The following is a 56,912-nucleotide window of genomic DNA, read 5'->3' as shown; positions in this document are numbered from 1 at the left end:
TCGTCCGACCGAGGCGGAGCTGCCTGGCCCGGCGTGGACCGGCTTGTGGGAGCAGGACTATCCCGAGGAGCCGTACCGGAACCCGTGGCGTCGGTACGCGATCAACAACAACGACGGGGAGGCGCTCGCGGTCTGGCGGGCGTTCGCGTGGGCGCTCACCGCAGGCCGGAGTCGGTACGCCATACCCGCCTACTACCGGGATCAAGCAGCGCAGCTCCTCGGCATCGACCGGGAAGCGGTGCAGCTGGTTCGCTGGGAGTACGAGGTCGACTCTGAGTCCTCCGAGTGGCCTGCGGCCGACGTCGGGTTCGTCCCTGGCCGAGCCTGCGTCCCAATGCGGCCACCGCCGGATCAGTGGGAACGCGACCACGCTGGGTTTGCTGGTTTGTTCACGCTCGACAGCTTCGACGATCTCCTCAACCTGCACCTGGCTGTCGCGGGCGATGCCAGCTCGGAAGTCACGCTCTTCGCGCTCTCCGACCCAGACCGGGCCGAGCTGCTGGCCGCAGCCCTCAACCAGGATGACCGCCCAGACCTGGCGGACATCCTCCAACCCGGTGACATCTTCGTGGACTTGACGGTGGCTCACGATCTCGGCTTCACCAGCACGCTCACGGTGAAGGCTACCGAGGCGGTCGAGGAGATCGACCAGCTTGCTGACCACTTCAGCCAGGCGTTTCGCCGCTACCTGGGGAAGCTCGACCGGATTGACAGCTTTGGGGAATTCTGCGAGGCAATCGACGATCTCCTCGCGCCGCCCCACGCAACACGCGCCTCCTGACGGACGGCCCAGCCGTGGCAGCGATCCACCCGGCCGCCTGCCATCGGTCAACCTGCGGTGATCAGCTCGCGGTACAGCGGAGAGTCCAGGAACCGCGGGACGATCTCGCCGTACGCCCGTCCGAACTCCAAGGTGCGCACGTCGGTGCCGGCCACGAACCGCATCGCGGCACCCTCCCCGCAGACCACATCCTCGTCCGTGGCGTCGGTTGGCGCGTAGAAGATCGAGAACTCGCCGACCGCGCCGGGGAACTTCGCCGACGGGGCGAGGCCCCGCCAGAACAGGCGCAGCTCCTGCACCGTGAGGCCGGTTTCCTCGATCAGCTCCCGGTGAGCGGCCGTCAGCGGATCCTCACCCGGATCGACGTTCCCGCCCGGCAAGCACCAGCGGTACGGGTCGACGCTGGTATTGCCGTCACGGAGCTGCAACAACAACCGACCTGCCGGATCGACCAGGATCACGCCGGCAATCCGAGCATCCACTCGTACGGCCACTCGAGCAGCCTACTGCTGCACGCCGAAGGGTGGCGTCGATCCGGTGGAGCTGCCGGTCGGCCGGATACGGTGCTGCCATACCGTTGGAATGGTCGCTGAGGAAGTGAGCGAGGCTGACCTCGTGGAGGATCTACCGGGCCTGGCCGTCGCCGACGTCCGTGTGGCGTTGCGCTCCTCGGCAGAGCTTGGCCCGTCTGGCCAGCGGACGCTTGCTGCCCGTGCGGCCGGTCGGAGCGGGCACGACGACATCTCCGAGCGCGTCGAAGAGTTGCTGCGCACTGGAGCCAGTACGCCCCGTCGGTATGAGTGGATCGCGGTTGATCCAGCTCAAGCGTGGGGAGCACCGGATCTCACCGAGGAGGGACTCGATGGACGGTGACAAAGGTCTGGACCGCGCAGAAGAGCTGGTCCTCTGCCCCCTGGAGGATTCGCCGCTTCCCCTGTGGGAACTCGGCTGGGACGAGGCCGAGTCAGCGAGTTGGTTAGCTGAAATCCTCGGGCCGGGCCTGGTCTCGTTGGTGGCCCGAGGCCTCGTCGAGGTGCGCAGATTCGACGGCTGGCCAGCCGAATGGGATCACGGCACCCTTGTGGCAGGTGACGAACTGCTGCGAGAGATTGGGCGCGCCGAAGCTTGGCGCGACGATGGAGGACACAGGGTTCTCGCGGCGCACATCACGAGAGCCGGCGTCAGGTTTCTGTGACCCTGGCTGTCCCCGGAAGCCGTTCCTGTCTCCAGCTCAGCCAAGAGAACGGGTAGCCCACGCCTCCGCAACGGGAACAGTGTCCTGCTCGGTTCGTCAATCTGGCCGTACGGATGTCTGTTCGAGGATGGCCTCGGGGTCGGCACCGAGGCTGCGCAGTAGTCGAGCGGCTGGGCCGTCGCGGTCCCGCAGGATGCCCGCCAGCAGGTGTGTCGTGCCGGCGAACGGGTGACCGGACTCCCGTGCGGCCATGCTCGCTGTACGGAGTGCGGATTCGGCATCGGGATCCAGCGGCGGTGCGGTTCGACTGGCCGTCGGTCGTGGCGGCGACCCCACCGCAGCCGGCTCGGCAACGGCCTGCGGCGTGTCCGGCGAGCGGGCAGCGGCGACGGTCGCGGCGAGCAAGGTGACTCCCTGTGTACGCAGGATCTGACCGGCTGTGTTGTGCTGGGCGACCGGCTCCGGCAGGTCCACGCCGGCAGCGTGTAGCTGCTCGTGCAGGTCCAGGATGCTCAACAACACCTCGACGGTGCCGGTGCGCGTGCGGCCGAGCCGGATCGCCTGCAGGGCGGCCTCCCGCTCCACGATGGTCGGAATGACATGTCCGTAACGGGTGCCGTGCCGACGGAACGGGCGGCGCAGCAGGAAGTATCCGCCGGTAGTCACGACGGCATTCCAGAGAACCCGTGGCACGGCAGGCATCGTCGTTGGAAGAACGCCCAGCGCCTTGAGCATCCCCGGGGCCCAGTTCGGTGGAGAGTCGCCAGCGCGGTACCGGGGCGACTGCCGGCCCAACAGGCGATCATCACCGTGGCCGGGCACCCACATCTGCTCGGCGAGCCGGGCGGCGGCATTACCTGGTACGGCGTACATCGCCGCCAGGAGATGGCGGACCCCGGCGGGCACCCCGTGGAGGCGGCTCGCCTCGTGTACAGCCTCGTAGACGGCGTGCCGGACCAGCCCGGAGAACACCGCCTCGCCGGGACCGCCGTCGTGGGTCGCCTCCCGCAGCGCACCCTCGGCGAACAACTCCACCTGCTGATCGAACTCGGGGAACAGACGCGAGCGATGCGGCGGCGGCTCATCGTCGACCGGTTCCGGCCCCTGTCGCCAGTCCCGTGACCACGGCGGCGGGAAGTGGCGCAGCTCAGAAACTCGGATCACACCCCGGCGCAGCACCTCGGCCGAGCTCACCACCAGCTGCCCGCCGCGGACCGTCCGCCGGTAGGCGCTGGCCAGAGTCCCCACCAGGCTGCTACCCGGCCGTACGCCTACCGCGTCCATGGTCCAAGTATCGCGACCATGAGCAACCGAGCTCCTTGACGGAGTGCCGCTCCTATCCTGAGCCGAGTTGCGCAGGAGTACGTAGCCGGCGGCGATGGATGGCACAGCGAGGTGCTTCTCACCTGGCCCGTTCAGCGGAGTTGTGGGTGATTTTGTGGAATTGTGCAAGTCGACTTCTGGGCGGAATGCGGGATGGCGTGGCTTGGCCGGCAGGACTACAGTGGCCAGCGTCGCGCTCCCGTCGTGGCGCGGTTGAATTCTGACGTTCGCGCAGCTACTGAATGCGGGCTTCTACTGCGCCGCAGGCGTCAAACCGTTCACTCCGGCCTCGAACGCCGACGGCGGCTGCCAGTGAGTCCCCTTGCAGGAGGAGAACGCATGCAGGACCCATCGGACTCGATGGAGACCGCCGAGCCCGGACACGGCGCCGGGAGCAGCTCCGTCGACTCATCTGCGGTGGACGATCCGACAGCCGACACGGCCATCGACTCGACGACGACACCGATGGTCCTGGCTGAGGTGTTCCCCGGAGCTGCTGTCGTCTTCGGTGAGGTCCCAGCGGAGCTCAGACCCGCCCTGATCGACTTTGGCCTTGTGTCGGCCGCTGACCGCGAGCAGATCTCGACCGTTCTGGCCTCGATCGGAAGCACAGCGGCCGTGGCCGGAAACCTCAGGAACGCATTTGCCAGCGCGCAGGGGCTTTACCGGGTCAGCGGCGAGACCCAGGCACTGCTGAGGGCCGGTGCAACACTTGCCGTCAAGGATGGCGCTAACCTCGGAGCGGTGATGACCCCTGGTCGCATCGTTGCTCAGGCCCGCTTCATCCCTGTGACTGCGGCGAGCGCGGCGCAGATCGCGGCGGCGGTCGGGCCGGCGCTGGCCATGGTCGCCCTTCAGATGCAGTTGAGCGAGATCACGGGCCTCGTCAGGACCAACATCGCGCTGACAAGTCAGGTGCTCACCGCCATTCGCAACGAGCAGTGGGCCGAGCTGACCGGGCTCGTCGCCACCGTCGAACGCGCAGTTGACCACGCACGAGAGATCGAATCGGTCCCACCGTCCTTGTGGGACAGCGTCGCGGGCAGCGAAGCCTCACTGCGCAAGCAGCTTGAACTGTACCGAGGGAATGTCCGCGGCCACGTGGCGCAGATCGCTCGGACCGAGGTACGTCGCGGCCGTGAGTATCTCCAGACGAACGCGGAGGCGATCGTCTTCGACGCCTATGCCCTCCTGTCCTCCGTCAAGGCGTGGACCGGGTATCAGGCGCTGCGTGTCGGCAAGGCGAGGGCAGCCGGCCGCGATGACGCTGACGAGGCGCGGCTCGTCGACGTCATCGTCCGCGACACCCGTACGGAGCTTGACTCCGCTCTCGCCGAGACGACGAGTCTCGTCGACTCGCTGACGCGGGAGCTACGAATCCTCGCCGAGCTCCCCGGCCGCGACACGCTGCCGCTACCGGGGAAACGGAAGGACTCGATCGCAGCCCGCCAGACCTCCGCCCGCCTTCTCAAGGCGATCGAGCCGCTTGCCGATGCTCTGCATCCGCCAGCCCCTCCGCTTGAGGCTCCGGGCGTCGTCTGCGCACCGAAATCGCTAGATATCGAGCCGTACCTCCGCATTCTGCGGTGGTTCCTGGAGGACGATGAGACCCTACGTGTCCTCGGCCTTTCCGACCAGCTCGACGGTCTCGGCTCGATCTCGGCGATCTTCAGCGGGGCAAAGGACAGGTTTGCGGTAGCGAGGGACAAGGCGGCGGCAAAGACACTGGTCGCCGTCACGGATCGTCGCATCATCACGGCCATGACGAACGCGTTCCTCGAGCAAGGCGAGATCCGTGAGGACGTCCCGGTGGACCGGGTGCGATACGTCCGAGTACCGACGCTGCAGGACAAGAGTGGGCGCTTGGCGGTCGACCTCATCACCCGCGATGAGAACATCCGGTGGCTCTTCCACGCCGACATCGACAGCACCCAGGTCGACATGCTTGCCGCCGTGCTCGCGGAGTCGATGATGATCCCGGACATTGAACGCGATGAGCTTCAACGGCGGCACCACGCCCCCGTTGAAGCGAGTCGGAAGGGCAGGAGTGCCGGCACGGCGTCTATTGAGGCGACTGGACCCGATCTGACGACCTGCGATGTGGAGTAGGCCTCGAGCCAGTTGACGAGGGGCCACCCCGATCACGCCACCAGCGGCGGGATGCCGGTGCGGCTTGGTCGCCTGTAGCTCTATGTTCAGGCAGCGTTGAGCTTTCGCAAGACGTACTGGTTGAGGCTCATGCCGTCCTCAGCGGCGCGGATAGCGAGTTCGCGGTGCAGGCTCTCTCCGACGCGGAGGTTGAACTTGCCTGAGTAGCTGCGGTCAGCGAACGGCTGCGGCACCTGCTCGCCCTGCGCCCCCATGTCGGCGAGCACTTCACCCGGGGCTACGAGCCGGGAGCGTGGGAGGCATCCGTCGTGGTGAGCCTCGACGCCGGCGAGGACATGCGCCGCCTCGCCGCAGAACTCACCGAGCTGGTCTCGTAGCCCTCCACAGGTGGCCGTCACCCAGCCGCGCCGCTGATGAAGGGGCGCATGGTCCAGCACGGTGTGATGGCTGCGGGTATCTGGCCGGCGGCGAGGACCCATTCGTCGCCGAGCGCGCCGACGACAAGGTCACCAACGTTGAACCGTAGGACCAGACCGGCGCAGGTCAGGTCGCCTGTGGCGCACCAGGGTTCGCCCGTCGACATCTCGGCCGCCCGGTGCCCCCAGCATCCTCGGCCGTCTGCGTACCCGGTCGTTTCGAAGGGGCGGGCTCACCGTATGCAACTTTCCTGACCTTGTCCTGTTCCTTCGGCGTATCCGGCGGCGCTGTGTGGCTCCGGTGTCACGCGCGGGTGCGCGCTGCGGAGACGGTCGGCTCGTAGTCGTACAGGTATCCCTGGGTCCGCTCGTAGAACGGCAGGAACAGGCGCATCATCGCGATGTCGACGTACCGCTTCACGGGTCCGGGCTTCTTGCCGTCGCGGGCGTCGTCGGCGTGCTTGAGCAGCCTGTTGATGCGCGGGCGGCGTTCCGCGTCGTAGGCGGTGAGCGCTGCGGGAATCGTCGGCGCGGTCCGCAGCGCCGCCGCGATCACCAGGGCATCCTCGATGGACATTGAGGCGCCCTGCCCGACACCGACCGGGTGGGCGGCGTCGCCGATCAGGACGACGCGGTCGCTGTGCCAGGTCCGGATCGGGTCGCAGACGTGCATGTGGGTGGCCGCGAGCACCTTCGTGGTGGCCGCGAGGACGGCCGACGGCACCGCCTCCGGGAACAGGCCGGGCAGGACCCGTCGCCATTGCGCTTCGTCGACGCCGCGCAGCGGGGGCGGCACCGGATCGGCGATCTGGGCCGCCCACCATGCGGTCTGCTCGTCGACGGTGCTGTAGACGAAGACGCCGTTTCGCCCCAGGGTGAGGTTCCAGATGCCGACCTCGGTGGCTGTGATCGTGGCGGTCCCGGCGACCCCGTAGAGCCCGGCGTATTCGGCGCGCGGCGCGGTGGGGTCGAGCAGCCCGCGCACGGTGGAGTGGATGCCGTCAGCGCCGACGAGCAGCTCTGCGGTGTCGCGTCGGCCGGAGGCGAACTCGGCCGTCACGCCGCCCGGCGTCTCCTGCATGGTCACCAGGCGCTTGCCGGTGACGAGGTGCGCGCCGGCGTCGAGGGCGGCGCGCCGCAGGATGGCCACGAGCTGTCCGCGCATGAGGGTCACGCTGCGCAGCGGGTCGGCCTGGCGGCGCAGACGCGGTACGTCGCCCAGCTGGCGTCCACTCTCGGTGAAGAAGCGCATCCGGTCGATCTCGTGCCCGGCTGCCTGCACCTCGCGCAGGCAGCCGAGCTTCTCCAGGCCACGTAGGCCGTTGACCGCGAGGCTGAGGTGGCCGCCGACGTCCCCGGCCGGGTCCTCGTACGCCTCGTAGACGGTCACGTCGTGGCCGTCGAGTCGCAGGGCGAGCGTGGTGGCGGCGCCGGCTATCCCGCCGCCGATCACGATCGTACGCATGAGACCTCCCTGAACCACGATTCACTGAATCTGATTTCAGTGAAAGTATGTTCGATACGATGGCTCGGGTCAACAGGCGATGGAGGACGGGATGGCGCAGGGCACGGCCGGCACACGGAAGGCACGGGCAGCCGAGACCCGCGTTGCGCTGCTCGACGCCGCACGGCAGTTGTTCGGCGAACGCGGCTACCTCAACACGAAGATCACCGACATCACGGCCGCCGCCGGACGCGCCACCGGTTCGTTCTATGAGCACTTCACCAGCAAGGAGGAGCTGCTCAAGGCGCTCCTCGCCGAGCTGGAGGAGGCGGTCGACGCACGCGTCGCCGGCATGGAGCACCCACGCGAACATGACCTGACCGACCGCGATCAGCTGCGCGACCACCTCGCCGCCGGGTGGACCGTGCTGCGCGACAACCGCCCGGTGGCGGTCGCGGTGTTCCAGTCGATGGTGGCCGACGACCCCGGCTCGGGCCGCGCCTGGCGCGACCTGCGCGAGCAGACCGCGACCATCCGCGAGCATCTGGAGTATCTCGCCGAACGTGGACACCGGCTGCCCGGCGATCCGGAGCTCGTCGCGGCAGCGATCGGCGCGATGCTCCTCACCCTCAACCACGCGCTGCTCAAGACCCCGGACCCGGCCGATGACGACCGCGTGGTCGACACTCTCACCGATTTCACGCTGCACGGGCTGGCCGGACCGACGACCACCTGAACCCGAGGCGATTTTGACGTGCTTGGGCCTCACCCCGACGCCGCAGTTCGTCGACGGCGGCGGATGTGGCTAGACCGGGCGGCTGCTGGAGTTGTACGAGCTCCGGGCTGCGACCACGGCCGCCTGGAGATGCTCGGGCTCGACGCCCTTCACGTTGAGCGGCGGGTGCAGGCGCCGGACAAGTTCGGCCTCGACCGTCTCCGGCTCCGCGACCTCCGCCCAGGTCAGGCGCAGATGCGCGTGCATCCAGGCGGTCAGCCGGGTCTCATCCTCAGGGATCAGGACCACCCGATCGGTCCAGATCGTCCGGTACCCGTACCCCTCGGACACCAGAAGCCCGGCCAACGTACGCCGCAAGGTCGAGCTGCCCGAACGCCTCAGATGGTTGCGCAGGATCCGGCTCCGCAGGCTGGTCGCCTTCCCGAGATACAGCATCCGTAGTGACGGGACGCTGTCATTCGGCGGCCCGGGGAGGTCGGGGAAGCTCGACGGAGCGGCCCACCAAGCGTAGACGCCGCTGCCACGGCTGAGCCGCTGGACGGCAACATCGAGTCCGGCCGGCACGCCGGAGAGCCGTCGCATGACCTCTTCGACCCGGGCTTCGTCGGTCGGGCCGTCGCCGGCTCGCATTCCGGGGATGGCCATCGAGCCATGGTAGGCGTCCCTCACACTGACGGACTAACCAGCAGGCTGCGCGCTACGGTGGCCGACTGACGGCCGGTGCTCACCCTCCCGATTGGAGTCGCCGAGACGGCGGCACCGGAACGTACAGTGGTGCCGGTGCGCGGTTCGTTGGCGGTCTATCCCGGTACGTTCGACCCGTTCACCCCGGGGCACCGCGACCTGGTGGCCCGCGCCCGGGTGATGTTCGATTGGATCATCGTCCTGCTGGCGGTGAACGCCGACAAGCAACCGACCGCCGAGGCCACGGCCAGGGCGGTACGCGTGCGCGACGCCCTCCCAGCGGACTGGGACAATGTCGAGGTCGACACCTGCGCCGGCCTGACCGCTGCCTACTGCCTGCGCCGTGGCGCCACAGCCATCGTCCGTGGGGTGCGTACGGCAGCGGACCTCCACTACGAGCAACAACTTGCCGCGATGAACGAGCGACTCGGCATCCAGACCGTCTGGTTGCCGACCCGTCCGCAGCTGGCCGCCACCTCGTCCACCGCCGTACGCGCTTACCGTTCGGCGCAGTCGGCCTGAACCGAACGCCGCAGACCGGGCGCGACAATGGCAACCGTGGAGAAGACGGTGTGGCTGGACTCCTGGCAGATGCAGTGCTGTGGGGAGCGGTTCGAGCCCGGCGATGAAGTTTCGTGGACGCTGCGGGACCCGAACGTCGAGTGGCTGTCGGAGGTGCTCGGCCCGGACCTGGCCGCTCGCATCGATGCGGCCGAGGAACACCACGGCGGCATCGATGCGTCGGCGTGGGTGACCGTCGGGACCGTAGCCTCCATCCAGACAGTGCACTGCCGGTACGCCCCTCGCCCGGACGGGCCGGACAACTACCTGCACCCCGTTCCCGACTCCGGAGCAGTTGGCGCGGTCAGCTCCGCGGATGGCTGGCCGCCCGAAACCGAGGACCTCAGGTTCGTCGGCTACGTGGTCCAGCTGACCGGAGTCAGGACCCGACCACCCGCTTAGTCGCTAGGTGTTGGCCATCGCGTCGGCCCGAGCGGTCAGGCGTACGAGGATCGCTGCGGGTCCAACAACTCGGTGACGCCACCACGGTCGAGGATCTCGATGAGTGCGTCCGTACCGTGTTCGATCTTGACCGCCATCTCGTCGGCGTGCAGCGGGACCAGCGCCAGCAGGGCGATCCGGCTGCTGTCGGGGACGGCGATCGTCCTGGCGTCGGGAGACACCCGCAGCATCGGCCGGCGTGACGACAACCCCGGCGAACGGCGTGCCCTCCGCGTACGGTCGCGGAGGGTCGCCGTTCGGCACGGAGTGCCACTCACCGATCCAGGTGCCGTACTCGTGTGGCAGCCGGGCCACCTGCCTGAGGACGTGCAACGGCCACCCCGTCGCGTCATCGGCAGTTCGCTCATCCCCGAGGTGATCAGCGTCGGCCCCGGAGCCTAGCCGGGCACGTCAGGCGACGGGTCAACGGACGCGGACGGTGCCGTCCTGCTGCGCCAGCCACTGCAGGATCGCCTGGGTAGTTTCTTCCGGCTTCTCCTGCTGGATCCAGTGGCCGCAGTCCAGGGTGACGACGTCCACGTTGGGCACGAACTCCGCCAGCCGGTCGGACTTCGCGATCGTGTCCCGGTCGCCGTAGATCATCAGCGTGGGCTGCTGGATGATCGGGTCGACGTCCGCCAGCAGGTGCCAGTTGCGGTCGAGGTTGCGGTACCAGTTGATGCTGCCGGTGAACCCGGTCGACTCGAACGCGGAGACGAAGACGGCCAGTTCGCTGTCGCTCATCACCGGCTCACCGAGCGGTGTGTCCGCCCTGGCCAGGTCGATGAACGCCATGCCGGGCTGAGGTTCCCTGAGCGGCAGGTTCTTGCGGTACAGGTTGCGCAGGAACTGGAAGGTGTTCTCGTCGAAGACGGCGTCCGCGACACCCGGCTGTCGGTTGAAGTGGACGAAGTAGAAGTCGCCGCCGAGGATGGCTTCCATCAGCTCGATCCAGGGTGTCTCCCCACGCTCCTGGTACGGCAGGCTCAGGTTGATCACCTTGTTGACGCGGCTCGGATGCAGCAGGGTCAGCCCCCAGACGACCATCGCACCCCAGTCGTGGCCGACGAAGGTGGCATCGTCGTATCCATAGTGATCGAGAAGCGCGACGAGATCACCCGACAGGTGCGCGATGTCGTAGTCGGTCACCTCGGCCGGGCGCGACGAATTGCCGTAGCCGCGCTGGTTCGGGGCGATGACGTGGTAGCCCGCATCGGCCAGGGCAGCCATCTGGTGGCGCCACGAGAAGGCATGCTCCGGCCAGCCGTGACAGAGCACGATCGGCTTTCCGGCGTTGCGCCGGCCGGCTTCGAAGACTTCGAGCTTCACACCGTTGACGGGGACAAGACTTGGTTCGGGAAAGTTCATGCCGCCATCCTGCCGACCATAACCGGTCACCTCATGACCGGTTTATCTGACAATCTTGGCGGCATGCGAACCGACCGGCTGGTGGCCGTACTCCTGCTGCTACAGCAGCGCGAGCAGGTGACGGCGGCGGAGGTCGCCCGGGAGCTGGAGGTCTCCGAACGCACCGCCCGCCGCGACCTCGACGCCCTGGCCATGGCCGGGGTGCCCGTTTACGCCACGCAGGGCCGAGGCGGCGGCTGGCGCCTCGTCGGCGGTGCCCGTACCGATCTGTCCGGGTTGACCGCGAGTGAGGCCCGCGCCCTGTTCCTGGTCGCCGGCCCGGCCTCGGCCGCGACACCGGAGGTGAAAGCAGCGCTGCGCAAGCTCGTTCAGGCCCTGCCGGAGCCGTTCCGGGCGCAGGCGCAGGCAGCAGCGTCGTCGATTGTCGTGGACCCGCAACGATGGGGGACGAGCCGGATCGACCGCCCGCCGCCGCGCTTCCTCGACGAACTGCAGGACGCGGTGATCCGGGGCGTCCAGGTGCGGCTCGGCTACGTCGACAGGACCGGCTCCGTAACCGAGCGGACCGTCCACCCGCTGGGCATCGTCGCCAAAGATCCGTGGTGGTACCTCGTCGCCACCACCGAGACCGGCCGACGGACCTTCCGGATCGACCGCGTCTCGTCCGTCGACCCGACCGACGATCCGGTGCACCGACCCGCGGACTTCGACCTTGCCGAGAGCTGGCGGGAGATCTCCGACGAGGTCGACCGCCGGCGGACGCCCGTCGAGATCCAGGCGGTCTGCGCACCAGACGGGGTCGGCAACCTGCGGATGGCGCTCGGCGACCGGCTCGAGGTGGGTGGCCCCACGGCCGACGGCCGCATCGAGGTGGTGATCCGCGGCTACAGCGAGTACACGCTCGCCGGCGAGCTCGCCTGGCAGGTCGAATGGCTGGAGGTGACCGGCCCGGCCGGTGTGCGGGACCAGCTGGCCGCGATCGGCACCGCACTCGTCGAGCGGTACAGCCGAGGCCCCGTCACCCGGTCTGGAGCAGGCCGCGACTGACCATGAAGTCCCGCAACGTCTCGATGTCCTCCGTGGACATCAACTCACGGGGGATCACCGTCGCCGGCATCCGGCCCACGTACACGATCCAGAAGCCCGGGGTGTCGAGCACCTTGCTGACCCTGTCCCAGGCGATGTCGCCGAACTCCGTACCGCTGCGCATCGTGATGGTGTCGTCGGTGATGTCGTAGCCGCCGTCGACCGCGTACTCGCCGGACCTGCGCCGGGCGCGCGACCGCACCCACGGCCCGTACAGCATCGACAGCACCCCGGCGGTGACCAGCGACATCCACAGCAGCGAGAACTGCTCGCCCCAGCCGTACTCCCGCGAGGCGACGAACGCGGCCACCCCGGTCACCGCCAGGATCGCGCCGATGTAGCCGAACTTGGCTAGCCGCACCCGGCTGAGCGCGGCGGCCGCCTTACCCGGGTAGTCGGGATCGGCCGGGACGTCGAATCGGATGCGCACGCCAGCACGATAGTGCCCGTACCCGCCAACGCCGCTGTCCGCGGCTAGACCTCGGTGAGGATCCGGGCGAGCTCGGCGGGTCGGGTGAGCATCGGCCAGTGCCCGGAGTCGATGTCGACCAGGTCGAGGTCCTTGGCCCGGGCCAGCTCGGGGACCTGCCCGGCCGTGATCATCTCCTGCGCCTGGGCCGGCGTGAACTCCGGGCACACCAGCACGACCGGTACGTCGAACCGCCGCTCGTCGGTCAGCCGTACGACGCCTTTGGCCACGCCCTCGGGGACCGGGACTGCCGCCGCCGCGAAGTCCCGCCGGGCCTGCTCGTCCAGGTCGGCCGCGTCCGCGCCGTCGAACGGCTCCCAGCCGGGGAACGGCACGACACCGGCGTCGACCTCGAAGAAGTCGGCGTACGTGTCTCCGTCGACCGCCGGGACCCCGCCGATCAGCACGACCTTCGCCACCCGCTCGGGTCGCGCGTCGGCCGCCATCCAGGCCAGGCTGCAGGCCGCCGAGTGGCCCACCACCACCGACCGGCCGGGTCCTGCGTCCACAGCGGCCAGCACCGCAGCCACTTGGTCGGCGAGTGTCGCCGAGGTGTTCCCGTCGCCCTGCCCCGGCAGGGTCACCGGCACCGGCCGCCGGTCCATCTTCTCCAGCTCGGCGGCGACGTCGGTCCACGCCGACCCGTCGAGCCACAAGCCACCCAGAAGAACGATCTGATCTGCAGTCATGGCGTCAACCTAACGGCGATTCCTGACGTTCTACTTCCGGTACTGTCTGCGCTGTGCGCACCGGACCGAGCCCGACCGCCCGCGCCGTCCGGACCCTCGAGATCCTGCGGGAACGCCCCGGCACCACCGCCGACCAGCTCGCCGCCGCGCTGGGCGTGACCGAGCGGGCCGCGCGACGCTACATCGGCATCCTCCGCGAGGCCGGCATCCCGGTCGAATCGGTCCGTGGGCCGTACGGCGGCTACCGGCTCGGCCGGGGCACCCGGCTGCCACCGGTGGTCTTCACCCAGGAACAGGCCCTCGGCCTGGTCATGGCCGTACTCGACGGGCAGCCGGCCGCGATTGACCCCGACGACCCGATCGGCGCGGCACTCAGCAAGGTCATCCGGGCGCTGCCGGACAGCGTGGGCCGGCAGGCGGCGGCACTGCGGGGGTACGCCTCGGCCACCCCCGACCGGCATTCCGCCCGCCCCGACCCGACCATCACCAACGCCCTGGTCACCGCTGTCGCCGACCGGCGTCGCGTCGCGATCACCTATCGCGGCGAGAGCGGCGGGCAGTACGACGCCGAGGTCGACCCGTGGGCGGTCGTGGTCCGGCACCGACGCTGGTACCTGCTGTGCCACTCGCACCGCGCCGACGCGGTCCGCACCTACCGGATCGACCGGGTCCGGGCCGTACGGCAGCTGCCGCACGGCTTCACCCCGCCCGACGACCTGGATCCGGTCGCCGCCCTCGAAGCGCATCTCGGCGTGGGCTGGCAGTACCCCACCCGGGTCGTGTTCCACGCGCCGCAGGAACGGGTCGCCCCGTGGATCCGGCCGCCGATGGGCCGCCTCACTCCGGACGGCGACCGGTGCGTCCTGGTCGGCAGCACCCGCAACCCCGCCATGTACGCCCAGGAATGGCTGGCCATCATCCCGTTCGACTTCACCGTGGAGCAAGGCCCCGAACTGCGGGCGGCCGTCGCCACGGTCGCGGCCCGCTTCAGCGCGGCACTCCAGCCCCCGCCGCCCCGGACCTGATCAGGGGATGATCACCTCGCCGCCCCGCACACCGCCCCGGGCCAGTCGCTCGTGGGCGGCCGCCGCGTCGCCGAACGGGTACACGGGCGTCAACCGGTCGGTGGATACGCGGATCGACCGACCTCGGTGCCGGCTGGCCGACCCGGCAACCCCCGGCGGCGGCCACGCTGGTCCCCATGGACATCATCGAGGTGGCGAGACTCCACAAGCGGTACGGGGACACCGTCGCTGTCGACGACGTGTCGTTCACCGTCGAGGCGGGCGAGATCTTCGGAATCCTCGGCCCGAACGGCGCAGGCAAGACGACCACCGTCGAATGCGTCAGCGGTCTGCGTACCCCCGATCGTGGCCAGGTCACGGTGCTCGGCCTCGATCCGCGACGCGACCGGCGTGAGTTGCGGCAAAAGGTCGGGGTGCAGTTGCAGGAGCACCGGCTGCCGGACCGGCAGACGGTGGCCGAGGCGATGGATCTGTACCGGTCGTTCTACCGCGAGCCGGCCGACGGGCGGCGGCTGCTGGACATGCTCGGGCTCGCCGGCAAGCGCGACACCCCGTACCGGAAGCTCTCCGGCGGTCAGCAGCAGCGGCTGTCGGTCGCGCTCGCCCTGGCCGGTCGACCCACCGTCGCCGTGCTCGACGAGCTGACCACCGGGCTCGACCCGCAGGCCCGGCGGGACACCTGGGACCTGATCGAGCAGGTACGCGACTCCGGCGTGACGATCGTCCTCGTCACCCACTTCATGGACGAAGCGGAGCGGCTCTGCGACCGGCTCGCGCTGATCGACGCCGGGCGCGTCGTTGCGCTCGACACCCCCGCCGGCCTGGTCGCGTCCGTTGCGGCCGAGCAGCGGGTACGGTTCCGCCCGTCGGCGGCGCTGGACGAGCGGCTGCTGACCGACCTGCCCGAGGTGACCAGCGTCCAACGCCAGGGGCGGCAGGTGGTGGTGGCCGGCACCGGGAACCTGCTGCAGGCGGTCACCTCGGTCCTGGCCGAGCAGCAGATCGCCGCCGGGGACCTGCGGGTCGAGCAGGCCAGCCTGGACGACGCCTTCGTCGCCCTCACCCGGAGGAAGTCGGTCTGATGTCCGCCTTGTGCACCCTCACCGTCGCCGAGGCGAAGCTGTTCCTGCGGGAGCCGATGGCCGTCGTCTTCGGCGTGCTGTTCCCGACCGCGATCCTGCTCGGGCTCGGTGCCGCACCGGCGCTGCGGGAACCGTCGCCGGAGTTCGGCGGGGCGCGGTTCATCGAGCTCTGGGCACCGAGTGCACTCGTGCTCGGCCTCGGCATCGTCGGACTGCAGCACCTCCCAGGGGTGGTCGCCGGCTACCGGGAGCGGGGCATCCTGCGGCGGATGTCCACCACCCCGGTCCACCCCGGTACGGTTCTGGTGGCGCAGCTCGTCGTCGCCCTGGCGGCGGCGGTCGTGGCGGCCGTACTGCTGATCGTCTCGGCCTGGTTGGTCCTCGACGTGCCGCTGCCGCGACACCCGGTCAGGTTCGCCGTCGCGTTCCTGCTCGGCTTCGGCGCGCTCCTGGCGATCGGCATGCTGATCGCCGCGGTCGCGCCCACATCCCGGGTCGCCACCGGCCTGGCGATGGTCGGGTACCTGGTGACCATGTTCGCTGGCGGTGTCTTCCTGCCGCGTTTCCTGCTGCCGGGCTTTCTGATGCGCCTCGGCGAATACACCCCGCCCGGGGCACAGTCGCTGCTGTCCGCCTGGTCCGGTGACACGGTGGCGGCCGCCGGGCCGGCAGGCTCCGCGTACCTGCTGCAACTGGGGACAATGGCGCTGATCGCGGTCGCGGCCGGCGGGGCGGCGGCGAAGTCGTTCCGCTGGGAGTGAGCCGAAGGTTTTCTGGGGCAACGAGCCGAAGGTGTGAGCGCCGATGAGCGGTGACGCCGGGCCCGACGGGGACCGCTGGTACGACACGTTGCTCGTCTGGACGCCCTGGCTGCTGCTGCCCGCCTCGACGGTGATCGCCCTGACCCAGCCCGGCCGGACCTGGCGCGACCATGCGATCACCCTGGGCCTGGTCGGGGCGACGGCCGGATGGGTGTACCTGGGACACACCCGGGTGCCGCCGGCCCGCCGCAGGCGGACCCTGCCGATGCTGAGCTACTTCGCCGGGCTGCTCACGCTCAGCGTCGCGCTGATGACCCGGGACGTGATCTTCCTCCTCTTTGCCATCACCGGGTTCTTCCACGCGTACCACCTGCGACCGTGGCCGCTGGGGGCGGCCGGCGTGTTCGGCACATCGATCGTCATCAACACCATGGCGTCCGGTGTGCCGGGCACGACGGTGCCGTCGCTCGGCACGTACCTGGGGGTGATCGTCGTGCAGACCGTGGCGATCAGCGCCGGCATCGTGCTGGCCGAGCGGACCACCGCCCAGCACGAGCAGCGCCGGCAACTGGTCGCCCGGCTGGAGGCGGCGCTGGAGGAGAACGCCGGGCTGCACGCCCAACTGCTCGCTCAGGCCCGCGAGGCCGGCGTGCGCGACGAGCGGCAGCGGATGGCGGGGGAAATCCACGACTCGTTGGCGCAGGGGCTGACCGGCATCATCACCCAGGTGCAGGCGGCGCAACGGGTCTGGCACTCGCCGACCCGGGCGCGTGAGCATGTGGACCGGGCGTTGACGTTGGCCCGGGACGGGCTGGACGAGGCCCGGCGATCGGTGCAGGCGCTGCAGCCGCGGCAGCTGGAGGCCGCCCACCTGCCGGCGGCGCTGGGCGAGCTGGTCGGGTGCTGGGCGGACGACACCGGCCTGGCCGTGCGGTTCGACGTCACCGGCGAGCAGGTCGCGCTGAGCCCGGCGATCGACGTCACGCTGTTGCGGGTCGCCCAGGAGACGCTGCACAACGTGCAGCGACACGCCGACGCGTCCCGGGTGGGGGTTACCCTCTCCTACCTGACCGATGTGGTCCTGCTCGACGTCCGCGACGACGGGCAGGGCATGAACGGTGGCGCGGACCAGGGGTTCGGCCTGCGGAGCATGATGCAGCGGGTCCGTGGCGTGGGAGGCGTGATGGAGATCGAGAGCGCTCCGGGTGAAGGTACGGCGATCAGCGTACGGGTGCCGGCGATCCCCACGGGGGCGGCGTGATCCGCATCCTGATCGCCGACGACCACCCGATCGTCCGCAACGGACTCCGGGGGGCCTTCGCGGATCTGCCCGACATCGAGGTGGTCGGCGAGGCCGCCGACGGCAGGGATGCGGTGACCGAGGCCGTACGGCTGCGGGTCGACGTGGTGCTGATGGACCTGCGGATGCCGCAGATGTCCGGGGTCGAGGCGATCGCCGCCCTCGCCGGGGCCGCGCCCTCGGTACGCGTTCTGGTGCTCACCACGTTCGACAGCGAGACCGACGTGCTGCCTGCGGTCGAGGCGGGTGCCACCGGCTACCTGCTCAAGGACACTCCGCCCGAGGACCTGATCCGGGCCGTCCGGGCCGCCCACCGTGGCGAGTCGGTCCTCGCGCCGTCCGCCGCAGGCCGGCTGATGGGCCGGGTACGCCGGCCGACCGGGTTGGCGCTGAGCAGCCGGGAGCGGGAAGTTCTCCAACTGGTCGCCGACGGTGCCGCCAACCGGGAGGCGGCGAGACTGCTGTTCATCAGCGAGGCGAGCATCAAGACCCATCTGCAGCACATCTACGACAAACTCGGCGTACGGGACCGAGCCGCCGCTGTCGCCGAAGGGTACCGGCGCGGCCTGCTCCGCTAGCCGCCAGGCGGCCGGGCTGCGTCCGTAGCGGATCGGCGCAGCCCGTCCAGCCGGTCCGCCCAGCGGTGCGAGGTCAGGAGAAGGTCCGCCGGGCCCAGGTGTGCAGGTCGGTGGTGGGCAGGCCGAGCGCCTGGGCGATCTCCGGGCGGGCGGGGGAGCCGTTCTCGTTGATCTGCTCGGCGGCGTTGACCGCGAACGGCGGCAGGCCGCGTTCCACCGCTTCCTGCGGGGTGAGGACCGGAGCCGTGATGGTCCGACCGGTGACCTCGCTGAGGATCGCGGCGACCTCGGTCATCGTACGCAGGTCGCTGGCGAGTTCCACGTCCAGACCGTCGAGGGTGCCCGACGTGGTGAAGGCGGTGGCCGCGGCGTGGCCGATGTCGTCGACCGCGACCCAGGCGATGCGGGTGTCCTTCGCGAAGGCGGTGACGATGGTGCCGCTGGACCAGTCACCGAACAGGTAGGACCAGCCGATCAGGTTCTCCATGAAGGTCGCGGGCTTGAGGATGGTCCAACGGGCGAAGCCGCCGGTGCGCACGAGTTCGTCGACGGCCGCCTTGCTCTCCCAGTAGTGCCGTTCCCAGCGTCCCTCGGCCCAGCCGGGCTGGTTGCGGTGGAAGTCGCCGGCGCCGGCGACGCTGCTGTGGACGAACTGTGCCACGCCCGCCTTGCGGGCGGCCTCGACGACGTTGCGGCCCCGGCGGAGCTCAGCGTCGCCCTGCAGATCGGTGACGTCGGGGTACGGGATGGAGAAGACGCCGTCGGCTCCGGTGGTGGCGGCGAGCAGCGAGGCGGGGTCGTCCAGGTCGCCCCGGACCAGCTCGGCTCCCCGGTCCCGCAGGGCCCGCGCGGCGTCGGAACTGGTGTCGCGGACCAGGGCGCGCACCGCGACACCTCGGTCGAGCAGGGCCCGGGCGGTGGCCCCGCCCTGCTTGCCGGTCGCGCCGATGACAAGGACGGTCATGCTTCCTCCTGGATAAGTGGGGTGGTGCCCCGTTTCCTGTCGGCTACGATATGGGGGGACACCCCACTTCTCCAAATGGCAGACGATGAGAGCTGACGCACAACGCAACCGCGCCCTGATCGTCGCGGCGGCCAGCGAAGCGGTCGCCCGCGACGGCGCGTACGCCTCCCTGGAGGAGATCGCCCGCGTCGCCGGCGTGGGCTCGGCGACCCTGCACCGGCACTTCCCGTCCCGATGGGCGTTGCTGCAGGCGGTCTTCCACGACCGGGTCGAAACGCTGTGTGACCGTGCCGCAGAGTTGACGGCCGGGCCGGACGCCGGTCAGGCGCTGACGACCTGGCTGTGCGAGCTGGCGGCGTACAACGCGACCACCCGTGGCCTGGTCGCCTCGCTGCTGCAGGAGCCACCGGAGGACGAGTCCTGCTGCGCGATGCTCGTGGCGGCCGGCGAACCGCTGCGCCGCCGCGCCGTCGACGAGGGCGCGGTACGGCCGGACGTCGCCATGGCCGACCTGGTGACCCTCGTCAACGCGATCGCGCTGGCCACGGAGTCGGCCACCGCCACCGAGGCGCAACGGCTGATGCGTCTCGCCCTGGAGGGAATCAGCCCGACCCGGCGGTGAACCCGTCGACCCGGCCGTGGCTACCGCCGATCTGCTCCCGTAGCGCGTCCCGGACCTGCATCAGGGCGAAGCCGAGCAGGTTGAGGCCGCGCCACCGGGCGGGGTCGGTGGCGGCCGGGTCATCGCGGGTCCGGCCGATGCCCCAGATCCGGTCCATCGGGCTGGCCTCGACCAGCACGCGTTGCCCGGTGGCGAGCAGGTACCCGCGCAGGTCGGGGTGCTGGCTGAACTTGGCCAGGTTCCCGGCGACCACGATCGGGACGCGATGGGCGTTCCACGTCCGCTGGTCGAATCCGGCGACCCGGCCGCCGAGAACCTTGGCGGCGCGGGGATGGGGTGCGACGAGGATCCGGTTGGCGACCACTGGCTGAGGCAACCCGCGCCGACGCTGCCGTCCGCCTCCGGCTGATGGCCCCAGAAGAACAGGAACTTCACCGGGTGGCCGGCGGTCACCAGCTCGGCGACGTCTCGTACCTGTGCCAGCATGGCCGCCAGTGTGCCGCCGAGGTCTCCCCGACGCCATCGATTTGACCGCCGTACGGCCAGCGACGGCAGCGGTCACCTGTCTCCTCCTGCTCAGTCGAGGCAGAACTCGTTGCCCTCGACGTCCTGCATGACCAGGCACGACTCGTTGACGCCGTCGGCGCGCAGCAGTCGTACGCGTACCGCGCCGAGCGCGACCAGCCGGGCGCATTCGGCCTCGAGCGCGGCCACCCGCTCGTCACCCACGAGACCGGTGCCGACCCGTACGTCGAGGTGCAGCCGGTTCTTGACGGTCTTGCCTTCGGGCACGCGCTGGAAGAACAGTCGCGGCCCCACCCCCGTGGGGTCGACGCAGGCGAACGCCGAACCTTGACGATCGGGCGGCAGCGCGCGGTCGAAGTCGCCCCAACTGGCGAACCCCTCCGGGGGCGGCGGTACGACGTACCCCAGCACCTCGCACCAGAAGCGGGCGACACGCTCAGGTTGTGCGCAGTCGAAGGTGACCTGGAACTGCTTGACCGACGCCATCACCTCACTATAGAGCCGGTCCGGCATCATGATCCGGAACCAGAGGGCAGTACGGGAGGCATCATGCAGATAGTCAGCCGGGAGCCGGTCGTCGTGGTCGGACTACCGGTCGTCGCGCCGTTCCAGGACCTGAGCACGCTGGTCCCCGCCGCGTGGCGGCAACTGTTCGACCGGTGCGCGGACCTGCCGCCGTCCGCCGGCGGCACCTTCGCCGAGGCGAGCTACCACCTCGGTGAGGGGCGGTACCACGAGGTCGTCGGGGTGGCGGTGCCACCGCAGACGCCGATCTCCGGTCAGTGGGCAGCCGCCCATGTGCCGGCTGGCGACTGGGCGTACTGCCGGCACAGCGGGCCGGTGGAGCAGATCGGGGAGACCTTCGGCGCCATCGAACAGTGGTTGCGTGAGCAGGGACGAACGGTCGGCGACATGAAGCTCGACCTCGGCTACCGCGCCGACGCCCAGCCGCAGGTGCACGACCTCTACGTGCACGTCCCCGGCTCCGACCCGGCGTAGCCCGGACGAAGTCCGGTGCTGCCAGAAGTACGGGTAGCCCCGTCGTCGTATTCAGCTACCGGCAGTGAGCGCCGACTGGAAATGGGCTGCGGTGGCCTCGTCGAACGCGACGAGTCGGATCCGTTCCACGGCTGTCGGGGTGGCGGTGACGGTCTGAACGGCGATCCGGGCGGCCCGGTCGGCGGGGAAGCCGTAGACGCCGGTGGCGATCGCGGGGAAGGCGACAGTCCGGGCGCCGAGTTCGTCGGCGACCTGCAGGCTGCGCCGGTAGCAGGAGGCGAGGATCTCAGCTTCGCCGTGGCCGCCGCCTTCCCAGATCGGCCCGACGGTGTGGATGACGTGCCGTACCGGCGGGTCCAGGTCGCCGGGAACTCGCCGGTCCGCTCCCGGCCACGGCTGATCGACAAGCCAGATCGGCGGACGGGTGCGGTGGCTGGCGTACCGCTCGACGCCGTGCCGGCCAGCGGCGAGACGCTAGGTTCACCAGGTGATTCTCCGGGAAGCCGTACGTGCCGACCTGCCGGCGATCGTGGCGCTGCTCGCCGACGACGTGCTGGGCAAGGCGCGGGACCTCGCCGCCGTCGACGACGCGTACGAACAGGCGTTCGCCGAGATTGACGCCGACCCGCGCAACCACCTGATCGTCGCGGCCGACGAAGACGACGGATCCGTCGTCGCGTGCCTTCAGATCACCTACATCCCCGGGTTGGGCCGGCACGGGGCAGAACGGGCCCTCGTCGAAGCCGTCCGGGTCCGCTCCGACCGCCGTGGCGAGGGTCTCGGCGGGAGTCTGATGAGGTGGGTGATCGAGCGGGCGCGGGAGCGGGGCTGCGGGTTGGTCCAACTCACCACCGACAAGGCACGGACCGACGCACACCGCTTCTACCGGCGGCTCGGCTTCGTCGCCAGCCACGAAGGCATGAAGCTGCCGCTGCGGTGACCCGCCGGGTGGGAACCCAGACGGTGGTGGCGGACAGACAATGAGCATGACGACGGACCTACGCGCCCGGGCGCGGGCCGGTGACGCCGCCGCCTTCGGCGAGCTGTTCGACCGGTACGCGAAGACGGTGTACAACCACGCGTTCCGGTTGACGGCCGACTGGTCGAGCGCCGAGGACGTGATGTCGACGACGTTCCTGCAGGCCTGGCGGCTGCGGGGGCGCATCGACGCCGACGGTGGCTCGCTGCGGGCCTGGCTGCTCGGCATCGCCACCAACGTGGCCCGCAACGCCCAGCGGGGCAACCGACGCTACCGGGCGGCGGTTGCCACGTTCGCCGCTGCGGAAGCCGCCGGTGGCGGCAGCGTCGCCGACCACGCCGACGACGTCGGCCGCCGCCTCGACGACGACCGCCGACTCGGCCATGTGCTGACCGCGCTCGCATCGCTGCGCCGCCCGGAACGCGAGGTGGTCACCCTCTGCCTGTGGGAGGGGGTGGACTACGCCTCGGCCGCTGCCGCGCTCGGCGTACCGGTCGGCACCGTCCGGTCCCGGCTGTCGCGTGCCCGCCGCAAACTCCGCGACCTGCTCGGCGTACCACCTCAGCTGGGCACCGGGCCGGTGGAACCCGCGCCGCTGCCCGGACAGGTAAGAGGTGACCGCAATCCTGCGGCACGGACCGTCACGGAGGGAATCCGATGAGGACCAACGGAATCCGCCCCGGGGAGACCGGCCGGCAGCCCGACGCGCCGCTTGGGCCACCGGCAGCCCGGGACCTGCCGGCCGGACGTCACCTCTTCCACCGGGAGCGACTGATGACCATGATCGAGCAGGAGCGCCGAGGCATCCCGACACCGGGTGCTGCGGCCGGGCCGGACCGCCGGTGGCGGCTGCCCCGGTTGTCCGTCGCGGTGCCGACCGTCGCGACCGCACTGGCCGGCCTGATCGTCGTCGGCCTGGCGCTGAACCCCGGCGGCGATCCGGCCGGCGATCCGGCCGGCTCGACCGCCGGCCCCGATCAGATGGCCGAAGGGCCGGCCCAGTTCGCCGACCCCGCCGCCGGCACCGCCGAGGGCGCGACCGCGCTGCTCGACGAGATCGCGCTGGTCGCCGCCACCCGGGACACCGGTCCGGTTCGGCCGGACCAGTTCATCTACGTCGAAAGCCAGGTGGCCAACACGTACGAAGCGCACAACGCGGACACCGGCGAAACCCGACTGGTACGCCAGGGACTGCACCAGCGCCAGGTGTGGCTGTCGCCGGACGGCCATCGTGGCTGGCTGATCGACGAGCTGAACGAGCCGGCCGGCATCACCCTCGACAGCGACGTCAGGCACTTCGGCGCGTACGACCGGCTGACAACGTTGCCGACCGATCCGGACGCGCTGCTGGAGTGGATCTACGCCGAGACCCGGGGGCAGGGCAACCACCCGGACCACCAGGCGTTCACCACCATCGGTGACCTGATCGGCGAGCAGTACCCGCCGGCCGAGCTGAGCGCCGCCCTCTACCGGGCGGCGGCGAAGATCCCGGGCGTACTGCTGGTCGACGACGCGACCGACGCGACCGGCCGCAGCGGCGTCGCGGTGGCCCGGGTCGAGGAAGGCACCGGCGTACGCCACGAATGGATCTTCGACCGGGAGGACTACACCTTCCTCGGTTCGCGGTCGGTGTACACCACGGCGGTGCCGGACAGCATCATCCCGGCCGGCACGGTGACGTTCAGCCAGGCGGTGGTGCGGCGGGCCGTTGTCGACGAGTTGAAGCAGTTGCCGTAGCGGAGAAGTCAGTCTGACCGGGTGGCGGGCCCTGCCGTCGGGATCCGGCGGCCCGCCACTGCGCCGGGGTGACCGCGTGTTCGGCCCGGAACCGCTTGATGAAGTAGCTGACGTCCGGGTATCCGACCCGGTGGCTGATCGCGGCCACCGTCAGCGAGGTCTCGGTGAGCAGCACGCGGGCCTGCTGCATGCGCCGCTGGGCGATCCACTGCTGGACGGTACGGCCGGTCCGGCGGCGTACCACGGTGGTGAGGTGACCGGCGGTGAGTGAGAGGGCAGCGGCGACGTCGGCCAGCGAGATCGGCTCGTGGTAGCGCTGCTCGATGAAGTCGAAGACGGCCGCGAGCAGCGGCTCGTCCGAGGCACGCAGCTGGTCGGCGACGCTGGTCGACAGCCGGGCCGCGGCCACCAGCAGCAGGGTCAGGTGGGCGAGCGCGGCGTCCTGATGGCCGTCGCGTCGAGCCCGCAGCTCGTCGTCGAGCGCGGCGAAGCGCCCGGACCAGGCGGCCCGGTCCGGTGGTGGGACGTTGAGCCGCTGCGCCCGGTCGGTGCCCCGGGCAAACGGGAAGAGCAGCGGGTGGGTCCGCCAGGAGGCGTACGCCCCGGTGGTCCCGGGGCGGACCGCGTCGGCGGGGAACCACACCACCCAGCCGTCGATGGCGAGCTGCTCGGGCCGCTCGCCGAACGAGACGACCTGGCCCGGGGCGACGACGAGTAGGTCCCCGTCGGTCAGCGGCCAGGTCCGATCGTCGATGCACACCGTCGCGTCGGCCCGCTCGGCGTAGCAGAGTGCGACGAAATCGTGGGTGTGCGCGTCGGCGGGGATCGCGGCGATGGCCGGCATGCGCTCCTGGACCCGGGCCACCGCTACCGGGGCGACGCCGGGCACCCGGGGGAAGCCGACCATCGGTACGCCCCGCCCCGCGGCACCGACCACGCGGCGAGCCGGCACCAAACTTTGTCGCATCGTTTCCACAACCTCACCGATGCCACGCTGCGATCAGCAACCGATGCTGGAAGCATGACCGAATCTCGTCTGATACCGGAGGGTGACATGACCGGACAGGGCAGCGCCAGTCGTCCCCACCAGCACTACCTGCCCGCGATGGGGCGGCAGTGGTTGCTGCCGCTGTACGACCCGTTCAGCCGGCTCGTCGGCGCGGGGCGGGTGCACCAGCAGTTGCTCGACCGGGCCGAGATCCGGCCCGGCCAGCGTGTGTTGGAGATCGGCTGTGGCACCGGCAACTTGCTGCGGGCGCTGCTGCGCCGGCAGCCGGACGTCGACGCTGTCGGCATCGACCCGGACCAGGGTGCGCTGCGGCTGGCCCGGCGCAAGGCCGCCCGCGCCAAGCTGCCGATCCGCTACGAGGTCGCCTTCGCTGGCGACCTGCCGCTGCCCGACGCCAGCGTCGACCGGGTGTTGTCCGCGTTCATGCTGCACCACCTGGCCGATGAGGAACGGGGCCGCACGCTGCGGGAGGTCCGCCGGGTGCTGCGCCCCGGTGGCCAGTTCCACGTCGTCGACATCGACGGTACGGCCCCGGGCCACGGGTCCGGACGTCTGCACAGCGACCCCCGGGTGGTGGCCAGCCGGCCCGAGCGGGTGCTGGCCGCGCTCGCCGAGGCCGGCCTGATCGGCGGTACGGAGAACGGCCGCAGCCGTGGTCGACTCGGTCGACTGGCCAGCTTCGTCTTCTACCGCGCCACCGGCCCTGCAGAGCACGGCAAATAAGGTCGGCGACGCGGTAGCACCCTGCCCTGGCGCCAAGTGGGTCGCGCCGGCACAGTCGGCGGGTGGGCCCCGTCGGGTGAGACGTGTGGTGTTCGTCTGCCGGACAACTCGGTGCAGCGTGCTGGAAAGACTTATATCGATCTAATGATTGGCATGAGTGGATCACACCCCCACCACTGCCATCACACACCAGACGACCACCAGACGGGCCAGCTGCCGTACGGCCAGATCGACCCCGCCTCGCACCCGGCCGGCGGCCTCGGACGCAGATCAATGCTGGCCGCCGCCGGCGGCATGCTGATGCTCGCCGCCGTCCCCGGCACCGCGCGGGCCGCCACCGCGATGACGGCCGGTGCGACGTCGGCCGGTGCGTCGGCCGTGGCCGCGCCCGGCGCGTCCCGGGCGTCGCGGATCAGCCAGGGGACCACCCTGGTCCACGCCGACCTGCACAACCACACCGTCATGTCCGACGGGGACGGCAGCGCCGACGACGCGTTCGCCTCGATGCGCGAGGCCGGGCTCGACGTCGCCGCGCTCACCGACCACGCGACGATGTTCGCCATCAGCGGGCTCAGCCAGTCCGAGTGGCGGGCCACCGGAGACCTCGCCGACGCGGCCGACGACCCCGGCCAGTTCACCGCGATCCGCGGCTTCGAGTGGTCGCACCCGTTGCAGGGCCACATCAACGTGTGGAACACCTCGGACTTCGCCGACCTGCTGCGGGCCGGCAGCCCCGGCAGCCTCTACCGGTGGCTGGTCGGGCGGCCGGGTGGCCTGGCCAGCTTCAACCACCCGGGCCGGGAGATCGGCCGGTTCGACAACTTCTCGTACGACGCCTCGGCCCGCCCGCAGCTCGTCGGCCTGGAGATGTTCAACCGCACCGACGACTACCTGTTCGAAGGCTGGTCGTCCCGGACGGCCTCGCCGCTGGTGGCCTGCCTCAACGCCGGCTGGCGGCCCGGTCTGACCGGGGTCACCGACGAGCACGGCACCAGCTGGGGCTTCCACGAGGGCAAGGGCCGTAGTGGTCTGTGGGTCGCCGAGAACACCCGTGCGGCGGTGTTCGAGGCGATGGCGGCCCGCCGCTGCTTCGCCACCCGCGTCTCCGGCCTGCGGCTGGACGCGACCGCCAACGGCGTACGGATGGGTGGGGTCATCGGATTGACCTCAGGTGACGTCCGGTTCCAGGTGGACCTGGACCGGGGTGAGGTCTGGGACGGCAAGCCGCTGCGCATCCAGGTGCTGCGCCCCGGGACCTCGGTGCCGACCGTCGTCGACGTCGTCGACACCGTCGCCGGGTCGGTCGCCGACTTCACCGTGCCGCTCGACGTCGCCGACGGCGACTGGGTGGTGCTGCGGGTCTCCGACCCGGAGCTGGCCAATCCGACACCCGGCCCGGCCGGCCACCCGTGCAACGACTTCGGGGTGGCGTACAGCAGTCCGTGGTGGCTGCAACCGTGAACGGCGGCTGCGGAGGCGTCTCGACACAGCCAGGTCGGATCGGGGGATGGACCCTATGTAGCGAAACGAGTATGGTCCATCCATGACCGAACGTGTCCGGGTCACCACCAGCGTGGCCCAGGTGTTGGCGGTGCTGCTCGATGACCCGCAGACTGGCCGGTACGGCCTGGAACTCATGCAGGCCACCGGTCAGCCCAGCGGCACCTTGTATCCGATCCTGGCCCGGCTGCAGGAAGCAGGCTGGCTACGGGCCGACTGGGAGGACATCGACCCCAGCACAGAAGGACGGCCTGCCCGGCGCTACCACCGTCTGACACCGGAGGGGGCGGTGGCGGCCCGCGCCGAGCTCGCGGCCCTGCGGGCGAAACTGCGCCCGCGCGGCGCTGGTGGCACTCGGGCCGCCGACGCCGCGACCTTCACGTCGGCGCCGGGGTGGTGAACGGCGTGTCCCAGCGGATCGCCGATTGGCTGCTGGCCGTGGCGGCACGGCGTTGGCCGGCACACCTGCGCGAGGAGATGAGCCGGGAGTGGGCCGGCGAGCTACACGCACTCGGCCATGAGGAAAGCGTTGTCGCTGCGCTACGGAAGTGGCGGCAGCTTCGCTTCGCGGCCAGTCTCGCGCTCGCCCGCCCACCAGGTGCCGACCCGGCGCCGCTGCCCTGGCTGCGCGGACCGTCGCAGGTACGGGCACACGCGGGATGGTTGTTCCTCGCGCCCCTGTTCAGCCTGGTGCTGGCAATGGCGGCGACGGTCTCCCTGGGGCCGTTGACCGGTTGGCTGCGGTACACGCCTGCCACGGCGATCTCCCTGTTGGCCCTGAACTACGTGGTTCATGTGGCCCTCGCGGCAACGGTCGGCACGCTGCTGGCCCGGCGGCTGCTCCGGCGGCGTGCCGGCCGGGCGCTCGGCGTGGCGGGCTGCGGGTGGGCGACGCTACCGGTGATCGCCGGCCTGCTCGCCGTCGATGTGCTCGCGCGTGCCGTGAACCAGGTCTGGGACGGCGCCTTGTTCGCCGTCGTCGCAGCCCTGTGCCTGTCGGTGCTGCTCCCGCCGGTGGCGGCGGGTGTCGCCGCGCTGTCCCGCCGGGCGCGTCGGGTGTCGGCCACCATCCTGGCCGGGCTCGCCGCTCCTGCCCTGACGCTGGCTACCGCCTACGCCATGGTGCTGCTGGCACCTCAGACACCGGCCGTGGCGGCAGGGCGGCCCTGGTGGTGGCTGGCATACCTCGGCCGAGGGCCCTTACTGTTGTTTTCCTACCACGACCAGGGCGACTCGCTGCCGATCGAGACCGTTCTGCAGGTCCTGCCCGGGCTCGTGTTCATCGCGGTGGTGCTCGCGCTGGCCCACACGGTACGGCTGGCCAGACCGCTCCGCTCTGCCGCGTCCGCAGTGCCGAGCACGTCCGCAGTGCCGACCGCGTCCGCAGCGCCGTCCGCGACTGTGACTCCAGCGATTACCCCGCTGTCCGCGATCGAGCCCGACCAGATCGCAGCCGGCCAGGCCCCGGCCGTCACGGGTGGCCCGTGGTGGCACCGCGTCGCGTTGGCAGGCGCGATCTACTCGGTCCTGGCCTGGGCGGTGACGCTGACCTACCTGACTCCCAACATCGGGGTGCAGAACTCCTGGCCCAGCCGGATAATGCCGGACGGCTCGCTGCTGCCCCCGCAGCCCGCCGGCTGGCCCGGGTGGTCGGGTGAGGAGGAGCGGGTGTGGATGCATGAGCTTCAGCTCTCCGGCATCGTCTGTGCCGCCCTGTGCATGCTCCTCGCCGCCGCCTACCGTGGCCGACCCCTGCTGCCGACGTTGGCCGGTTCGGCCGTACTGCTGGGGGTGAACATGGCGGTGGTGCGCGGCGGCTGGACGACGCCCCGGTTGCTGCCCTGGCTCGCCGCGGGCGGGATCATCCTCGGCATCGCCGTCTGGACGGCCTCGACCAACCCGGCCGTGACCCGGCGGCCACCCCGGCGACCACGCCGGCTCGTCATCACCATCACCGTGCTGGCCGCGTTCCTCGTCCCGGGCGGCTTCCTCGCCCGGTTGTACCTGGGGGACAGGCAGGCGCCGCCCGTCCTGCTGCTGGTCGCAGTCGGCCTGCCGACCGTACTCGCCATTGTCGCCGCCATGGGTGTCCTGGCCACGTCCAGTCGCCAGTTGAGCGGGCCGTACTGGCGGCTACCCGCCACCTTCGCACTGCTGACCGCCATCGGTGGTGTCCTCTACTACCAGTACTCTCCCGAGCCCACCCTCTCTGGAGAATGGCTGATGGTCGACTACCTGTCCGTCACGGCGGCACCGGGACTGGCGGTCCCCGTAGCGGCCTGGACGATCGTCGCGATCCGCGGCCGAACTGCCTCCCTGCGACGCCTCGGGCAACGGATGCTCCTCGCCCTGCCGCTGTTCATCGTCGGGATCCTCGCCACGCCCGGCACCGTGACCGTCGGCGTGGTCCTGTCCCTGCTCGTGCTCTTCCCGATGGAGTACGGGCGAGCCTACGACGGTGTGCCGTACCTACCGGGCGCGATCGTCGTCGGTCTGCTGCTCGGATTCATCACCGCAACCCGCCTCGACCGACCTGGACCATCCCCGTCACCAGCCACCCATGACAACCCCGCACCTGTTCAGCTTCCGTCCGGCTGAGCCGCCGACCGGTCCTGACGTCACCACGAGCGGCGGCCGTAACGAAGGGGATCGTCAGGCACGCCCCGGCCGCTCGACACAGCGCCACCTCATCGGGTCGGGGTACCGGTTCGGGTTTGATGCCACAGGTGCATCTTGATGCACCTGTGGCATCAAACCTGCGAAGACACCTTGGGTTCCCGAGCCGCGTGCACGGCGCGTCGCCACTCAGGGCTTGTGCACCGCTGCCACTTCGGTGACAAACACCGATCACGCGGCCGGCCCGAACACCGGCTCACCAAGGCGGGGCGTCGCCGTCCACCACGGTGATCACGACGTTGCCGACCTTGTGCCCGCTGTCGACGTACCGGTGGGCCTCGATGATCTCGGCCAACGGGTAGCTGCGGTCGATGACAACCCGGAGCCGGCCGTCGCCGAGCAGGTCCCGCAGCGCGGCCAGGGCGGCGTGCTTGCGTACCGACATCCCGGTCCGGACCCGCCGGCCGCCGCCGACGGCCGTGCCGGCCGCCAGCAGGTTGTTCGTCATCAGCCCGGTCGTCGGCAGGTAGCAGCCGCGCCGGGCGAGCACCGGCCGGCACCGGGCGAACGAGCTGCGACCGACCGTGTCGAAGACCACGTCGTAGCGTTCGCCGCTGGCGGTGAAATCCTCGGCGGTGTAGTCGAAGACCCGGTGTGCGCCGAGCGAGCCGACCAGTTCGGCGTTGCGGCCGCTGCACACGCCGTGCACCTCGGCACCGAGGTGCTTCGCGAGCTGGACGGCGTACGTGCCGATGCTGCCTGAGGCGCCGACGACCAGCACCTTCTGGCCGGGTCGCAGGCCGGCCAGGTCATGCAGGAAATGCCAGGCGGTGGTGAACCCGTCGACGGTCGCGGCAGCCTGCGGGTACGTCACGTTGGCCGGCATCGTTGTCATCGACGCCCGCTCCGACAGGCACTTGTACTCGGCGTTCGCCCCGACGCCGAAGCCGGTGAAGCCGAGGACCCGGTCGCCGACCCGGAACCGGCTGGCCGCCGGCCCGGTCGCGGTGACCTCGCCGGCGAACTCCAGCCCGAGCACCCGGATCCCCTTGCGGGGGCGCCGCAGACCGATGATCGCCCGGCCCCACCGGGGCTCACCCTGGCGCATCCCGCACTCGGCGGAGGTCACCGTGGTGGCGTGCACCCGGACCAGCACCTGGTCGCCACGGGGTACGGGTGTCGGCAGATCGACCTGGGTGAGCACGTCGGGCGGGCCGTACGCGTCGAACATCACCGCTCGCATGCCGGCGATGATGCTGCAGACGCGCTGTGAGCATGCTGAGGACGGACGGGGCTGCCCCGTCGCCGCAGCGACCGCACCATCGGGGGCAGGTGTCGCCGGCCGCGTTCCGGGGTAGCTGCAAGCCGACCGCGCCGACCGGCCGGAGGGAGGTACGGATGCCGATCGACGACTGGTTCCTCACCCGGGGAGCAGCGCGGCAACCCGGCCTCTGGGTTGCCGGCGTGGTCCGGGAGCAACCAGGTACGCGTACACGTGCACGGGGCCGCGTACTTCGACCGGCTGGTCGAGGTCGTCGCCGCGATGGGCGACGGCGACCAACTGTTCTTCACCGACTGGCGGGGCGACCCCGACCAGCGGCTCCGCCCGGACGGACCGACCGTCGCCGAACTGCTGTCCGCTGCGGTGGGCCGGGGCGTGGCGGTCCGTGGCCTGGTCTGGCGCTCCCACCTCGACGTGCTGATCTACAGCGCGGAGCAGAACCGCAACCTGGCCGAGGAGATCAACGACGACGGTGGCCAGGTGCTGCTCGACCAGCGGGTACGCCGGTTCGGCTCGCACCACCAGAAGCTGGTGGTGGCCCGCCACCCCGGCCGCCCCGAACGGGACGTCGCCTTCGCCGGCGGGATCGACCTGTGTCACAGCCGGCGCGACGACGCCGCCCACCTGGGCGACCCGCAGCCGGTGAGCATGTCGCCCCGGTACGGCGACCGGCCACCCTGGCATGACGTCCAGTTGGAGCTGCGCGGCCCGGTCGTCGCCGCGCTCGACCTGACCTTCCGGGAACGCTGGACCGACCCGACCGCCCTGCGGCGGGGCAACCCGGTCGCGATGCTGCGGGACCGGCTGTCCGGTCGACCGGCCCGGGGCGGGCCGCTGCCGTCACCGCCGGACCCGCCGGCGGCCTGCGGCCCGCACGCCGTGCAGGTGCTGCGTACCTATCCGGCGAAGTCACGGCCCTACCCGTACGCGCCGCACGGCGAGCGTACGGTGGCGCTCGGCTACGCCAAGGCGATCCGCCGGGCCCGCCGGCTGATCTACCTGGAGGACCAGTACATGTGGTCGTCGCAGGTCGCGCAGTTGTTCGCCGACGCCCTGCGGGCCAACCCCGACCTGCATCTGATCGTCGTGGTGCCGCGCCACCCCGACGTGGACGGCCGGCTGGCGCTGCCACCGAACGTGGTCGGCCGGGAACACGCCATCGACGTCTGCCGCCGGGCCGACCCGGACCGGGTGCACGTGTTCGACGTGGAGAACCACGCGGGGACCCCGGTGTACGTGCACGCGAAGGTGTGCGTCGTCGACGACGTCTGGGCCAGTGTCGGCAGCGACAACTTCAACCGCCGGTCCTGGACCCAGGACAGCGAGCTGTCCTGCGCGGTCCTCGACGACACCCGGGATCCGCGTGCCCCGCACGACCCGGCCGGACTGGGCGACCACGCCCGTACCTTCGCCCGTGACCTGCGGCTCACCCTGCTGCGCGAGCATCTGGACCGGGCCCCGGACGGTGGCCAGGACCACGACCTGCTCGACCCGGCCGACACGGTCCGGGCCGTCAGTGCGGCGGCGGACACGCTGGACGCCTGGTACCGCGCCGGCCGCCGGGGGCCGCGTCCGGCCGGGCGGCTGCGCCGGCACGATCCGGCGAAGCTGTCCACGTTCACCCGGGCGTGGGCCACCCCGCCGTACCACCTGTTCTACGACCCCGACGGTCGACCGCGACGGCTGCGCCGCACCGCGACCTGGTGACCTCCGACCGCTACGACCCGGTGACCCCGACCGCAGCGTCAGCGGGGACGCGCCGGACCCGGGGGCGGTCCGGGCGGCCACGGTACGGGAGGATGCTGGTCGTGGAAGCTCTCAGACTCGTACTGCTCTACGCCCACCTGATCGGGTTCGCGTTGCTGCTCGGTGGTGCCGCCGTCCAGTGGTTCAGCGGTCACATCCGGATCAACCCGGCCATGCTCTGGGGTGCGGTCATCCAGGTCGTGACCGGCATCGGGCTGTCCGCGCCGCTGCGCGACGGCGACGAACCGGCCCCGGCGAAACTCGTTACCAAACTGGTGCTCGGGCTCGCCATCCTGGCGATGGTCTTCTTCTCCCGAAAGCGCGAATCGGTCAACAAGGGGCATTTCCTGGCGATCATCGTGCTGACGTTGGTCAACGCCGCCGTAGCCGTCTTCTGGCGCTGACACCGAGCCACCGTACGGCGACCGACCGTGCCGTCACCTGCCCCGGTCACGACCGGGTGAACCGCCGACGACCCGCTGCCGCCCCTTATAGGGTCGGCGGCGGGAGCGACCCTGCGGATCCGGGGGTGATCTCCCGCACGGGAGAGTTACGCGAGGGTAACGGCGGCTCAACAGTCGTGCACGATTGTCGGCCGGTGGACGGGACCGCGCGTACGCTCCCGTCCAAAGTACGTCCGGTCCGACCGGCCGGGTGGGGACGCGATGCCGCGACAGTCTGCGGTGTGCAATGGAAGGAGACCGTCTTGCGCGCTACGCGTGGGATGCGGATCGTCTCGATGTTCGCGGCGGGTGGGCTGGCGCTCACCGCTGCCGCGTGCGGCGAGGCACCCGATAACGAAGGCACGGACGGCACCGGTGGCGAGCCCACCGAGGCGTACAAGGCGTGCATGGTGACCGACGTCGGCGGCATCGACGACCGGTCCTTCAACGCCTCGGCCTGGGCCGGCATCGAGGCGGCGCAGAGCGAGAACGACGCGGTCGACGGAGACTACGTCGCCTCCAGCGCCGAGGCCGACTACGAGCCGAACCTGACCGGCTACGTCAACCAGGACTGCGACTTCATCCTCGCCGTCGGCGGCCTGATGGGCGACGCCACCACCGCGGTCGCCGAGGCCAACCCGGACCAGCAGTTCGGCATCGTCGACGCTCCGACCGGCCTGGCCAACGTCTACCCGATGCAGTTCGACACCGCCCAGGCCGCGTTCCTCGCCGGCTACCTGGCGGCCGGCTTCTCCGAGAGCGGCATCGTCGGCACCTACGGCGGCCTGCCGATCCCGCCAGTGACCATCTTCATGGACGGCTTCGTCGACGGCGTCGCCCACTACAACGAGGTCAAGAGCGCCGACGTGCAGGTGCTGGGCTGGGACAAGGCGTCCCAGAACGGCTCGTTCACCAACGACTTCGTCAAGCAGGACGAGGGCAAGAAGGTCGGCGACAGCCTGGTCGCCCAGGGCGCCGACGTGATCATGCCGGTCGCCGGTGGCGCCGGGCTCGGCACCGCCGCCGCCGCGCAGGCCGCCGGTGGCGCGTACAGCGTCATCTGGGTCGACGTCGACGGCTGCGAAAGCGCCGAGCAGTACTGCGACACCTTCCTGACCACCGTGGTCAAGAACATCCCGGACGCGGTGAAGCAGGCCGTGCTGGCCGGCGCGAACGGCGACGAGCTCAGCCCGGACCCGGGCTACCTGGGCAACCTGGAGAACAACGGCGTCTCGCTGGCCCCGTACAACGAGTTCGAAGACCGCGTCTCCGACGAGCTGAAGGCCGAGGTCGAGCAGCTCAAGGCGGACATCATCGCCGGCACCATCGAGGTCACCTCCGCCGCGCAGCCGGAGTAACCGGCGGCTGGCGCGCCGGGGCTGCCCCGGCGCGCCTCGCGAGCGACACCCCGCCCCTGTCACCGGGGTCCGTAGACCCCGGTGACAGGGGCGGCCTCAGCCATCGACCCCTCCGGGCACCCGCCGGTGGCCCGGAGTCTCCCCGGGAGGCTCCGCTGAGACTCGAACTGTGCGGCATCACCAAACGCTTCGGCGACCTGGTCGCCAACGACCACATCGACCTGACCGTCGAACCGGGCGAGATCCACGCCCTGCTGGGCGAGAACGGCGCCGGCAAGTCGACCCTGATGAACGTCCTCTACGGGCTGCTGCAGCCGGACGAGGGCGAGATCCTGGTGGACGGCACCCCGATCAAGATCCGCAGCCCACGGGACGCCATCACCGCCGGCATCGGCATGGTGCACCAGCACTTCATGCTGGTGCCGGTGCTCACCGTGGCGGAGAACGTCATGCTCGGTGCCGAACGCACCCGGGGCGGGCTGCTCGGCTTCCTCGACCAGCGCCGGGCCCGCGCCGAGGTGGTCGACGTCTCCAACCGGTACGGCCTGGCGGTCGAGCCGGACGCGGTGATCGAGGACCTGCCGGTCGGCATCCAGCAGCGGGTGGAGATCGTCAAGGCGCTGACCCGCGACGTCGACCTGCTGATCCTCGACGAGCCGACCGCCGTGCTCACCCCACAGGAGACCGAGGAACTGCTCACCGTCATGCGGTCGCTGAAGGCGGCCGGCAAGTCGATCGTCTTCATCACCCACAAGCTGGGCGAGGTGAAGGCGATCGCCGACCGGATCACGGTGATCCGGCGAGGCCGTACGGTCGCCACCGCCGAGCCGACCGCGAGCCGTGACGAACTGGCCGCGCTGATGGTCGGCCGCAGCGTCAGCCTCACCGTGGACAAGACCCCGGCGCAGCCGGGCGACCCGGTGCTCGAAGTGGCCGGCCTGGTCGTCGACGACGAGCGCGGCGTACGGGTGGTCGACGGGGTCGACCTGACCGTACGGGCCGGCGAGGTGCTCGGCATCGCCGGAGTGCAGGGCAACGGCCAGACCGAACTCGTCGAGGCGATCATGGGCCTGCTGCCGTCGGCGGCGGGCACGGTCACCCTCAACGGCGAGCGGATCGACGGCTGGAGCACCAAACGGGTGCTGCGCGCCGGGGTCGGCTACGTGCCGGAGGACCGCAGCACCGACGGCGTGGTCAAGGAGTTCAGCGTCGCCGAGAACCTGGTGCTCGACCTGTACGACCAGCCGCCGTTCGGCTCCGGTCTGGCGCTGCGGCCGGCGGCCATCGCCGCCTCCGCGACCGAGCGGATCGCCCAGTTCGACATCCGTACGTCCTCGGGACAGGCGGCGGTCGGCACCCTGTCCGGCGGCAACCAGCAGAAGGTGATCGTGGCCCGGGAGCTGAGCCGGCCGCTGAAGCTGTTCATCGCCGCCCAGCCGACCCGGGGCGTCGACGTCGGCTCCATCGAGTTCATCCACGGCCGGATCGTCGACGAACGCGACGCCGGCACCGGTGTCCTGGTCGTCTCCAGCGAACTGGACGAGGTGATCGGGCTGGCCGACCGGATCGCGGTGATGTACCGCGGCCGGATCATCGCCGTGGTCGGACCGGACACCCCACGGGAACAGATCGGCCTGCTGATGGCCGGGGTCACCGGCGGGACCGAGCAAGAAGGGACGCAATGAGCAGCGACAACGGCTCGTCGGCCGGTTCGCCGGACAAGCCGCCCGCCCCCGGCGGTGACTCCCTCGGCCAGCGCTTCCTGCACAACCTGTGGGCCGCCAACACCGTCACCGTGACGGTGCTCGCACTCCTGCTGGCCGTCGTCATCGGCGGCGTACTGATGATCATCTCCGACCCGGAGGTGCTGGCCACCTACACCTACTTCTTCGCCCGCCCGGCCGACGCGCTGTCCGCCAGCTGGACCCTGGTCAGCGAGGCGTACGCCAACCTGTTCAAGGGCTCGGTGATCGACCCGACGGCGGTACGGTCCTGGATCGCCGGGGACACCGAGTGGTCGACGGTGTTCCGGCCGATCTCCGAGACGCTGACCTACACCGCGCCGCTGGTCTTCACCGGGCTGTCGGTGGCGTTGGCGTTCCGGGGCGGCCTGTTCAACATCGGGGCCCAGGGGCAGGCGATCATCGGCGTCGTGGTGGCCGCCCTGGCCGGTTTCCTGCTGCCGCTGCCGCTGGTGCTGCACGCGGTCGTCGCGGTGCTGGCCGGGGCGCTCGGCGGTGCGCTGTGGGGCTTCTTCCCCGGTTTCCTCAAGGCCCGCACCGGTGCCCACGAGGTGATCACCACGATCATGCTCAACTACGTGGCGCTGTACTTCCTCACCTGGATCATCGTGCAGCCCGGCGTGCAGAACCCGGACCGGCCGGACGCGATCAGCCGGCCGGTGGACACCACCGCCCAACTGCCCCGGCTGCTCGGCGACGGGCTGCGGGTGCACGGCGGCATCCTGCTGGCGGTCGCCGTCACCGCCGCCGTCGCGTGGCTGCTCAACCGGTCCACGTTCGGCTTCGAACTGCGCGCCGTCGGCGCCAACCCGGACGCCGCGCGGACCGCCGGGATCAGCGTCACCGGCACCTACGTACTGCTGATGGTGGTCGCCGGTGGGCTGGCCGGGCTGGGCGGCGCCAACATGGTGCTGGGCTCCACGGCGAACGCGTTGACCCCGCTGGTCGCGGCCCAGATCGGTTTCGACGGCATCCTGGTCGCCCTGCTCGGCCGGGTCAAACCGTGGGGTGTCGCGTTGGCGGCGCTGCTGTTCGGGGCGTTGCGGGCCGGTGGCAACGCGATGCAGTCGGGTTCCGGTATCTCACTGGAACTGGTCACCGTGCTCCAGGCGTTGATCGTCATCTTCATCGCCGCCCCCGCCCTGGTGAAGGCGATCTTCCAGCTCCGGGCGGCGCGGTCCGCCCGGTTGCAGACCAGCATGGCGAAGGGCTGGTGACCGCGTTGTCCACCATGATCGCAACTGACGCACCGGTGGCGGTGGCACAACGGTTCTGGAACCGTACCCGGATCAGCGGCGCCGTCCTGGTCGCCGCCGGCGTGGTCGCGGCCGCCGTCTTCGGCTCGCTCGCCGCCGAGCAGCAGGCCCGGTTCACGCTCAGCGAGACCGCCGGCGGGGCCGCGCTGCGGATCCCCGGCAACCTGGGCGCGGTGCTGTTCGGCCTGGCGACCCTCGCCGCCGGCGCGCTGCTGCTCAGCCCGTACGGTGCCCGCTGGTTCCGCTGGCTGCTCGGCGTCGGCATCGTCGGCTTCGTGGTCAGCTTCCTCTGCTGGCAGATCTCCACCGCGCCGACCGGGCAGAACTTCATGCCGATGGTCAACATCGTCCGGGGCACCTTCCTGCTGGCGTTGCCGCTGATCTTCGGCTCGCTGGCCGGGGTGCTCTGCGAACGCTCCGGGGTGGTCAACGTGGCCATCGAAGGACAGCTGCTGATGGGTGCGTTCGCCGGTGCGCTGATCGGCACCATGTCCGGCAACGTCTGGGTCGGGCTGATCGCCGCCGCGTTCGGCGGGGCGTTCATCTCGCTGCTGCTGGCCCTGTTCGCCATCCGCTACCTGGTCGACCAGGTGGTCATCGGCATCGTGCTGAACCTGTTCGCGATCGGTCTGACCGGTTTCCTCTACGAGCGGCTGATGCAGACCGACCAGCCGGCGTACAACCAGCCGCCGCACTTCGGCACCTGGGAGATCCCGCTGCTGTCCGACATCCCGGTGCTCGGGCCGGCGCTGTTCCGCGGCAGCATCTTCCTCTACCTGGCGCTGATCCTGGTCGTGGTGATCAACGTGGCGCTGTTCCGGACCCGGTGGGGGCTGCGGACCCGGTCGATCGGCGAACACCCGATCGCGGCGGACACCCTCGGCGTACGGGTGCTGGGGCTGCGCTACCGCAACGTGCTGCTGGCCGGCATGGTGGCCGGGATCGGCGGCGGGTCGTACACCCTGCTGCTCTACTCGTTCACCAAGAACATGATCGGCGGCAAGGGCTTCATCGCCCTCGCCGCGATGATCTTCGGCCGGTGGAGCCCGACCGGGGCGCTGCTGGCGTCGCTGTTCTTCGGCTTCGCCGACCAGCTCGGTGCCTACCTGGGGGCGATCAGCAGCGCCATCCCGAGCCAGTTCCTGGCGATGCTGCCCTATCTGGCGACGCTGCTCGCGGTCGCCGGACTGGTCGGCCGGGTACGGGCACCGGCCGCCGACGGCAAGCCCTACATCAAAGCCTGATCAACGCCGGTTACCGTTTACTACTGGCCGGTCAGGTCCGGTCGTACGAACCGGGCCGACCGGCCGGTGGCGGTGGCCGGTGCAGGTGAGGAGGGCAGTCGTGGAGATCGACTGGGTGGAGCTGCGGCGGGCCGCGACCGAGGCGATGCGGCACGCCTACGCGCCGTACTCGAACTTTCCGGTCGGCGCGGCCGGGCTGGTCGACGACGGCCGGGTGGTGGTCGGCTGCAATGTCGAGAACGCCGCGTACGGCGTGGTGCTCTGCGCCGAGTGCGGTGTCGTCTCGTCGCTGCACAGCACCGGCGGTGGCCGGCTGGTGGCGTTGTCCTGCGTCGGCGGGGACGGCCAGCCGCTGATGCCGTGCGGACGCTGCCGTCAGCTGCTGTGGGAGCACGGCGGGCCGGAATGCCAGGTCGAAGCGCTGCCGGCGCCGTTGACCGTGGCGGAGCTGCTGCCGCACGCGTTCGGCCCGGCGGATCTCGCGGCCGCCGCGCTCGCCCCCGGCGTCGGCGTCGGCCGGGGCACCGGTCGCGGTGCCGGTCGTGGCACGGTGGAGCGGGACCGGGTCGGCCCCGAGCACGTCGGGCGGGCCGATGCCGCCGGGCGCCCGGTGGTGGCGCCGGACACCGCGGTGCCGGCCCGGCTGGCCAAGTGGCGGGGCCGGGGCACCGTCTTCGTACACCCCGACTCGGCCGGCGGCGAGCTGGTCTGGACCGGCTACTGGGAACGGTCCGAGTCCACCGGTGAGGCGGCCGGCTCGGGCATCCTGGAGGAGGCGCCGAGCTGGCCGTCAGCCGAGTCGGTGGTGGCCTGGGGTCGGGCGCGTACTCACCGGGTGGTGGTGGTCGACGCCGACGGCGGGGTCTCCTGGGCCGGCGAGGGTGACCCGCCGACCGAGGTGAGCACCCGCTGGACCGGCTGATCGATCGCGGCAGCACCGCGAGCACCCGGCAGCAGCACCGCGAGCATCCGGCAGCCGATTTCCTACCCCGCCCTCTCCAGAGTCGCCCGCGACCCTGGAGCCATCGTGAAGGTATGACCGACTTGTCTAGTGACAGCACCAAGATAGCCGGCGTCGTCGACGTGATCCGCACCAAACGCGACGGCGGCCGACTCAGCGACGCCCAGATCGACTGGACCATCGCCGCGTACACCCGGGGTGAGATCGCCGACGAGCAGATGTCGGCGCTCGCCATGGCGATCCTGCTGCGCGGCATGGACACCGCCGAGATCGCCCGGTGGACCGCCGCCATGATCGCCAGCGGCGAGCGGCTCGACCTGTCGGGCGTCGCCCGGCCCACCGTCGACAAGCACTCCACCGGCGGCGTCGGAGACAAGATCACCCTGCCGTTGACCCCGCTGGTCGCCGCCTGCGGCGCCGCCGTACCCCAGCTGTCCGGCCGAGGGCTCGGCCACACCGGCGGCACCCTGGACAAGCTGGAGTCGATCCCGGGCTGGCGGGCGGACCTGACCAACGCCCGCTTCGTCGACCAACTGCGCGACGTCGGCGCGGTCATCTGCGCGGCCGGCGACGGCCTCGCCCCGGCCGACCGCAAGCTGTACGCGTTGCGCGACGTCACCGGCACCGTCGAAGCGATCCCGCTGATCGCCAGCTCGATCATGAGCAAGAAGATCGCCGAAGGCACCGGCGCGCTGGTCCTCGACGTCAAGGTCGGCAGCGGAGCCTTCATGGCGTCGGTCGCCGACGCCCGGCAGCTCGCCCGCACCATGGTCGACCTGGGCACCGCACACGGCGTCCGCACGGTCGCCCTGCTCACCGACATGTCCACCCCGCTCGGCCGGGCGGTCGGCAACGCCGTCGAGGTGACCGAGGCGGTCGAGGTGCTCGCCGGCGGCGGCCCGGCCGACGTCGTCGACCTCACCCTCGCGCTGGCCCGCGAAATGCTGGCCGCCGCCGGCCTGCCCGACGCCGACCCGGCCGCCGCGCTGCGCGACGGTCGGGCGATGGACACCTGGCGGGCGATGATCGCCGCCCAGGGCGGGAACCCGCACGCCCCGCTGCCGGTCGCCGCCGAAACCGAACTGGTCCGCGCCGACCGGGACGGCTACGTCGCCGCGGTCGACGCCCGCGCGATCGGGGTGGCCGCCTGGCGGCTCGGTGCCGGCCGGGCCCGCAAGGAGGATCCGGTCAGCGCCGCCGCCGGAGTGATCCTGCACCGCCGGCCGGGGGAGCAGGTCCGGGCCGGCGACCCCCTTGTCGAGCTGCGCGCCGACGATCCCGACCGGATCGCCGACGTGCTGCCGGCCCTCTCCGGCGGGTTCGGCCCGACGGATCCCGTTCAGCTCACCGACGCGCCACCGGCGGCCACCGAGCTGGTCGTCGACCGGATCGCCTGATCCGCCGCGACCGGCGTACCGACACCCCTTGTCGTGGTACCCGTGACACAGAGCGGATATCCTGCCTCGCCGGGGGGTCCGTTCAGGAGAGAAGCCGACGCCGACTAGCAGGGAACGAAGCCTGTGACCGTACTCGCTCCTGACCCCCGGGCCATTCGCGCGGAGAGTCTCGACGAGCTGCGCCGGCTCCGCCTACCGTTGCCTCCGGCCGGCTTTCCGCTGGTCTGGGAGCCGGGCGACGGGGTCGAGCTGCGGCCCACCCCGGAGATCGAGGCCCGCACCGCGATCCTGCATCTGGTGCTGGCCCGCTGCTTCGGGATGCCGCCGCAGGCGGCGATGAGCTGGCTGCTCAACTCGCATCTGGTCGAGCTGGTCACCCCGCCGGAGTGGCAGTTCGTCATCGGGGGGCGCGGCGACCACCGCTCGTTCGTCCTGCACCACGACGCGATCTTCGCGTTGGCCTGGGTGCTGGGGCTGACCCGGCACCTCGACCCGGTCGCGGTCTCCGACGACCGGCTGATGGCGTTGCTGCCGAACCTGGTGGCCGGCGAAACCTTCGCCCAATGGCGCTCCCGGACCCTCGTCGCTCCCCGCGACGCGGCCGAGGCCGCCGTACTGCTCGACTTCTACTACTGCCTGGACTGGGGCTACCTGGAGGCGGAACGGCGGGGCGACCCGTTGCCCGGGGTGGTGGACGCCAACGCCATCGGGCAACGGCGGTGGGCCCTGGAATGGGCGGTCGTTTTCCGTGGCCCGTACCACGACGCACCGCCCGGCTGGGAAGAGGTCGACCTGTCGACCTGACCGGTCCTCGGTCAGCTGCCCGGCCGGCAGCGGTAGATCGCCAGTTGAACGGCGGCGGTGACGGTGACCGGTTCCGGTAGCGCGGCGATCGCCGAGGCCAAATCGGCCGGGTCGGTGTGCCGGGCGCTCGGCCCCATCCGTACCAGCGCGGTGACGTCGCGGTGCGACAGGCACAGCCGTCGGCGCAGGACGTGCAGCGCGACCCGGTCGAAGTGGTGCCGCAGCGCCGCGCCGGTACGGTCGTCCTTCGCCGGGTCCACCCGGAGCAACCCGAGGGGGCCGATCACCTCGCCGAGATGGTCGGGCAGCGGGGTGACCACGATGAGCGCGCCGCGCGGCCGCAGGATCCGGGCGAACTCCCCGCCGTTGCGCGGAGCGAACACGTTCAGCACCAGGTCGGCGCAGGCGTCGGCAACGGGCAACGGGCGCCAGGTGTCGCAGCGGACCGCGGCGGCCGACAGATGGGCGCGGGCGGCCCGGCGTACCGCCGCCTTGGACAGGTCCAGGGCGAGTCCGACGGCGCCGGGCAGCGCGTCGAGCACCGCCGCGAGGTAGGCCCCGGTTCCGGCGCCGGCATCGACCACGATCGGCCCGGCCCGGTCGTCCGGAGCCGGGCTGCCCACCGCCTCGACCAGCCCCGTGGCGACCATGTCGAAATGCCCGGTCCGAAGGAACTCGTCGCGGGCGGCGACCATCTCGGCGGAGTCGCCGGCGTGCCGGACCCGGCCGGTCATCAGGTCCACGTAGCCCTGCCGGGCCACGTCGAAGCTGTGTCCAGCCGGACAGCGCAGTGCCCGCACGGCGCCGTCGGCGTTGCCGTTGGTGTCGCCAGCGCGGGGGACGCCGCCGTCGTGGGCGGCGAGCGGCGCGCGGCAGACCGGGCAGCGCAGGTACGGCAGTACGTCGGTGAGCATCGTAGACATCCTGCCTGGCTGGTGACCGGCACCCGCGCCGGTATCGGCGATACCCGTGTCCCGTGCCGGAGTGCGACGTCGGAACCTACTACCCTCCACCCATGGTGGCTGTTTCGTTGGCGAAGATCGTTCGGGCGCCGAAGGTGCTGCTGCATGACCATCTGGATGGTGGGTTGCGGCCGGCGACGGTGGTGGAGTTGGCGGACGAGGTGGGTCATGTGTTGCCGGTGACGGATCCGTCGGAGTTGGGTCGGTGGTTCGTGTCGGCGGCGGATTCGGGGTCGTTGGAGCGGTATCTGGAGACGTTTGCGCACACGGTGGCGGTGATGCAGACGGAGGCGGGGTTGTTCCGGGTGGCGGCGGAGTGTGCGGTGGATCTGGCGGCGGACGGGGTGGTGTACGCGGAGGTGCGGTTCGCGCCGGAGCAGCATCTGTCGCGGGGGTTGGGGTTGGGTCAGGTGGTGGAGGCGGTGTTGGCGGGGTTCGCGGCGGGGTGTGCGGAGGCGGCGGGGGCGGGTCGGGTGATCCGGGTGGGGACGTTGTTGACGGCGATGCGGCATGCGGCGCGGTCGCAGGAGATCGCGGAGTTGGCGGTGCGGTACCGGGATGTGGGGGTGGTGGGGTTCGATATCGCGGGTGCGGAGGCGGGTTTTCCGCCGACGCGGCATTTGGACGCGTTCGAGTTTTTGCAGCGGGAGAATTTTCATTTCACGATTCATGCGGGTGAGGCGTTCGGGTTGCCGTCGATCTGGCAGGCGATTCAGTGGTGTGGTGCGGATCGGTTGGGGCATGGGGTGCGGATTGTGGATGATATTGAGGTGGGTGGGGGTGGGGTGCGGTTGGGGCGGTTGGCGTCGTATGTGCGGGACAAGCGGATTCCGTTGGAGTTGTGTCCGTCGTCGAATGTGCAGACGGGTGCGGTGGGTTCGATCGGTGAGCATCCGGTGGGGTTGTTGCGTGATCTGCGGTTCCGGGTGACGGTGAACACGGACAACCGGTTGATGAGTGGGACGTCGATGTCGCGGGAGATGTGGTTGTTGGTGGAGGCGTTCGGGTGGGGGTGGTCGGAGTTGCGGTGGTTGACGGTGAACGCGATGAAGAGTGCGTTCATCCCGTTCGACGAGCGGCTGGCGGTCATCGACGACGTCATCAAGCCCGCGTACGCCAAGCTGATCGGCTGACCCGGTAGCCGGCCCGCCGGTGGCCCATCGGCCGCCGACAGCGGTCCCCCGTTCGGGCCACCGGTAGCCGGCCACCCGGTCGGTGGCTGGTCGCGGAGGGCTATGTCCGGCGGGTCCCATCGGTGGTGGCGGCTCGACGTGGTGGGCGTAAGATGCTCGTCGCGCTCCGAGAGCACAGTTGCTCTCGAAGCCGGCAACACGGACCGAAGCGTTCACTTAGCGTAATCAGGCAAGTGCTATTTGTCATATGTCGGGATAACCATCGCATCACACTCGCAGTGACGAGCCACCTGGTCTTTCTCTTTGCGTGGCGTCGTGATGGAATCTCGGGGGTCCGATCCGCCCGGGTCGGCCGATGGGCGGTGTCCGGTGCAACGGACCGGCACCGATGAGGAGGGCGGTGACGTGAGCGAGCGGCCGAAGACGGCAGATTCATTCCTGTCGCGTCTCCGCCGGCCGGTTGGCCGGCTCAACGATCTGCCGATCTGGTCCAAGCTCGGTCTGATCATGATCGTGCCGACCCTGGCGACGATCGTGGTCGGCACCAACGGCCTCATCGGGCACCTGGAGACCGCCGGGAACGCGTCCCAGGCACGCACGCTTGCCACGTTGGCCGCCGCCTCCGGCGACCTGGTCCACGACCTGCAGAACGAGCGGGCCGCCGCAGTGCTCCTGCTCGGCACCGGGAACGAGCAGCGCCGGCAGGGCTACCTCGATGCGTACAACGCCCTGCACGACACCGTCGACGAGGCCCGGACGCCGTACTCGCAGCGCCGCGCGGAGCTGACCGACCTGCCGGTGAACTTCCGTAACCTGCTCTCCCGGATCGACCAGAACCTCGCCGACCTGCCCGGGGTACGCAGCCAGGTGGTCAACAGCGCCACCGCTGACGGCACCTACCGTCTCACCGAGGCTGCCCGCGCCTACGAGGTGCTGCTCAGCGACCTGCTCGACATCCGCGACTCGGCCGCCCAGCTGGCCAACGACACCGAGCTCAGCGACCACATGCGGGCCGCCGCTTCGCTGGCCCGCAACAAGGAGTTCCTCTCCCGCGAGCGGATCGTCGTGCTGCGGGCGTTCAGCCAGAACGCGTTGACCCCGTCACTGCGTACCGACTACATCAGTACCCGGGCCGGTCAGGCCCAGTCCCGGCAGAGCTTCGAGGCTGCCGCCATCCAGGACGACCTGGAGTTCTACAACCAGACGGTGGCCGGACCGGCGCTGCGGGAAGCGGACACCTACGGCGGTTTCATCCGGGGCCAGAACGAAGAGTCGATGCGTGACACGCCGTTCGACGCCGACGCCTGGGACGCGGCGCTGACCGGACACGCGGATCTGATCCGTACCGTCGAGCAGAAGATCGACGGCGACGTGGTCAACGAGGCCACCATCCTGCGCGACGACGTACAGCAGCAGTTGTTGGTCGAGACGATCCTGCTGCTCGTCGTTCTGCTGCTGGCGATCCTCTTCGCCGCTCTGGTCGCCCGGGCGATGGCGCGTTCGCTACGTGAACTGCGCCAGGGCGCGCTCGCCGTGGCCCAGCACGGTCTCCCGCATGCTGTTGCCCGACTGCGGGACCCGCAGGTCACCGCGCAGAGCTCGCCGATGCAACTGGCCAACCAGATCGCCGAGCCGCTGCCGGTCCGCAGCAAGGACGAGTTCGGTCAGGTGACCGAGGCGTTCAACGCGGTTCACCTGGAGGCGGTGAAGACCGCCGCCGAACAGGCCGCACTGCGTTCCTCGGTGTCGACGATGTTCGTCAACCTCGCCCGCCGGTCACAGATCCTGGTCGACCGGCTGATCGGCCACCTGGACCGGTTGGAGCGCGGCGAGGAGGACCCGGACCGGCTCGGCGAACTCTTCCAGCTCGACCACCTTGCCACCCGGATGCGGCGGAACGACGAGAACCTGCTGGTTCTCGCCGGCGCGGACTCTACCCGCGTGCAGCGTGAGCCGGCGGCACTGATCGACGTGCTGCGCGCCGCGCAGTCCGAGGTCGAGCACTACACCCGGATCGAATTCGGGATGGTCGACCGGGACATCGAGGTCGCCGCGCACGCCGTCAACGACCTGGTCCACCTGGTCGCCGAGCTGTTCGACAACGCCACGGCCTTCTCGCCGCCGGACTCGCAGGTGATGGTCGAGGCCCGCCGGGTCGGCGACCGTGCCGTGCTCTACGTCGAGGACCGCGGTATCGGCGTCAGCGCCGACCAGCTGCGGGAGCTCAACGACCGGTTGGCCAACCCGCCGATGGTCGACGTGGCGGTGTCCCGGATGATGGGTCTCGTCGTGGTCGCCCGGCTGGCCAAGCGGCACGGTGTCAAGGTCGAGCTGCGCCCGGCCGCCGACCGGGGCACAGTCGCCGACGTCACCCTGCCGACCTCGGTGCTGATTCCGCGGGCCCTCGCCGGCCGCAACGCCGCCCCGGCCGCGTTCGGCTCCGGTGGCGGCCAGGAGATGCCCGCCGTCGCCCGGCCGTCGTTCGCCGCACCCCTTGCGTTGGAGGGCGGCAACGGGCCGTCGGGCGGTGGCTTCGGCGGCCGACCGGCCGAGTCGCCGGCACCGGCCGGCCCCCCGCCGCGACCGTTCGAACCGGCGCCGATCAACGGTGGTGGCCCGGCGACACCGCCGGCCGCCCCGGCCCGCCCGATGCCAGCCTGGTCGGACCTGACCGGAGCGACCAACGGCACGAACGGTGCCAACGGCTCCGACGTGCTGGGAGCCCCGCCGGCCAATGGTCAGCAGCGCACCGGTCCGCTGCCACAGCGCCGATCCAACGATCACTGGACAGTCGACGGCGAGGTGACCGGAGCAGCGCCTACCAGCGGCATTCCGCGTCAGGCCGCCAGCTCGCCGGAGACCCACGGCGCGCCGACCGGCCATCAACCGGTCAGCGGGCAGCCGTACGTCCCGCCGGTCTCCGCGCCCCCGGTGCGGCCGTTCTCGGCTCCGCCGGTGCCGCCGACAGCGGCCCCGCAGCCCGCCGCGTTCCAGCAGCCGGCCAGCTTCCAACGCCCACCGCAGCCACCGGCGCACCAGCAGCGGTCGGCGACACCGCCGCCGGCCGCTCCGGCACCTTCGGCCGCGCCGCCGCCCAGCGCGGCACCACCGGCCTGGCCGCCGGTCGCGGCAGAGCAGCGGGACACTCCGGCACCGCCGGTGCCGGAGAAGCTCGCTGCGGCGCTGGACATGACCGCCGAACTGCCGAGGGTGTCCCGGTCGGGTCCGGACAACGCGGCGACCGCCCAACACCCGACGGTCACCCCGCCAGCGGCACCCAAGCAGTTCGCCGACGAGACAATGGAACTGCCGATCTTCCGCGAGCTGGAGTCGGCCTGGTTCCGGACCCGGCGCCCCACCGCGGACGAAGCGCGGGCGGCGGCGGGGGCGATGATCAAGCAGTCCGGTGGTGCGGCCTCGACCGCCACCACCCAGCCGATCGCCAAGGTGGACGCCTCCCGGCCTCCCGCTCCGGCGTCGGAAGCCGGGACGACCACGGCCGGCAGGCCCGGTTCGGCGTTGCCGCGCCGGCCGGAGCCGGTGGCCGCCACCTCGCGGCCGGCTGCCGCCGGTGGCGGGGGTGGCGAGGGTCCGCCGGACAGTTGGCAGACTGCCGCAGACGACGGCTGGCGCGCGGCAAGCGCTGCGGCTGATGTCGAAGTGGCCGAAAAGACCCAGGCGGGCCTGCCGAAGCGGGTCCCGATGGCACAGCTAGTACCAGGTGGCGTAGACAAGGCGTCAAGTTCGGTACAGCGTCGCACACCGGAAGCGGTCCGTGGGCTATTGTCCGCGTACCACCGTGGTGTGCAACGCGGCCGTACTCAGCCCAAGGACGACCACTCGACCAACCCGGGGGCGACCCCGGGAGGGCAGCAATCCTCGCAGGCTGGCAAGGAGCATGAGGGATGACAACTACGCAGGATCTCGGTTGGCTGCTGGCCAACTTCGCCGATCGCGTGCCGGGGGTCGCTCACGCGATTGCGGTCTCAGCGGACGGTCTGCTCCTGGCGGCGTCCCGGGATCTTCCCCGGGACCGTGCGGACCAGCTCGCGGCCATCGCCTCCGGACTGGTCAGCCTCACCCAGGGCGCGGCGCGGTGTTTCGAGGGTGGTGCGGTGCTGCAGACAGTGGTTGAGATGGACAACGGCTTCCTCTTCCTCATGTCGATATCGGACGGTTCGTCGTTCGCGGTACTGGCCGCCCGAAGCTCCGACGTCGGCCAGGTGGGGTACGAGATGGCCCTGCTGGTGGACCGGGTTGGCGAGGCGCTGACGCCCGCGCCCCGCACGGCCGCTGGAATGCTGGGCTGACCACGCTGACGAGACCGGTGCCGGCGTCGACGACCGGCACCGGTCTGCAGAGAAGAACTGGACGCTACGAGCTCCGACAGGTGGAGCTGCGGGCAGGACGAGAGGGGGTGACGGCAGATGACCGAGCGCGATGAACCGACCGGTGCTCTGGTCAGGCCGTACGCCGTTACCCGTGGTCGTACCCGGCCGAAGCTGGAAATCGCCCTCGAGGCGCTCGTGGAAACGACGGTGCGCGGCCGGTCCTCAGGCGCTGTGAAAGGCGGCTCGGGCCGGGAGCACCAATACATTGCCGCGCTGTGTGACGGCCGGCTGCAGTCGCTCGCGGAGATCGCGGCGCGGATGCAGCTCCCACTCGGAGTAGCCCGGGTCATCATCGCGGACATGGCCTCGGACGGCCTGGTCGCGGTGTACGAGCCGACATCCCTGGACGACACGAACGACGCGGTGGGCACGGAACTGCTGGAGAGGGTGCTGAGTGGACTTCGCAGGCTCTGACATGGCGCACCGCCCCATGGCCGGGCGCGTGACATCGGCGAAGATTGTGATCGCCGGTGGGTTTGGCGTCGGCAAGACGACGCTGGTCGGCTCGGTCTCGGAGATCACGCCGTTGACCACCGAGGCGATCATGACCTCGGCCGGTGTCGGCGTGGACGACACGCGACAGGTGCCGGGAAAGACGACCACCACGGTCGCCATGGACTTCGGACGTATCTCGATCGACCGAGATCTGATCCTCTATCTGTTCGGTACGCCGGGCCAGACTCGATTCTGGTTCATGTGGGACGAACTGGTGCGGGGAGCGATCGGGGCGGTGGTGCTGGTCGACACCCGTCGACTGGCCGACTGCTTCGCGGCGATCGACTTCTTCGAGCATCGGCGGCTGCCCTACCTGGTGGCGATCAACTGCTTCGACGGCATGCAGTACCACGATCCGCAGGACGTGCGGGACGCGCTGGCCATCTCCAGCGATGTCCCGGTCGTCCCGTGTGACGCGCGGAACCGTGAGTCGACGAAGCACGTGCTGATCTCGCTGGTCGAGTACGTGCTGACCATGCGGCGTCAGCGTGCGGTGGCACCGGCCTGACCGCCAGCTCACCAGGCACAGACTCTCCCGATCTCCGACCTGAACCGGCGGCACCTGACCAAGGTGCCGCCGGTAGGTGTCGTTTGCGGCCGGCCCGCGTGTGGTGCCTGTCGACATCGGCGGGGTGGGCGTGGGCGGCAGTTGGTGTCTGCGGCACGACGGGCGTGCCACGACGGGCAGCCGGAGCACACCGGCGCCGAGCCCGAGCACGCGGGGGCCGAGCCGGAGCACACCAGCGCCGAGCCCGAGCACCCCGTCAGCGGCGGGTGGTGACCCCGGTCAGGAGTGGTGACCGGCCGGCCGGTACTCGTACTCGCGGCCGTCGCCCTGCCCGCTCTGGTCCCGGCTGAAGTCCCACCCGCCGGCGGCCTCCCGGCCGGGCCGCCCGCCGACGGCGTACCCGCCGATCTCCTGACCTCGACGCCAGCCCCGGAAGTAGCCGTTGGTGTGCTCTGCGATGCTCGCCGCGTCCCGGACGATCCGCAGCGGGCGTTCGTCGCGCAGCGGTGAGCCCGGAACCAGGTTGGCCTGCGGCACCCGCTTCGGTAGCCCGGCGTTGGTCGCGGCACCGATGGACGGTTGCGCGGCCAACTCGGCGGCCCGCCAGCCGTTGTCCGCCTGCGTCGCGAACTCCGCCCCGTCGGCCTCCGGATGCCGGACGAACCAGGCCGACCGTGCCGCCGCGAAGATCAGCAGGTCGCCGTCGCCCTCATCGGGTACGGGCGGGGCGCTCAGCGGCTCCACGGCGGCCCGACGGCCGCGACCGTACTCGGGGGGTGGCTGGGGAGCGTCCACGAGGCGCAGCGGTGGCGTCTCCACCGGCGCGTCGGGCCGGCTGTAGTCCTCGGGCCGTCCGTAGCCGTCGGGTCGGAAGTCGTCGTGACGGACCTGGTCGGCGACCGGCGGCTCGACCAGACGCAGCATCGGTGGCTCCGGCGGCAGGTCGTCGGCCAGCCACGGTGGCTTGACCCGGCCGCTGTGCCCGTTGGACGCGGCCGGCCGGTGCTCCTCGTGCCCTCCCGGGTAGCCCGGAGCGGACTCGTCGCCGCCGTCGGGACCCGGCGGCACCAGCGGCCAGTTGGACCGCGAACCGGGTGGTGACGACGTCGGCGGACCGGGCCGCGGGGCGGGAACGGGCAGGCTGTAATCGGTCGCGGAAAAACCTCCGGTCGGCGGCTCGGCAAGCGGCGAACCACTGGCCGGTGCTGCCGAGGCCGGTGCCCCCGACATCGGTGCCCCGGACATCGGGCTGGCAGAGATCGGGTGCGCCGACACCGGGGTTCCGGAGACCGGCGCCGTACCCGCCGGCGGCGCCGACCGTGGCGCGGCGGCCGGGGCAGGGCCGGCCGGACCGGCACCGGCCCGGGTGTTGGGCCGAGGGGTGATCGGGGTCGGCCGGCGCTGCGCCCGCGCGTCGTTGATGGCAGCCGTGGTGAGCGTGGCGCGGAACGGCTCGCCGGCGTCCGCCGGCGCGATGCCGGGACGCTGCGCCGGCATCGGGGTCATCCCGGGCGGTGGCGGGGGAGGGGCGGACACCGGACGGTCGCTGCCCGGATCGGCGGAACGCCTGGCCACCGGGGCGAGCGGGGTGAGTGGCGTCGGCGCGTTCGGTGGCGGCGCCACCGGGGCCGGTGCCACCGGCGGTGTGGTCATCGGCTGGGGGGAGGCGGGAGCGCTGCCGCCGACCGGCTGTGGACGGGCCCGCCGGCCGCCGGCGGGGGTCCGGCTCGGGCCGGCGCCCGGGGCCGGCGGTACCGCGTGCAGCCCGGGTGACGGCGGACCGGAGGTCGGGTCGGCGGCCTGGCGCGCGGCGTGCGGCCCACCGATCGGTGTCGGGGTGACGACCCGGGCGGTCAGGGTGGCGACCAGAGCGTCGGCGGCGGCGTCGCAGGCCCGGACGGCGGCGACGGCGTGCCGCACCGTCTCGGCGGTGGCGGAGGTGAGCGCCTTGTTGACGGTGCCGCGGCGGGGCGACTCGACGATCGCCACCCGTAGGGCGGTCACCGCCGCGTCGATGGTCTGCGCGTCGGCCACCCCGTCGGAGGCGAGGTGGGCGGCGACCGCGTCAGCGGCGACGGTGAGCTCCCGGTTGCGTGAGCTGGTGCCGCTGAGCATGCCTGGCTCCGGCAGGGCGTCGAGCACCGCGAGCGCGACCGGCTCGGCCGGGTCGGGATAGGCCCGCAGTGCGGCCGGGTACAGCTCCCGGAGCACCTCGCGCAGTGCCACGGCGGCGGCCTGCCGTCCGTTGGCCAACGCGGCGTGCGCGGCCAGCACCGGCTTGTACGCGACGAGGTCGCGGGAGACGGGCAGGGCCACCGCGGACATCGCCCCGGCCTGGAGCGCCCGGGCCAGCCCGACGGCGCGCCGCTGCGCCGGCGCGGAGGACATCTCGTCCAGCGACTCGTCGTCGGCGAACCGTTCGGCGTAGTCGTCCGCGGCGTCGTCGTCGGCTACCGCGAGTGGGCGGCCGGCGGCGGTCAGCAGCGAGGTGACGACGTGGTCGTCGCTGTCAGCGGCGATGGCAGCTCCGCTCGCGCCGCCCGACCGCTCGATGAGCATGCAGCTCAGCCGGGCGTAGCCGGCCGGGTCGTCGCCGATCTCGCAGACGTCGAGCAGCCGGCCGGCGTCGTCGACTATCGCGGCGGACAGGGCCGGACCGGTCGAAGCCGACCGGGCAGCCCGGTCCGCCGATGCCAGACCGCAGTACACCCGCACGAGCGCCACCGCGCCGTCCTCCTCCCGGACACCCGTCATGCCAAGGACTGATGGTCCCTGGTGAGGGGTCAGTCGCGCCAGTCCGCAGCGGCAGAGATCTTGCCGATAATCGTGCGCCAGCCGAGACTTGCCGTTTGTGCCCCGATTTTCTTCAACTTGCGGCGGGCCATGAAACCGCCGATGCCGCCGTCAACCGTCGACCTTAGCGCCTCGTCAAGATCGTCCAGCCTGGATCCGGTGGAGAGCATGTCCAGCACCGAGGGCATCCGCAGAGCGTACGCGAGGTCCCTCGCGACCTCGCCGGACTGGATCAGCAGCGCGGCGTCCCAGGCGTCGTGACCGCCTCGCAGGTTCTCCACCACGAGGTCGAGTTCATAGGTGTCCTCCGGGAGTGCCGCCACGTCCGCCGGCTGCAGCCGGTCGACCAGATCCGGCCAGCTGTCCAGCTGCGCGAGGTCGTGCGACGCGCCGGACCGGACGAAGCTGACCAGCGCCTCGGGGTCGCGGAACAGCAGCAGCTTGCCCCGGTGGCTGAGGAAGATCGGCACCTCTTCACCGCTGTCGGCCGACTCGGTGTCGTCGACATCGACATCGACATCGACGTCTTCATCGGCGTCGTCACTCCCACCGGCTGTGTCACCCTTGCCGGCCTTGCCACCCTTGCCCGACTTGCTCGTCGACCCGTCCTGCTGCTCGTTCTCTTCCTCCGCGAGCGCCGCGGCGAACTCTTCGTCCAGGATGACCACGGACTCGTCGTCCTCGTCCTCCTCGGCGGCTGCCCGCTGCCGAGCGGCGAACAGATCGTCCTCCTCGCGCTCGGAGATGTCGGTGGGGGTCAACGCGGCGGACGACCGGTAGGCGCGCAGTGTGTAGCCGACGCCAGCCGGCAACGCGATCTCGACCGGGTCGATCCGTACGTCCTGCCAGAGCGACCGGTCGGCGGTGAGCGCCGCGTCGTCGGGGTCGGAGGTCGCATCGGCGGTCGCGTCGGCATCGGCGGTCGCGACGTCCGCCTCGTCGTCAGGACCGTCGGCTCCGGCCGTGCGCCGGTCGGCATCGGGCTGGTTCGGCAACTTGGCCACGCTGACCTCCGTGTGTTCTCCGGTGACGGCGCCCAGACCCGGACTGTCGGGTGGGTGACTCTGCGCACACCCTAGTGGGCTGCCCGCCGTGTGGCATGCCCGCACCCCGTCCCGCCTCAGTTGGCTGCCGTCAGGTAACCCTGTTCGGCGGCCCGCTGCATGATCCACTGTTCCTGGTACCAGCCGGGCCGTCCGGTCAGCTCGGCGTGGTCGCCCCGTTGGACGATCCGGCCAGCGTCCAACACCAGGATCTCATCCATCGATTCGAGCCCGGTCAGCCGGTGGGTCACCAGCACCACGGTGCGGTCATCGGCGGCGGCCAGCGCCGACGCCAGCACTGTGTCCGCCGACGCCGGGTCTAGCCCTTCGGTGGGTTCGTCGAGGACCAGCACCGATGGGCCGGCCAGCAGCGCCCGGGCGAGGGCGAGTCGCTGCCGCTGCCCACCGGAGATCCGGCTGCCGGCCGCCCCGACCAGGGTCTGCCAGCCGTCCGGCTGCTCGCGTACCCAGTCGAACAGGCCGGCGGCGGCCGCGGCGGCGGCGAGGTCGTCGTCCGTCGCCGCAGGCCGGGCCAGCAGCAGGTTGTCGCGAACTGTGGCGTTGAACACGTACGCCTCGGCGAGCAGCCCGCTGACCAACCGGTGCCGCGCTCCGGCCGGCACGTCGGTCAGGTCCACCTCGTCGACCGTCACCCGGCCGCCGTCCGGCGGCACCGCCCCGGTGAGTACGCCGAGCAGGGTGCTCTTGCCGGCACCGCTCGGCCCGACCACGGCGATCCGCCGTCCGGGCGGCAGCGACAGATCGACCCGGTCCAACGCCGGTGACGTGCCGGCCCGGTACCGGACCGTGACGCCGTCGAGCACCATCGTCGGCCGCCGTCGGTCGTCGGCCGTCGTGGCACCGACCGGGTCGGCCGCGGCCCGTCCCGTCTCGGCCTGTCCCGTCTCGGCCTGTCCCGTCTCGGCCCGGGCCGCTTCGGTCAGCAGGTCGGCGACCCGGCGCAGCCCGCCGCGTAGCTGCGCCCACTGCCGGGCGGCGGCGACCAGCGCCAGACTCATCTCGACGGCGGCCAGGGCGCCGACCGCGAGAACGCCGACCAGTACCCCGCCGACGCCGGCGCGCAACGCGGCCACCGTCACCGCCGCCACGGTCAGCCCGGCGACGAGCACGCCGACACCGTCGACCGCCCAGCCGGTCGCCGCCAGCCGCCGCTCCAGCCGGGCGAGTTCCCGGGCCCGGCGGGTGCTCCGGCGCAGGGCGGCGGCGGTGCCGCCGAACGCCGCCAGGTCGGCCGCCCCGTGGATCAGATCGGCGCCGTCCGCCGCGAGTTCGCCGCGCAACGGCGCCACCCGGTCGGCCGTACGCCGGGTGAGCAGCGCCGCGACCGCCGGCAGACCGGCACCGGCGACCGCCAGCCCGGCCGCCAGCGCGAGCGCCGCCGCCGGGCTGACCGTCGCGGCACCGGCGACCGCGAGCACCGCGACGGTGGCCGCGGCGGCACCGGGCACCAGCACCCGCAGCAGCAGGTCCTGCACGGCCTCGACGTCGGAGACCAGCCGGCTGAGGGCGTCACCGGACCGGTCCTCGGCGGTCGGCCGTCGCGCGGCCAGCGCGGTGAAGATCCGGAACCGTACGTCGGTGACCACCCGCAACGTGGCGTCGTGGCCGGCCAACCGTTCCGTGTAGCGCAGCACGCCCCGGCTGATCGCCAGCGCCCGTACGCCGACGATCGCCACGGTGACCGCGTCCAGCGGCGGCCGACCGGCGGCGGTGATCAGCAACCACACGGCGGTGGCCATCAACGCGAGCGCCGCCGCCTCGGTCGCCGCGGCCAGCAGACCGGCACCGACCAGTCGGCCGAGGTACGGCCGGGCCAGCGACAGTACGGTCCGCTCCGGCGGGGCGCCGGTCACGGGGTGGCCGCCGCGAGGTCGCGTCCGGTGATTCGGCCGGCGTCGAGCCGGACGACCCGGTCGACGCCGTCGAGCAGCGCCGGCCGGTGCGCCACGATCAACGCGGTCCGGCCGGTGACCAGTTGCCGTGACCCGGCCAGGACCGCCGCCTCCGAGGCGCCGTCCAGCCGGGCGGTCGGCTCGTCGAGCAGGACCATCGGCGCGTCCCGGAGGAAGGCACGGGCCAGCGCGACACGTTGGCGCTGCCCGCTGGACAGGCCGTGGCCGCGTTCGCCGAGCCGGGTGTCCAGCCCGTCGGGCAGCGCCGCCACCACATCGGTGAGCGCGGCGGCGCGTACCGCGGCCGACAGCTCGGCCGGGTCGGCGGCGGGCGCGCCCAGCGCGATGTTGTCGGCGAGTGAGGCGGCGAACAGGTGCGCGTGTTGCGGCACCCAGGCGAGCCGTCGCCGCCACTGCTCGATGTCGAGTTCGGCGAGGTCGACCCCGTCGACGGTGATCCGGCCGGCGGTCGGCGCGACAAAGCCGAGCAGCAGGTACAGCAGGGTGCTCTTGCCGGCCCCGCTCGGACCGATCACGGCGATCCGTTCCCCGGCCCGGATCGTCAGGTCGACGTCCCGCAGCGCCGTGGTCCGGGGGTAGGCCACGGTGACCGACTCGAACCTGATCTCCGCCGGCGGTGACCCGACGACCGCCGGTGTCGCTCGGCCCGCCGGCCCTCCGCCGCTGACATGACGGGCCGGTACGTCCTTGTTGGCGTCGCGGACCGGCTCTCCGTCGCTGGCGTCGCGCGCCGGATCGTCCTCGCCGATCAGGGTGAGCGCTTCGTCCAGCACGGTCAGACCCTCCATGCTGGCGTGGAACCGGCTGCCCGCCGTGCGCAGCGGCAGGTACGCCTCCGGGGTGAGCAGCAGCACCAGCAACGCGGTGGACAGCGCCATCCCACCGGTGAGCAGCCGCAGCCCGATCGGCACCGCGACCAGCGCCACCGCCAGGGTGGCGACCAGTTCGAGGACCAGCCCGGAGAGGAAGGCGATGCGCAGCGTACCCATGGTGGCGACCCGGTGCCGGTCGGCCATCCGGCGTACCACCTCGGCCTGCGCCCGCTGCCGCCCGAAGGCCCGCAGCGTCGCCAGTCCCGCCACCATGTCCAGGAAGTGGCCACCGAGCTGGGCCAACCGCCGCCACTGCCGTTCGGTCGCCGCCTGCGCGTGCCAGCCGAGCAGCGCGCCGAAGACCGGGATCAGCGGCAGGGTGACCGCGACGATCAGCGCGGAACTCCAGTCGGCGAACGCCAGCCGGACGAGCACCGCCACCGGTACGGTCACGCTCAGCACCAACTGCGGCAGGTAGCCGGTGAAGTAGCCGTCGAGCGCGTCGACGCCCCGGCCGGTCAGGGTGGCGAGCTGGCCGGCGCGCTGACCGGACAACCAGGCGGGGCCACGTCGGTGGATCGCGGCCAGCAGGTCTGCCCGCAACTGCGCCTTGACCGTGGCCGCGGCGTCGGCGGCGAGGTAGCCCTGCGCCCAGAGCAGCGCGGCGCGGCCGGTGACCGCCAGGACGAAACCGCCGAGCGCGGCCCGGTCCAGCTCGCCACCGGCGGCCGCGGCCAGCACCAGGGCCAGCGTGGTGGCCTGGGCGATGATCAGACCGGCGGCGATCACGCCGAGTACGCCGAGCAGAGCGAGCCGTACCCGCACCGCCGGCACCTGGCGCACCAGCCGGGGATCGAACGGCCGGCGGCGACCGGCCCGTTCGGCC

54 protein-coding genes and 3 pseudogenes (2 of these 57 cut by a window edge) are annotated in these 56,912 nt (G+C 71.3%); 36 read left to right on the top strand and 21 right to left on the bottom strand.

Going from position 1 to position 56,912, the window contains the following annotated elements:
* Positions 1–781: the 3' portion of a hypothetical protein gene (locus ACN27J_RS14770; RefSeq protein WP_421366827.1), read on the top strand. The gene continues 68 nt to the left of window position 1, outside the view; the window shows 781 of its 849 coding nt (coding positions 69–849); the start codon falls outside the window, past its left edge; the stop codon is at positions 779–781.
* A gap of 47 nt (positions 782–828) precedes the next feature.
* Here ACN27J_RS14770 and ACN27J_RS14765 read toward each other — a convergent pair whose 3' ends face one another.
* Complete coding sequence (locus ACN27J_RS14765) at positions 829–1,263, bottom strand: NUDIX domain-containing protein (protein WP_421372236.1); 435 nt, start codon at positions 1,261–1,263, stop codon at positions 829–831.
* Between the two features lie 380 nt (positions 1,264–1,643).
* Here ACN27J_RS14765 and ACN27J_RS14760 point away from each other — a divergent pair, with 380 nt between their 5' ends.
* Positions 1,644–1,976 carry a hypothetical protein gene (locus ACN27J_RS14760; protein ID WP_421366825.1) on the top strand — a complete coding sequence of 111 codons (333 nt, stop codon included), beginning with the start codon at positions 1,644–1,646 and terminating at the stop codon, positions 1,974–1,976.
* Positions 1,977–2,072: 96 nt separating this feature from the next.
* Here the strand turns inward: ACN27J_RS14760 and ACN27J_RS14755 are convergent, their stop codons facing one another.
* Entirely contained in the window at positions 2,073–3,260 is a 1,188-nt protein-coding gene (locus tag ACN27J_RS14755; RefSeq protein WP_421366824.1) for a Clp protease N-terminal domain-containing protein, read from the bottom strand.
* Between the two features lie 378 nt (positions 3,261–3,638).
* Between ACN27J_RS14755 and ACN27J_RS14750 the strand changes: the two genes are divergently transcribed.
* Positions 3,639–5,408, top strand: a complete 1,770-nt coding sequence (locus tag ACN27J_RS14750) for a hypothetical protein (RefSeq protein WP_421366823.1) — start codon at positions 3,639–3,641, stop codon at positions 5,406–5,408.
* Positions 5,409–5,494: 86 nt separating this feature from the next.
* Here ACN27J_RS14750 and ACN27J_RS14745 read toward each other — a convergent pair whose 3' ends face one another.
* Complete coding sequence (locus ACN27J_RS14745) at positions 5,495–5,845, bottom strand: toxin-antitoxin system HicB family antitoxin (protein WP_421366821.1); 351 nt, start codon at positions 5,843–5,845, stop codon at positions 5,495–5,497.
* Positions 5,846–6,128: 283 nt separating this feature from the next.
* A complete protein-coding gene (locus tag ACN27J_RS14740; protein ID WP_421366820.1) occupies positions 6,129–7,289 on the bottom strand; it encodes an FAD-dependent oxidoreductase in 1,161 nt (386 codons plus the stop codon).
* A 91-nt stretch (positions 7,290–7,380) separates the two neighbouring features.
* On the opposite strand from ACN27J_RS14740, the gene ACN27J_RS14735 reads away from it, so the two are divergent.
* Complete coding sequence (locus ACN27J_RS14735; RefSeq protein ID WP_421366819.1) at positions 7,381–8,004, top strand: TetR/AcrR family transcriptional regulator; 624 nt, start codon at positions 7,381–7,383, stop codon at positions 8,002–8,004.
* A gap of 69 nt (positions 8,005–8,073) precedes the next feature.
* Here ACN27J_RS14735 and ACN27J_RS14730 read toward each other — a convergent pair whose 3' ends face one another.
* Entirely contained in the window at positions 8,074–8,649 is a 576-nt protein-coding gene (locus ACN27J_RS14730) for a GIY-YIG nuclease family protein (RefSeq protein WP_421366818.1), read from the bottom strand.
* Between the two features lie 135 nt (positions 8,650–8,784).
* On the opposite strand from ACN27J_RS14730, the gene coaD reads away from it, so the two are divergent.
* Positions 8,785–9,210, top strand: coding sequence for a pantetheine-phosphate adenylyltransferase (gene coaD, locus ACN27J_RS14725; protein WP_421366817.1), 426 nt, complete (start codon positions 8,785–8,787; stop codon positions 9,208–9,210).
* A 36-nt stretch (positions 9,211–9,246) separates the two neighbouring features.
* Positions 9,247–9,651 (top strand): DUF6578 domain-containing protein, encoded by a 405-nt coding sequence (locus tag ACN27J_RS14720; protein ID WP_421366815.1) that lies wholly within the window; start codon positions 9,247–9,249, stop codon positions 9,649–9,651.
* Between the two features lie 35 nt (positions 9,652–9,686).
* Here ACN27J_RS14720 and ACN27J_RS14715 read toward each other — a convergent pair whose 3' ends face one another.
* The 3 genes and pseudogenes from ACN27J_RS14715 to ACN27J_RS14705 all read right to left on the bottom strand — a co-directional run bounded on the left by ACN27J_RS14715 (position 9,687) and on the right by ACN27J_RS14705 (position 11,058).
* A complete protein-coding gene (locus ACN27J_RS14715; protein WP_421366814.1) occupies positions 9,687–9,872 on the bottom strand; it encodes a suppressor of fused domain protein in 186 nt (61 codons plus the stop codon).
* Positions 9,873–9,942: 70 nt separating this feature from the next.
* Positions 9,943–10,005 (bottom strand): annotated as a pseudogene (locus tag ACN27J_RS14710) (suppressor of fused domain protein); the annotation flags it as partial.
* 108 nt (positions 10,006–10,113) lie between these two features.
* A complete protein-coding gene (locus tag ACN27J_RS14705) occupies positions 10,114–11,058 on the bottom strand; it encodes an alpha/beta fold hydrolase (protein WP_421366813.1) in 945 nt (314 codons plus the stop codon).
* Between the two features lie 63 nt (positions 11,059–11,121).
* Here ACN27J_RS14705 and ACN27J_RS14700 point away from each other — a divergent pair, with 63 nt between their 5' ends.
* A complete protein-coding gene (locus tag ACN27J_RS14700) occupies positions 11,122–12,105 on the top strand; it encodes a helix-turn-helix transcriptional regulator (RefSeq protein WP_421366812.1) in 984 nt (327 codons plus the stop codon).
* Here ACN27J_RS14700 and ACN27J_RS14695 read toward each other — a convergent pair.
* Both ACN27J_RS14695 and ACN27J_RS14690 read right to left on the bottom strand, forming a co-directional pair.
* A complete protein-coding gene (locus ACN27J_RS14695; RefSeq protein WP_421366810.1) occupies positions 12,077–12,574 on the bottom strand; it encodes a YcxB family protein in 498 nt (165 codons plus the stop codon). The genes ACN27J_RS14700 and ACN27J_RS14695 overlap by 29 nt on opposite strands.
* Positions 12,575–12,618: 44 nt before the next feature.
* Positions 12,619–13,302, bottom strand: a complete 684-nt coding sequence (locus ACN27J_RS14690; RefSeq protein WP_421366808.1) for an alpha/beta fold hydrolase — start codon at positions 13,300–13,302, stop codon at positions 12,619–12,621.
* Positions 13,303–13,406: 104 nt separating this feature from the next.
* Between ACN27J_RS14690 and ACN27J_RS14685 the strand changes: the two genes are divergently transcribed.
* From ACN27J_RS14685 to ACN27J_RS14665, 5 genes are all read left to right on the top strand, one after another.
* Positions 13,407–14,327 carry a helix-turn-helix transcriptional regulator gene (locus tag ACN27J_RS14685; RefSeq protein WP_421372234.1) on the top strand — a complete coding sequence of 307 codons (921 nt, stop codon included), beginning with the start codon at positions 13,407–13,409 and terminating at the stop codon, positions 14,325–14,327.
* 176 nt (positions 14,328–14,503) lie between these two features.
* A complete protein-coding gene (locus ACN27J_RS14680; RefSeq protein ID WP_421366806.1) occupies positions 14,504–15,409 on the top strand; it encodes an ABC transporter ATP-binding protein in 906 nt (301 codons plus the stop codon).
* Positions 15,409–16,170: an ABC transporter permease gene (locus ACN27J_RS14675; protein WP_421366805.1), complete on the top strand. Its 762-nt coding sequence runs from the start codon at positions 15,409–15,411 to the stop codon at positions 16,168–16,170. The genes ACN27J_RS14680 and ACN27J_RS14675 overlap by 1 nt, the downstream gene beginning before the upstream one ends.
* A 43-nt stretch (positions 16,171–16,213) precedes the next feature.
* Positions 16,214–17,431, top strand: a complete 1,218-nt coding sequence (locus tag ACN27J_RS14670; protein ID WP_421366803.1) for a sensor histidine kinase — start codon at positions 16,214–16,216, stop codon at positions 17,429–17,431.
* Positions 17,428–18,048, top strand: a complete 621-nt coding sequence (locus ACN27J_RS14665; RefSeq protein WP_421366801.1) for a response regulator — start codon at positions 17,428–17,430, stop codon at positions 18,046–18,048. The genes ACN27J_RS14670 and ACN27J_RS14665 overlap by 4 nt, the downstream gene beginning before the upstream one ends.
* 73 nt (positions 18,049–18,121) lie before the next feature.
* On the opposite strand, the gene ACN27J_RS14660 is transcribed toward ACN27J_RS14665, so the two are convergent.
* Positions 18,122–19,012: an NmrA/HSCARG family protein gene (locus tag ACN27J_RS14660; RefSeq protein WP_421366799.1), complete on the bottom strand. Its 891-nt coding sequence runs from the start codon at positions 19,010–19,012 to the stop codon at positions 18,122–18,124.
* Between the two features lie 85 nt (positions 19,013–19,097).
* On the opposite strand from ACN27J_RS14660, the gene ACN27J_RS14655 reads away from it, so the two are divergent.
* Positions 19,098–19,634, top strand: coding sequence for a TetR/AcrR family transcriptional regulator (locus ACN27J_RS14655; RefSeq protein WP_421366798.1), 537 nt, complete (start codon positions 19,098–19,100; stop codon positions 19,632–19,634).
* On the opposite strand, the pseudogene ACN27J_RS14650 reads toward ACN27J_RS14655, so the two are convergent.
* Together ACN27J_RS14650 and ACN27J_RS14645 are read right to left on the bottom strand one after the other, a co-directional pair.
* Positions 19,615–20,120: pseudogene (locus ACN27J_RS14650) on the bottom strand (NADAR family protein). The gene ACN27J_RS14655 and the pseudogene ACN27J_RS14650 sit on opposite strands and share 20 nt — an antisense overlap.
* A gap of 90 nt (positions 20,121–20,210) precedes the next feature.
* Positions 20,211–20,645 (bottom strand): VOC family protein, encoded by a 435-nt coding sequence (locus ACN27J_RS14645; protein ID WP_421366796.1) that lies wholly within the window; start codon positions 20,643–20,645, stop codon positions 20,211–20,213.
* Between the two features lie 63 nt (positions 20,646–20,708).
* Between ACN27J_RS14645 and ACN27J_RS14640 the strand changes: the two genes are divergently transcribed.
* Entirely contained in the window at positions 20,709–21,158 is a 450-nt protein-coding gene (locus ACN27J_RS14640) for a GyrI-like domain-containing protein (protein WP_421366795.1), read from the top strand.
* 51 nt (positions 21,159–21,209) lie between these two features.
* Here ACN27J_RS14640 and ACN27J_RS14635 read toward each other — a convergent pair.
* A pseudogene (locus ACN27J_RS14635) lies at positions 21,210–21,548 on the bottom strand (macro domain-containing protein); the annotation flags it as partial.
* A 97-nt stretch (positions 21,549–21,645) separates the two neighbouring features.
* On the opposite strand from ACN27J_RS14635, the gene ACN27J_RS14630 reads away from it, so the two are divergent.
* From ACN27J_RS14630 to ACN27J_RS14620, 3 genes are read left to right on the top strand one after another with little or no spacing between them, the layout of a single operon-like run.
* Positions 21,646–22,098 (top strand): GNAT family N-acetyltransferase, encoded by a 453-nt coding sequence (locus ACN27J_RS14630; protein WP_421366794.1) that lies wholly within the window; start codon positions 21,646–21,648, stop codon positions 22,096–22,098.
* A 40-nt stretch (positions 22,099–22,138) separates the two neighbouring features.
* A complete protein-coding gene (locus ACN27J_RS14625; protein ID WP_421366793.1) occupies positions 22,139–22,798 on the top strand; it encodes an RNA polymerase sigma factor in 660 nt (219 codons plus the stop codon).
* A complete protein-coding gene (locus ACN27J_RS14620; protein ID WP_421366791.1) occupies positions 22,795–23,874 on the top strand; it encodes a CU044_5270 family protein in 1,080 nt (359 codons plus the stop codon). The genes ACN27J_RS14625 and ACN27J_RS14620 overlap by 4 nt, the downstream gene beginning before the upstream one ends.
* Here ACN27J_RS14620 and ACN27J_RS14615 read toward each other — a convergent pair.
* On the bottom strand, positions 23,819–24,841 hold the full coding sequence (locus ACN27J_RS14615) for an AraC family transcriptional regulator (protein ID WP_421366789.1): 1,023 nt from the start codon (positions 24,839–24,841) through the stop codon (positions 23,819–23,821). The two genes, ACN27J_RS14620 and ACN27J_RS14615, sit on opposite strands and share 56 nt — an antisense overlap.
* Before the next feature lie 87 nt (positions 24,842–24,928).
* Between ACN27J_RS14615 and ACN27J_RS14610 the strand changes: the two genes are divergently transcribed.
* From ACN27J_RS14610 to ACN27J_RS14595, 4 genes are all read left to right on the top strand, one after another.
* Positions 24,929–25,606 (top strand): class I SAM-dependent methyltransferase, encoded by a 678-nt coding sequence (locus ACN27J_RS14610; protein WP_421372233.1) that lies wholly within the window; start codon positions 24,929–24,931, stop codon positions 25,604–25,606.
* Between the two features lie 153 nt (positions 25,607–25,759).
* A complete protein-coding gene (locus ACN27J_RS14605; RefSeq protein WP_421366788.1) occupies positions 25,760–27,067 on the top strand; it encodes a CehA/McbA family metallohydrolase in 1,308 nt (435 codons plus the stop codon).
* Between the two features lie 82 nt (positions 27,068–27,149).
* Positions 27,150–27,506, top strand: a complete 357-nt coding sequence (locus ACN27J_RS14600) for a PadR family transcriptional regulator (RefSeq protein WP_278171370.1) — start codon at positions 27,150–27,152, stop codon at positions 27,504–27,506.
* 5 nt (positions 27,507–27,511) lie between these two features.
* Complete coding sequence (locus ACN27J_RS14595) at positions 27,512–29,704, top strand: hypothetical protein (protein ID WP_421366787.1); 2,193 nt, start codon at positions 27,512–27,514, stop codon at positions 29,702–29,704.
* A gap of 274 nt (positions 29,705–29,978) precedes the next feature.
* On the opposite strand, the gene ACN27J_RS14590 is transcribed toward ACN27J_RS14595, so the two are convergent.
* A complete protein-coding gene (locus ACN27J_RS14590; RefSeq protein WP_421366786.1) occupies positions 29,979–30,965 on the bottom strand; it encodes an NAD(P)-dependent alcohol dehydrogenase in 987 nt (328 codons plus the stop codon).
* 252 nt (positions 30,966–31,217) lie between these two features.
* Between ACN27J_RS14590 and ACN27J_RS14585 the strand changes: the two genes are divergently transcribed.
* From ACN27J_RS14585 to ACN27J_RS14545, 9 genes are all read left to right on the top strand, one after another.
* Positions 31,218–32,711, top strand: a complete 1,494-nt coding sequence (locus tag ACN27J_RS14585; RefSeq protein WP_421366785.1) for a phospholipase D family protein — start codon at positions 31,218–31,220, stop codon at positions 32,709–32,711.
* Between the two features lie 101 nt (positions 32,712–32,812).
* Positions 32,813–33,154, top strand: a complete 342-nt coding sequence (locus ACN27J_RS14580; RefSeq protein WP_421366784.1) for a hypothetical protein — start codon at positions 32,813–32,815, stop codon at positions 33,152–33,154.
* A 320-nt stretch (positions 33,155–33,474) separates the two neighbouring features.
* Entirely contained in the window at positions 33,475–34,551 is a 1,077-nt protein-coding gene (locus tag ACN27J_RS14575; protein ID WP_421372232.1) for a BMP family lipoprotein, read from the top strand.
* A 155-nt stretch (positions 34,552–34,706) separates the two neighbouring features.
* Complete coding sequence (locus ACN27J_RS14570) at positions 34,707–36,236, top strand: ABC transporter ATP-binding protein (RefSeq protein ID WP_421372231.1); 1,530 nt, start codon at positions 34,707–34,709, stop codon at positions 36,234–36,236.
* The gene (locus tag ACN27J_RS14565; RefSeq protein WP_421366783.1) at positions 36,233–37,510 is read left to right on the top strand and encodes an ABC transporter permease; all 1,278 of its coding nucleotides are present in this window, start codon (positions 36,233–36,235) and stop codon (positions 37,508–37,510) included. Before ACN27J_RS14570 ends, ACN27J_RS14565 begins: the two co-directional genes overlap by 4 nt.
* 5 nt (positions 37,511–37,515) lie before the next feature.
* Positions 37,516–38,793 carry an ABC transporter permease gene (locus ACN27J_RS14560; protein WP_421372230.1) on the top strand — a complete coding sequence of 426 codons (1,278 nt, stop codon included), beginning with the start codon at positions 37,516–37,518 and terminating at the stop codon, positions 38,791–38,793.
* A gap of 100 nt (positions 38,794–38,893) precedes the next feature.
* On the top strand, positions 38,894–39,715 hold the full coding sequence (locus tag ACN27J_RS14555; protein WP_421366782.1) for a cytidine deaminase: 822 nt from the start codon (positions 38,894–38,896) through the stop codon (positions 39,713–39,715).
* Between the two features lie 113 nt (positions 39,716–39,828).
* Positions 39,829–41,151, top strand: coding sequence for a thymidine phosphorylase (locus ACN27J_RS14550; RefSeq protein WP_421366781.1), 1,323 nt, complete (start codon positions 39,829–39,831; stop codon positions 41,149–41,151).
* Between the two features lie 123 nt (positions 41,152–41,274).
* Complete coding sequence (locus ACN27J_RS14545) at positions 41,275–41,955, top strand: DUF4272 domain-containing protein (RefSeq protein WP_421366780.1); 681 nt, start codon at positions 41,275–41,277, stop codon at positions 41,953–41,955.
* Between the two features lie 11 nt (positions 41,956–41,966).
* Here ACN27J_RS14545 and ACN27J_RS14540 read toward each other — a convergent pair whose 3' ends face one another.
* On the bottom strand, positions 41,967–42,869 hold the full coding sequence (locus ACN27J_RS14540; RefSeq protein WP_421366779.1) for a putative RNA methyltransferase: 903 nt from the start codon (positions 42,867–42,869) through the stop codon (positions 41,967–41,969).
* 101 nt (positions 42,870–42,970) lie between these two features.
* Here ACN27J_RS14540 and ACN27J_RS14535 point away from each other — a divergent pair, with 101 nt between their 5' ends.
* The 6 genes from ACN27J_RS14535 (at position 42,971) to ACN27J_RS14510 (ending at position 49,717) form a co-directional block, all read left to right on the top strand.
* Entirely contained in the window at positions 42,971–44,050 is a 1,080-nt protein-coding gene (locus ACN27J_RS14535) for an adenosine deaminase (protein ID WP_421366777.1), read from the top strand.
* A gap of 405 nt (positions 44,051–44,455) precedes the next feature.
* Positions 44,456–47,959 carry a nitrate- and nitrite sensing domain-containing protein gene (locus ACN27J_RS14530; protein WP_421366775.1) on the top strand — a complete coding sequence of 1,168 codons (3,504 nt, stop codon included), beginning with the start codon at positions 44,456–44,458 and terminating at the stop codon, positions 47,957–47,959.
* Positions 47,956–48,360: a roadblock/LC7 domain-containing protein gene (locus ACN27J_RS14525; protein WP_278171351.1), complete on the top strand. Its 405-nt coding sequence runs from the start codon at positions 47,956–47,958 to the stop codon at positions 48,358–48,360. Before ACN27J_RS14530 ends, ACN27J_RS14525 begins: the two co-directional genes overlap by 4 nt.
* 117 nt (positions 48,361–48,477) lie before the next feature.
* Positions 48,478–48,855, top strand: a complete 378-nt coding sequence (locus tag ACN27J_RS14520; RefSeq protein ID WP_123605492.1) for a DUF742 domain-containing protein — start codon at positions 48,478–48,480, stop codon at positions 48,853–48,855.
* A gap of 1 nt (position 48,856) precedes the next feature.
* Positions 48,857–49,444 (top strand): GTP-binding protein, encoded by a 588-nt coding sequence (locus ACN27J_RS14515; protein WP_123605491.1) that lies wholly within the window; start codon positions 48,857–48,859, stop codon positions 49,442–49,444.
* A 144-nt stretch (positions 49,445–49,588) separates the two neighbouring features.
* Entirely contained in the window at positions 49,589–49,717 is a 129-nt protein-coding gene (locus tag ACN27J_RS14510) for a hypothetical protein (RefSeq protein ID WP_421366773.1), read from the top strand.
* Between the two features lie 6 nt (positions 49,718–49,723).
* On the opposite strand, the gene ACN27J_RS14505 is transcribed toward ACN27J_RS14510, so the two are convergent.
* The 4 genes from ACN27J_RS14505 to cydD form a co-directional block, all read right to left on the bottom strand.
* Complete coding sequence (locus ACN27J_RS14505; RefSeq protein ID WP_421366772.1) at positions 49,724–52,198, bottom strand: transposase; 2,475 nt, start codon at positions 52,196–52,198, stop codon at positions 49,724–49,726.
* A gap of 29 nt (positions 52,199–52,227) precedes the next feature.
* On the bottom strand, positions 52,228–53,241 hold the full coding sequence (locus ACN27J_RS14500) for a DNA primase (RefSeq protein ID WP_421366771.1): 1,014 nt from the start codon (positions 53,239–53,241) through the stop codon (positions 52,228–52,230).
* A gap of 116 nt (positions 53,242–53,357) precedes the next feature.
* Complete coding sequence (cydC, locus tag ACN27J_RS14495; RefSeq protein WP_421366770.1) at positions 53,358–55,154, bottom strand: thiol reductant ABC exporter subunit CydC; 1,797 nt, start codon at positions 55,152–55,154, stop codon at positions 53,358–53,360.
* A protein-coding gene (gene cydD / locus ACN27J_RS14490; protein WP_421366769.1) for a thiol reductant ABC exporter subunit CydD crosses the window boundary here: on the bottom strand, positions 55,151–56,912 show its 3' portion. 29 nt of this gene lie beyond the right edge of the window; only the last 1,762 of its 1,791 coding nucleotides appear in the window; the start codon falls outside the window, past its right edge; it ends in the stop codon at positions 55,151–55,153. Before cydD ends, cydC begins: the two co-directional genes overlap by 4 nt.

The sequence above is a fragment of the Solwaraspora sp. WMMB762 genome, assembly GCF_049179115.1.
GTDB lineage: Bacteria > Actinomycetota > Actinomycetes > Mycobacteriales > Micromonosporaceae > Micromonospora_E.
The sequence above is the reverse complement of the archived record's forward strand: the minus strand, read 5'-3'. Positions and strand labels throughout refer to the sequence as shown.

Bases quoted from the DNA above. Each gene is read 5' to 3' on its own strand.
- ACN27J_RS14525 (WP_278171351.1), top strand. From the start codon at position 47,956: ATGACAACTACGCAGGATCTCGGTTGGCTGCTGGCCAACTTCGCCGAT.
- ACN27J_RS14735 (WP_421366819.1), top strand. From the start codon at position 7,381: ATGGCGCAGGGCACGGCCGGCACACGGAAGGCACGGGCAGCCGAGACC.
- ACN27J_RS14610 (WP_421372233.1), top strand. From the start codon at position 24,929: ATGACCGGACAGGGCAGCGCCAGTCGTCCCCACCAGCACTACCTGCCC.
- ACN27J_RS14550 (WP_421366781.1), top strand. From the start codon at position 39,829: ATGACCGACTTGTCTAGTGACAGCACCAAGATAGCCGGCGTCGTCGAC.
- ACN27J_RS14515 (WP_123605491.1), top strand. From the start codon at position 48,857: ATGGCGCACCGCCCCATGGCCGGGCGCGTGACATCGGCGAAGATTGTG.
- ACN27J_RS14620 (WP_421366791.1), top strand. From the start codon at position 22,795: ATGAGGACCAACGGAATCCGCCCCGGGGAGACCGGCCGGCAGCCCGAC.
- ACN27J_RS14690 (WP_421366808.1), bottom strand. From the start codon at position 13,302: ATGACTGCAGATCAGATCGTTCTTCTGGGTGGCTTGTGGCTCGACGGG.
- ACN27J_RS14730 (WP_421366818.1), bottom strand. From the start codon at position 8,649: ATGGCCATCCCCGGAATGCGAGCCGGCGACGGCCCGACCGACGAAGCC.
- ACN27J_RS14590 (WP_421366786.1), bottom strand. From the start codon at position 30,965: ATGCGAGCGGTGATGTTCGACGCGTACGGCCCGCCCGACGTGCTCACC.
- ACN27J_RS14670 (WP_421366803.1), top strand. From the start codon at position 16,214: ATGAGCGGTGACGCCGGGCCCGACGGGGACCGCTGGTACGACACGTTG.
- ACN27J_RS14535 (WP_421366777.1), top strand. From the start codon at position 42,971: ATGGTGGCTGTTTCGTTGGCGAAGATCGTTCGGGCGCCGAAGGTGCTG.
- ACN27J_RS14675 (WP_421366805.1), top strand. From the start codon at position 15,409: ATGTCCGCCTTGTGCACCCTCACCGTCGCCGAGGCGAAGCTGTTCCTG.
- ACN27J_RS14755 (WP_421366824.1), bottom strand. From the start codon at position 3,260: ATGGACGCGGTAGGCGTACGGCCGGGTAGCAGCCTGGTGGGGACTCTG.
- ACN27J_RS14520 (WP_123605492.1), top strand. From the start codon at position 48,478: ATGACCGAGCGCGATGAACCGACCGGTGCTCTGGTCAGGCCGTACGCC.
- ACN27J_RS14640 (WP_421366795.1), top strand. From the start codon at position 20,709: ATGCAGATAGTCAGCCGGGAGCCGGTCGTCGTGGTCGGACTACCGGTC.
- ACN27J_RS14505 (WP_421366772.1), bottom strand. From the start codon at position 52,198: ATGACGGGTGTCCGGGAGGAGGACGGCGCGGTGGCGCTCGTGCGGGTG.
- ACN27J_RS14600 (WP_278171370.1), top strand. From the start codon at position 27,150: ATGACCGAACGTGTCCGGGTCACCACCAGCGTGGCCCAGGTGTTGGCG.
- ACN27J_RS14750 (WP_421366823.1), top strand. From the start codon at position 3,639: ATGCAGGACCCATCGGACTCGATGGAGACCGCCGAGCCCGGACACGGC.
- ACN27J_RS14740 (WP_421366820.1), bottom strand. From the start codon at position 7,289: ATGCGTACGATCGTGATCGGCGGCGGGATAGCCGGCGCCGCCACCACG.
- ACN27J_RS14760 (WP_421366825.1), top strand. From the start codon at position 1,644: ATGGACGGTGACAAAGGTCTGGACCGCGCAGAAGAGCTGGTCCTCTGC.
- ACN27J_RS14680 (WP_421366806.1), top strand. From the start codon at position 14,504: ATGGACATCATCGAGGTGGCGAGACTCCACAAGCGGTACGGGGACACC.
- ACN27J_RS14615 (WP_421366789.1), bottom strand. From the start codon at position 24,841: ATGCGACAAAGTTTGGTGCCGGCTCGCCGCGTGGTCGGTGCCGCGGGG.
- ACN27J_RS14705 (WP_421366813.1), bottom strand. From the start codon at position 11,058: ATGAACTTTCCCGAACCAAGTCTTGTCCCCGTCAACGGTGTGAAGCTC.
- ACN27J_RS14645 (WP_421366796.1), bottom strand. From the start codon at position 20,645: ATGGCGTCGGTCAAGCAGTTCCAGGTCACCTTCGACTGCGCACAACCT.
- ACN27J_RS14700 (WP_421366812.1), top strand. From the start codon at position 11,122: ATGCGAACCGACCGGCTGGTGGCCGTACTCCTGCTGCTACAGCAGCGC.
- ACN27J_RS14565 (WP_421366783.1), top strand. From the start codon at position 36,233: ATGAGCAGCGACAACGGCTCGTCGGCCGGTTCGCCGGACAAGCCGCCC.
- ACN27J_RS14625 (WP_421366793.1), top strand. From the start codon at position 22,139: ATGAGCATGACGACGGACCTACGCGCCCGGGCGCGGGCCGGTGACGCC.
- ACN27J_RS14540 (WP_421366779.1), bottom strand. From the start codon at position 42,869: ATGCTCACCGACGTACTGCCGTACCTGCGCTGCCCGGTCTGCCGCGCG.
- ACN27J_RS14660 (WP_421366799.1), bottom strand. From the start codon at position 19,012: ATGACCGTCCTTGTCATCGGCGCGACCGGCAAGCAGGGCGGGGCCACC.
- ACN27J_RS14655 (WP_421366798.1), top strand. From the start codon at position 19,098: ATGAGAGCTGACGCACAACGCAACCGCGCCCTGATCGTCGCGGCGGCC.
- ACN27J_RS14575 (WP_421372232.1), top strand. From the start codon at position 33,475: ATGCGGATCGTCTCGATGTTCGCGGCGGGTGGGCTGGCGCTCACCGCT.
- ACN27J_RS14605 (WP_421366788.1), top strand. From the start codon at position 25,760: ATGAGTGGATCACACCCCCACCACTGCCATCACACACCAGACGACCAC.